The sequence below is a fragment of the Streptosporangium sp. G11 genome (assembly GCF_051192615.1).
GTDB lineage: Bacteria > Actinomycetota > Actinomycetes > Streptosporangiales > Streptosporangiaceae > Streptosporangium.
Window position 1 is genome coordinate 1 of sequence record NZ_JBPJUQ010000017.1, and the last position, 57671, is coordinate 57671.

41 protein-coding genes (1 of these 41 running past the window's edge) are annotated in these 57671 nt (G+C 69.7%); 17 read left to right on the forward strand and 24 right to left on the reverse strand.

The features are described 5' to 3' along the window. Positions 1-457: 457 nt before the first annotated feature. The 8 genes from ACSDR0_RS18255 (at position 458) to ACSDR0_RS18290 (ending at position 16972) form a co-directional block, all read left to right on the forward strand. Positions 458-946, forward strand: a complete 489-nt coding sequence (locus tag ACSDR0_RS18255; RefSeq protein WP_435290022.1) for a MarR family winged helix-turn-helix transcriptional regulator — start codon at positions 458-460, stop codon at positions 944-946. Next, complete coding sequence (locus ACSDR0_RS18260; protein ID WP_435290023.1) at positions 915-3671, forward strand: PEP/pyruvate-binding domain-containing protein; 2757 nt, start codon at positions 915-917, stop codon at positions 3669-3671. The genes ACSDR0_RS18255 and ACSDR0_RS18260 overlap by 32 nt, the downstream gene beginning before the upstream one ends. A 174-nt stretch (positions 3672-3845) precedes the next feature. Next, positions 3846-4925: a carbohydrate kinase family protein gene (locus tag ACSDR0_RS18265; RefSeq protein ID WP_435290024.1), complete on the forward strand. Its 1080-nt coding sequence runs from the start codon at positions 3846-3848 to the stop codon at positions 4923-4925. A gap of 220 nt (positions 4926-5145) precedes the next feature. Further along, positions 5146-6435 (forward strand): ROK family protein, encoded by a 1290-nt coding sequence (locus tag ACSDR0_RS18270; protein ID WP_435290025.1) that lies wholly within the window; start codon positions 5146-5148, stop codon positions 6433-6435. Between the two features lie 216 nt (positions 6436-6651). Next, positions 6652-12378, forward strand: a complete 5727-nt coding sequence (locus tag ACSDR0_RS18275; RefSeq protein ID WP_435290026.1) for a ThuA domain-containing protein — start codon at positions 6652-6654, stop codon at positions 12376-12378. A gap of 233 nt (positions 12379-12611) precedes the next feature. After that, the gene (locus tag ACSDR0_RS18280; RefSeq protein ID WP_435290027.1) at positions 12612-13154 is read left to right on the forward strand and encodes a hypothetical protein; all 543 of its coding nucleotides are present in this window, start codon (positions 12612-12614) and stop codon (positions 13152-13154) included. Positions 13155-13249: 95 nt separating this feature from the next. Beyond that, a complete protein-coding gene (locus ACSDR0_RS18285; protein WP_435290028.1) occupies positions 13250-14968 on the forward strand; it encodes an HAD-IIB family hydrolase in 1719 nt (572 codons plus the stop codon). Positions 14969-15085: 117 nt separating this feature from the next. Beyond that, positions 15086-16972, forward strand: a complete 1887-nt coding sequence (locus ACSDR0_RS18290) for a propionyl-CoA synthetase (RefSeq protein ID WP_435290029.1) — start codon at positions 15086-15088, stop codon at positions 16970-16972. A gap of 187 nt (positions 16973-17159) precedes the next feature. Here ACSDR0_RS18290 and ACSDR0_RS18295 read toward each other — a convergent pair whose 3' ends face one another. Continuing rightward, the gene (locus ACSDR0_RS18295; protein WP_435290030.1) at positions 17160-17753 is read right to left on the reverse strand and encodes a TetR/AcrR family transcriptional regulator; all 594 of its coding nucleotides are present in this window, start codon (positions 17751-17753) and stop codon (positions 17160-17162) included. Between the two features lie 125 nt (positions 17754-17878). Here ACSDR0_RS18295 and ACSDR0_RS18300 point away from each other — a divergent pair, with 125 nt between their 5' ends. Then, entirely contained in the window at positions 17879-18811 is a 933-nt protein-coding gene (locus ACSDR0_RS18300; protein WP_435290031.1) for an SDR family oxidoreductase, read from the forward strand. Here the strand turns inward: ACSDR0_RS18300 and ACSDR0_RS18305 are convergent. Next, a complete protein-coding gene (locus ACSDR0_RS18305; protein WP_435290032.1) occupies positions 18799-19017 on the reverse strand; it encodes a hypothetical protein in 219 nt (72 codons plus the stop codon). The genes ACSDR0_RS18300 and ACSDR0_RS18305 overlap by 13 nt on opposite strands. A gap of 52 nt (positions 19018-19069) precedes the next feature. Between ACSDR0_RS18305 and ACSDR0_RS18310 the strand changes: the two genes are divergently transcribed. Then, entirely contained in the window at positions 19070-21340 is a 2271-nt protein-coding gene (locus tag ACSDR0_RS18310; RefSeq protein WP_435290033.1) for a WD40 repeat domain-containing serine/threonine protein kinase, read from the forward strand. A 216-nt stretch (positions 21341-21556) separates the two neighbouring features. Here ACSDR0_RS18310 and ACSDR0_RS18315 read toward each other — a convergent pair whose 3' ends face one another. From ACSDR0_RS18315 to ACSDR0_RS18365, 11 genes are all read right to left on the reverse strand, one after another. After that, a complete protein-coding gene (locus ACSDR0_RS18315; RefSeq protein ID WP_435290034.1) occupies positions 21557-22789 on the reverse strand; it encodes a cation:proton antiporter in 1233 nt (410 codons plus the stop codon). A 68-nt stretch (positions 22790-22857) separates the two neighbouring features. Next, entirely contained in the window at positions 22858-23190 is a 333-nt protein-coding gene (locus ACSDR0_RS18320; RefSeq protein WP_435290035.1) for a hypothetical protein, read from the reverse strand. Positions 23191-23198: 8 nt separating this feature from the next. After that, positions 23199-24365, reverse strand: a complete 1167-nt coding sequence (locus ACSDR0_RS18325; protein ID WP_435290036.1) for a DUF418 domain-containing protein — start codon at positions 24363-24365, stop codon at positions 23199-23201. A 356-nt stretch (positions 24366-24721) separates the two neighbouring features. Further along, positions 24722-25750, reverse strand: a complete 1029-nt coding sequence (locus tag ACSDR0_RS18330) for an N-acetylglucosamine kinase (RefSeq protein WP_435290037.1) — start codon at positions 25748-25750, stop codon at positions 24722-24724. A 5-nt stretch (positions 25751-25755) separates the two neighbouring features. Further along, complete coding sequence (locus tag ACSDR0_RS18335; RefSeq protein ID WP_435290038.1) at positions 25756-26643, reverse strand: alpha/beta hydrolase; 888 nt, start codon at positions 26641-26643, stop codon at positions 25756-25758. Positions 26644-26923: 280 nt separating this feature from the next. After that, positions 26924-28318 carry an NAD(P)/FAD-dependent oxidoreductase gene (locus ACSDR0_RS18340; protein WP_435290136.1) on the reverse strand — a complete coding sequence of 465 codons (1395 nt, stop codon included), beginning with the start codon at positions 28316-28318 and terminating at the stop codon, positions 26924-26926. A gap of 252 nt (positions 28319-28570) precedes the next feature. Further along, positions 28571-29419, reverse strand: coding sequence for an ABC transporter permease (locus ACSDR0_RS18345; RefSeq protein WP_435290039.1), 849 nt, complete (start codon positions 29417-29419; stop codon positions 28571-28573). Further along, complete coding sequence (locus tag ACSDR0_RS18350) at positions 29416-30267, reverse strand: ABC transporter permease (RefSeq protein WP_435290040.1); 852 nt, start codon at positions 30265-30267, stop codon at positions 29416-29418. The genes ACSDR0_RS18345 and ACSDR0_RS18350 overlap by 4 nt, the downstream gene beginning before the upstream one ends. A gap of 42 nt (positions 30268-30309) precedes the next feature. After that, positions 30310-31542: a polyamine ABC transporter substrate-binding protein gene (locus ACSDR0_RS18355; RefSeq protein ID WP_435290041.1), complete on the reverse strand. Its 1233-nt coding sequence runs from the start codon at positions 31540-31542 to the stop codon at positions 30310-30312. A 19-nt stretch (positions 31543-31561) separates the two neighbouring features. After that, positions 31562-32707 (reverse strand): ABC transporter ATP-binding protein, encoded by a 1146-nt coding sequence (locus tag ACSDR0_RS18360; RefSeq protein ID WP_435290042.1) that lies wholly within the window; start codon positions 32705-32707, stop codon positions 31562-31564. 25 nt (positions 32708-32732) lie between these two features. Continuing rightward, positions 32733-34190 carry a gamma-aminobutyraldehyde dehydrogenase gene (locus tag ACSDR0_RS18365; protein WP_435290043.1) on the reverse strand — a complete coding sequence of 486 codons (1458 nt, stop codon included), beginning with the start codon at positions 34188-34190 and terminating at the stop codon, positions 32733-32735. A gap of 193 nt (positions 34191-34383) precedes the next feature. Here ACSDR0_RS18365 and ACSDR0_RS18370 point away from each other — a divergent pair, with 193 nt between their 5' ends. Then, positions 34384-34878 (forward strand): Lrp/AsnC family transcriptional regulator, encoded by a 495-nt coding sequence (locus ACSDR0_RS18370; RefSeq protein WP_435290044.1) that lies wholly within the window; start codon positions 34384-34386, stop codon positions 34876-34878. Between the two features lie 83 nt (positions 34879-34961). Here the strand turns inward: ACSDR0_RS18370 and ACSDR0_RS18375 are convergent, their stop codons facing one another. Together ACSDR0_RS18375 and ACSDR0_RS18380 are read right to left on the reverse strand one after the other, a co-directional pair. Beyond that, positions 34962-35501 (reverse strand): DivIVA domain-containing protein, encoded by a 540-nt coding sequence (locus ACSDR0_RS18375; protein WP_435290045.1) that lies wholly within the window; start codon positions 35499-35501, stop codon positions 34962-34964. Between the two features lie 365 nt (positions 35502-35866). Continuing rightward, complete coding sequence (locus ACSDR0_RS18380; RefSeq protein WP_435290046.1) at positions 35867-38626, reverse strand: glycosyl hydrolase family 95 catalytic domain-containing protein; 2760 nt, start codon at positions 38624-38626, stop codon at positions 35867-35869. A 622-nt stretch (positions 38627-39248) separates the two neighbouring features. On the opposite strand from ACSDR0_RS18380, the gene ACSDR0_RS18385 reads away from it, so the two are divergent. The 4 genes from ACSDR0_RS18385 (at position 39249) to ACSDR0_RS18400 (ending at position 46548) form a co-directional block, all read left to right on the forward strand. Further along, complete coding sequence (locus ACSDR0_RS18385) at positions 39249-41372, forward strand: ThuA domain-containing protein (protein ID WP_435290047.1); 2124 nt, start codon at positions 39249-39251, stop codon at positions 41370-41372. Positions 41373-41420: 48 nt separating this feature from the next. After that, positions 41421-44759 carry a galactose-binding domain-containing protein gene (locus tag ACSDR0_RS18390; protein WP_435290048.1) on the forward strand — a complete coding sequence of 1113 codons (3339 nt, stop codon included), beginning with the start codon at positions 41421-41423 and terminating at the stop codon, positions 44757-44759. A gap of 299 nt (positions 44760-45058) precedes the next feature. Next, complete coding sequence (locus ACSDR0_RS18395) at positions 45059-45880, forward strand: ATP-binding cassette domain-containing protein (protein WP_435290049.1); 822 nt, start codon at positions 45059-45061, stop codon at positions 45878-45880. After that, positions 45877-46548 (forward strand): hypothetical protein, encoded by a 672-nt coding sequence (locus ACSDR0_RS18400; protein WP_435290050.1) that lies wholly within the window; start codon positions 45877-45879, stop codon positions 46546-46548. The genes ACSDR0_RS18395 and ACSDR0_RS18400 overlap by 4 nt, the downstream gene beginning before the upstream one ends. Before the next feature lie 209 nt (positions 46549-46757). Here ACSDR0_RS18400 and ACSDR0_RS18405 read toward each other — a convergent pair whose 3' ends face one another. After that, on the reverse strand, positions 46758-48155 hold the full coding sequence (locus ACSDR0_RS18405; protein WP_435290051.1) for an alpha/beta fold hydrolase: 1398 nt from the start codon (positions 48153-48155) through the stop codon (positions 46758-46760). Positions 48156-48443: 288 nt separating this feature from the next. Here ACSDR0_RS18405 and ACSDR0_RS18410 point away from each other — a divergent pair, with 288 nt between their 5' ends. Beyond that, positions 48444-48827: an ATP-binding protein gene (locus ACSDR0_RS18410; RefSeq protein WP_435290052.1), complete on the forward strand. Its 384-nt coding sequence runs from the start codon at positions 48444-48446 to the stop codon at positions 48825-48827. Here ACSDR0_RS18410 and ACSDR0_RS18415 read toward each other — a convergent pair. Both ACSDR0_RS18415 and rlmN read right to left on the reverse strand, forming a co-directional pair. Beyond that, a complete protein-coding gene (locus ACSDR0_RS18415) occupies positions 48808-50085 on the reverse strand; it encodes an ATP-binding protein (RefSeq protein WP_435290053.1) in 1278 nt (425 codons plus the stop codon). The two genes, ACSDR0_RS18410 and ACSDR0_RS18415, sit on opposite strands and share 20 nt — an antisense overlap. Positions 50086-50438: 353 nt before the next feature. Then, complete coding sequence (gene rlmN, locus ACSDR0_RS18420; RefSeq protein WP_435290054.1) at positions 50439-51563, reverse strand: 23S rRNA (adenine(2503)-C(2))-methyltransferase RlmN; 1125 nt, start codon at positions 51561-51563, stop codon at positions 50439-50441. A 72-nt stretch (positions 51564-51635) separates the two neighbouring features. Between rlmN and ACSDR0_RS18425 the strand changes: the two genes are divergently transcribed. Then, positions 51636-52727 (forward strand): suppressor of fused domain protein, encoded by a 1092-nt coding sequence (locus tag ACSDR0_RS18425; protein WP_435290055.1) that lies wholly within the window; start codon positions 51636-51638, stop codon positions 52725-52727. Between the two features lie 144 nt (positions 52728-52871). On the opposite strand, the gene ACSDR0_RS18430 is transcribed toward ACSDR0_RS18425, so the two are convergent. The 6 genes from ACSDR0_RS18430 to ACSDR0_RS18455 form a co-directional block, all read right to left on the reverse strand. Then, positions 52872-53696, reverse strand: a complete 825-nt coding sequence (locus ACSDR0_RS18430) for a phosphatidate cytidylyltransferase (RefSeq protein WP_435290056.1) — start codon at positions 53694-53696, stop codon at positions 52872-52874. 74 nt (positions 53697-53770) lie between these two features. Beyond that, complete coding sequence (gene frr, locus ACSDR0_RS18435) at positions 53771-54328, reverse strand: ribosome recycling factor (RefSeq protein ID WP_435290057.1); 558 nt, start codon at positions 54326-54328, stop codon at positions 53771-53773. A gap of 264 nt (positions 54329-54592) precedes the next feature. After that, on the reverse strand, positions 54593-55360 hold the full coding sequence (gene pyrH, locus ACSDR0_RS18440; protein ID WP_386160956.1) for a UMP kinase: 768 nt from the start codon (positions 55358-55360) through the stop codon (positions 54593-54595). A gap of 50 nt (positions 55361-55410) precedes the next feature. Beyond that, positions 55411-56244: a translation elongation factor Ts gene (gene tsf, locus ACSDR0_RS18445; RefSeq protein ID WP_435290058.1), complete on the reverse strand. Its 834-nt coding sequence runs from the start codon at positions 56242-56244 to the stop codon at positions 55411-55413. A 108-nt stretch (positions 56245-56352) separates the two neighbouring features. Further along, positions 56353-57306 carry a 30S ribosomal protein S2 gene (gene rpsB / locus ACSDR0_RS18450; protein ID WP_435290059.1) on the reverse strand — a complete coding sequence of 318 codons (954 nt, stop codon included), beginning with the start codon at positions 57304-57306 and terminating at the stop codon, positions 56353-56355. A gap of 228 nt (positions 57307-57534) precedes the next feature. After that, a protein-coding gene (locus tag ACSDR0_RS18455) for an ArsR/SmtB family transcription factor (RefSeq protein WP_435290060.1) crosses the window boundary here: on the reverse strand, positions 57535-57671 show its end. It continues 472 nt past the right edge of the window; the window shows 137 of its 609 coding nt (coding positions 473-609); its start codon lies off the right edge, out of view; it ends in the stop codon at positions 57535-57537.

Here is a 57671-nt window from a genome sequence, read left to right on the forward strand (position 1 = left end):
TCGACGACTTCAAGATCCGCGTCTGCGAGGGCACCGACAAGTTCGACGACTGCGGCCGCTGGGGCGACGCCTTCTAACCACACCCCGACACCGACCCGATCCCGACCCGATCGGTCTCCCACGCTCGAACCCGGCCGGCTCCCCTGGGGGCCGGCTTCGTGCTGTGTCCGGCCTTGTCTCCAGCACCGCGTTTCCAGCACTGCGTCTCCAGCACTGCGTCTCCAGCACCGTGCTCAGCGCCGCGCCCACAGCCGTGTCCACCGCCGTGTTCAGGCCGGACGGCGACTCGCGGAGGGCCGCGCGCCGCCACGGCCTCGCCTCCTCCCCCCGCGAACCGGACACCTCACGACACCGGCGGGCGGCCCACCACGTTAATTTCATCACTTGTTGACTTCCTTCCCTCTCCGGCTTAACCTTGCGGCAACGCATTAGTTGCAGTGATGCAAGGAGTTGCCCGATGGACCCCGTGGACGGCGCGGAGCGAGACCGGCTGGCCGACGACATCGGCGACTTCCGGCGGGCGCTGATCCCCGGTCTGCTGCTCCACCTGCTGAGCGGGTTCGAGGGCGACGAGCCCTCCATGATCCAGATCGCCACGCTCTACATCCTCGACGAGCCGGTCGCCCCGACACTCCGCGAGCTCGCCGGGCGGATCAGCCGGTCCGTCTCGGCCACCAGCCGCCTGGTCGACCAGCTCGTACGACGAGGACTGGCCGACCGCCGGGAGGATCCCGACGACCGGCGGGTGCGGCGGATCGCCCTCACCCCTGCCGGAACGGATTTCCTCCGCACGTTCGAACGCGTCCGGGCCGACGCCCAGCTCGAAGTCATGGCCCATCTGACCGCCGAAGAACGCGAGCTCGTGACCCGGGCCATGGCGCTTCTCGGCGAAGCCTCAAGGAGACGACGCACCCATGCCCAAGCCGCTCATCCTGAGATTCGATGACATCGGGGCGGAGATGCTGCCCCTGGTCGGCGGCAAGGCCGCCAATCTCGGCGTGCTCACCACCTCCGGGTTTCCCGTTCCCCCCGGCCTGTGCGTCACCACCGAGGCCTACCGCAGGGTCACCGAGCGGGCCGGGCTGGAGGAGGTGCTCGCGGTCCTCGCCACGACGGCCGCCGGGGACGTCCCCACCCTGAACGCGCTGGCCGCGAAGGCCCGCGGGCTCGTGCTCACCGCGCCGGTCCCCGACGACATCGCGAGCGCCGTACGCGGCAGCGCGAACGGTCCCGTCGCGGTCCGCTCCTCCGCGACCGCCGAGGATTTGCCGCACGCCAGCTTCGCCGGGCAGCAGGACACCTATCTCAACGTGATCGGCGCCGACGCCGTGCTGGACGCGGTCCGGCGGTGCTGGGCCTCGCTCTGGACCGACCGTGCCGTCGCCTACCGGGCCGCGAACGGCATCGACCACGGCTCGGTGCGCCTGGCGGTGGTCGTCCAGGAGATGGTCCAGTCGGAGGTGGCCGGAGTGATGTTCACCGCCAACCCGGTCACCGGGCGGCGGCGCGAGGCGGTGATCGACGCCGGCCCCGGTCTCGGCGAGGCCGTGGTCTCCGGCGCGGTCAACCCCGACCACTTCGTGGTCGACACCGCCACCGGCCGGATCACCGAGCGTCGCCTCGGCGACAAGCGGCTGGCCGTACGGTCACTGGCGGGCGGCGGCGTCGAGCACGTCGAGGTGCTCGCGGGCGCGGAGCCCGCGGAGGGCGCCTGTGTCACCGACGCGCAACTGGCGGCGCTGGCCGAGCTCGGTGACCGGGTCGAGCGGCACTACGGAGCGCCCCAGGACACCGAGTGGGCGATCGACTCCGGCGGCGTCCTCTGGCTGACCCAGTCGCGTCCCATCACCACGCTCTATCCGATCCCCCACCACGCGGAGCCGTCGCCCGTGGCGGGCGGCACGGGCGCGGAGGGAACCGGCGCCCCGGGCACGCGGCCCGAGGGCTTCGAGGCCGGCGGCACGCGGATCTACTTCTGCTTCAGCCTGGCCCAGGGCCTCTACCGGCCGATCACCCCCATGGGCATGTCGGCCTTCAGGCTGCTGTCGTCGTCGGTGTTCGAGATGCTGGGAATCCCGGTGGCCGACCGGGTGGCCGGGGCCCCCGTCATCGCGGAGTCGGGCGGGCGGCTGTTCTTCGACGTCACCGGCTTCATACGCGGCAGGGTGGGCCGCGTGGCCTTCCCGAGGGTGCTCGACGTGATGGAGGCGCGGTCGGCGAAGGTGCTGCGCGGGCTGTTCGACGACCCCCGGTTCGGCGTCAACCAGCCCTCGCTCCGCCCGCCCCTGCGCCGGGCGGTCAGGATCGCGTCCCGCTTCCGCGTTCCACAGCGCGCCGTACGGGCCCTGATCGACCCCGCGTCGGCGCACCGGGACGTGGAGCTGCTGGACGCGCGCCTCCGGAGAGGGCTGGCCGCCCCCGAGGGCTCCACCCCGGACGGGCGCCTCGACCACGTCGAGCGGGTGCTGAGCCGCCAGGTCTTCCCGTTGCTGCCGACCATCGCTCCGGCTGCGGCGGCCGGGTTCGCGATGCTCGGCCTGGCCGCCAAGGTGCTGGGTGACCGGGCCAGGCCCGGCGAGTTGCAGGCGGTCCTGCGCGGGCTGCCGCACAACGTGACCACCGAGATGGACCTGGCGCTGTGGCGGCTGGCCACCCGCATCCGCGAGGACCGCGAGGCCACCGCCCTGGTGCTGGACACCCCCGCCGCCGAGCTGGCCGAGCGCTTCCACGCCGGATCGCTTCCCGGCGTCGTGGGAGGTGGCCTGGCGGACTTCCTGTCCGTCTACGGCGTCAGGGCGGTCGCCGAGATCGACCTCGGGCTGCCGCGCTGGTCGGAGGATCCGACCCACATCATCGGCGTCCTCGCCAACTACCTGCGGCTGGAGAACCCGGCCCTGGCCCCCGACGCCCTGTTCGCCCAGGGCGCGGCCGAGGCCGTTCTCACGATCAAAGCCCTGAGCGGGCGGGTCGGAGGTGTTCGCGGGCGATTTGTCCGCTTCGCGCTCGGCAGGACCCGGGCCCTGGTGGGCCTGCGCGAGATGCCCAAGTACGCCATGGTGACCGCCCTGGCCGCGATGCGGGCCGAGCTGCTGGCCGTCGGCGTCGAGCTGGCGGCGCGCGGGGTGCTGGCCGACGCCGACGACGTCTTCTTCCTGACCTTCCGCGAGGCCAGGGCGGCCCTCGCCGCTCCGCCCTCCCGGGGAGCCACGGCCGCCGCCGCGCGACCCGCGCTGACGGATCTCGTGGCGCGGCGGCGCGAGGAGGCCGCCCGCGAGCTGCGCCGCAGGCACGTCCCTCGCGTCCTGCTCTCCGACGGCACCGAGCCGGAGGCCGTCGGCGTACGGGCGCCGGTGGACGGCGCGCTGACCGGCACCCCAGCCTCGGCGGGCATCGTCACCGGTGTCGCCAGGGTCGTCCTCGACCCGGTCGGCGCGCACCTGGAGCCCGGGGAGATCCTGGTCTGCCCCTCCACCGATCCCGGCTGGACCCCGCTGTTCCTGACGGCGGGCGGCCTGGTGATGGAGATGGGCGGCGCCAACTCCCACGGCGCCGTGGTGGCCCGCGAGTACGGGATCCCGGCCGTGGTGGGCGTGAGCGGGGCGACCGAGCACATCGTCACCGGCCAGGAGATCACCGTCGACGGCGCCTCCGGTGCCGTCACCGCCGCCTGACCCGGCGTGGCTCGCTCCCGGCTCGCTCGTGGCTCACTCGTGGCTCATGTGGACGAGACCGCTACCGGCGGTGTCACCGGAACACCTGCCGCGCCGTCTCCAAGGAGCCGTCTCCAAGAAGCCGTCTCCGGGCGAGATACCTTCGAGGAGATACCTCCAGGAAAGGCGGAGATAGTGCCCTCCACCCAGGTCGCCGTGCTCGGCGAGTGCGTCGCCGACGCCTTCACCACGAGCGGCGCTCTCACCCCGGACAGCGCCCCGGCCTCGGGTGGCTCCACCACAGACGGCCCTTTCTCCGGTGGCTCCACCCCGCGCGACTCTCCCACGGCCGGATCCACGACGGACGGTTCCACAGCGGGTGACGTCTTCGCGCCGGGCGGCACGCGGGACGAACTCGTCCTGCGCGTCCTGCCCGGCGGTGGCCCCGCGAACACCGCGGTGGCCCTGGCCCGTCTCGGCACCCCCACCCGCTTCCTGGGGCGCCTGTCGGGCGACTCCTTCGGCGCCCTGTTCCGCGCGCACCTCACCGCCTCCGGGGTCGACCTGAACGGCTGCGTCGCCGCCACCGAGCCCAGCACCCTGGCGGTGGCCACCCTGGACGGATCGGGGCAGGCCCGCTACTCCTTCCACGCCGACGGCGCCGCCGACTGGGAGTGGAGCGCGGTGGAGCTGACCGCCGAGCGGATCGGCGACATCTCGTGCCTGCACACCGGCTCGCTGGCCCTGGTCCGCGCGCCGGGTGCGGAGGTCGTGGAGGAGGCGCTGGCGGCGAGCGCCGTCGGCGCCACGATCTCGATCGACCCCAACGTGCGGGCCGTACTCGTCGACCCGGCCGTCTACCGGGAGCGGATGCCCCGGTGGTGCGTGTCGGCCGACATGATCAAGCTGAGCGACGACGACCTGGAGCACATCCACCCCGGTGAGCCGGTCGAGCGGGTCTGCGACACCTGGCACGACGCCGGGGTGCGCCTGGTCGTGGTGACCCGCGGCCCGCTGGGGGCGCTCGTCTCCGTCGACGGCGAGCGCGCCACGGTCCCCGCACCGCCCACGAAGGTCGTCGACACCGTCGGCGCCGGTGACTCCTTCACCGCAGGGCTCCTGCACCGGCTGCACGCCTCCGGCCTGCTCGGCGGGCGGCTCGACCGGCTCGATCTCGACCGGGCGGTGGATGCCGCGACCTTCGCCGCCCGGGTCGCCTCGCTCACCTGCTCGGTGGCCGGGGCCAACCCCCCGTGGGCGCGCGAGCCGGCCTGACCGCCTCCCCGTCCCTGAAATCCGTCCGGGCCGGTTACACCAAATACCGCTGACCCAAAAGGACAAACAGCGCAAATGTAACGATTTGCCCGGACGACACGCACGCCACCCACTTCCACATATTCGGAAGATGTCAACTCGTTACCTCGCAACAAGGTACACGCCCGACACAAGCGTGTTACAAACCTCAATAGTTGATTGCTGAGAAAAACGAAAGGCGGTGACTCGCGTGCCCCAGGAGCACAACATCACGCACGCGGCCGGCACCGCCCTACCGACCAGCCCTCCCATGGTGCGTCAGGCGAACCTCTCGTTGGTCCTGCGCCACCTGCGTGACCACGCGGCCCAGTCCCGGGCCGACATCGCGGAGGTGACCGGCCTGCACCGGGCCACGGTCTCCCACCTGGTGTCCGCGTTGCTCGACCGGCAACTGGTCCGGGAGATCGGCACGGAGCACGCCGGCGCGATCGGCCGTCCCCGGCGGCCCCTGGCTCTGCATGGCGCGCATGTCGGCGCGCTGGGCCTGGAGATCAATGTCGACTACATCTCGGTTCACGGGTCCGACCTCAGCGGCCGGGTCCTGGTGGAGCGCCGGGTCGCCTTCGACGCGATAGCCGGCGGGCCGGACTGCGCCCTGCGCGTGCTCAGCCAGATGGCCCTGGAGGCCGCCGAGACGATGAAGCGGGCCGAGACCGTCCCGGCCGGCCTCGGGGTGGCGGTCCCCGGCCTGGTCGACGTGGCGCGCGGTGTCGTCACGTTCGCGCCCAACCTGGGCTGGCGCGACCTGCCGCTGGCGGCACGACTGTCGGCCGCACTCGACCCATGGAGCGTTCCAGTGTCAGTGGACAACGACGCCAACCTCGCGGCCGTGGCCGAGCACACCTCCGGCGTCGCCGCCGGCACCCCCCATCTCGTCTACCTGACCGGCGAGGTCGGCGTGGGCGGTGGCATCTTCGTCGACGGCAGGCTGCTCCGTGGCGCGGACGGCTTCTCCGGCGAGGTCGGGCACCTGCCGGTCGACCCGGGCGGCGACCGCTGCGGCTGCGGACGGCACGGCTGCTGGGAGACCAAGGTGGGGCTGACGGCGCTGGTACGGATGGCCATGCCCGACCGGGCGTGCCGGTCGGCCGATCTGCCGGTGTCCGACCCCGAGGAGCACGCGACGGAGATCGCCAGAGGATTGGCCGCGGGTGACCGCCAGATGATGGACGCGGTCGCGCAGGTGGGGCGGTGGCTCGGGCTCGGCGGCTCGATCCTGGCCAACCTGTTCAACCCGCGGGTGATCGTCGTCGGCGGCTACTTCGCCACCCTCGCCGAATGGCTGCTGCCCCACGCGCAGGCGGAGCTGGAACGGCTGGTCGTGGCCCGCTCCGCCAACCGGTGCCGGTTCATCGCCTCCGACCTCGGCTTCGGCGCCGCCTCACGGGGCGCCGCGAGCATGGTGGTCAACCGGCTCATCGACCACCCGACCATGATCATGGATCCATTACCCCGCCTGTCAGCCATCTGACAGGCCCACAGATTCTGGAGGCGGCACCCTCCAGTCACCGCAGTACCCAACCCCCCATGTAGCAAGTGGCACCAGTGCGGCGGCGCGCGCTTTGCCTGACGACCCCCCAGTCAGGGAAGGAATCCCCCTATGTCACCACGTTCTCGAACGTGGGCCAGGATCTCAAAGATCCTGCCGATAACCGAAAACCACTCCCTACGCCGGACGGCGGCGACGATGGCTCTGGCCCTCGTCGTGCCCCTGATGCCCGTCTTCACGTTCATGACCTCGCCGGCGAACGCCGCCACCGAGTCCGCCTCCAAGGTCCGGACGTCGTCGGTGAAGGCCGCCGCCGAGCCCGCCTTCAAGGTTCTGGTCTTCTCCAAGACCAGCGGTTTCCGGCATGACTCGATTCCCGAGGGAATCGCCGCCATCCAGAAGCTCGGACTGGAGAACAACTTCTCGGTCGACACGACCGAGGACAGCGCCCAGTTCACCGACGCCAACCTGGCGCAGTACCAGGCCGTCATCTTCATGTCCACGACCGGCGACCCCGTGACCACGCCGGACCAGAAGGCCGCCTTCGAGCGCTACATCCAGGGCGGCGGCGGCTTCGCGGGCGTCCACGCGGCCTCCGACAGCGGCTACAACTGGGAGTGGTACGGCAAGCTCGTCGGCGCGTACTTCAAGTCGCACCCGGCGACCCAGCAGGCGACGGTCCTCACCGAGGACCCCGCCCACCCGTCGACCTCGCACCTGCCGACCTCGTGGACCCGCGTCGACGAGTGGTACGACTTCCAGGCCAACCCGCGCAACAACGTGCACGTGTTGCAGTCGATGAACCAGAAGTCCTACACCGGCTCGACCCAGGGCATCGACCACCCGATCTCCTGGTGTCAGGACTACAACGGCGGACGCTCCTGGTACACCGGCCTCGGCCACACCAAGGAGAGCTTCGCCGAGCCGAACTTCCTGAAGATGCTCCTCGGCGGGATCAAGACCGCCGCGGGCGTCGAGAAGGCCGACTGCTCCGCCTCGCAGAGCGGCAGCTTCGAGAAGGTCACCCTCGACGACAACACGTCGAACCCGATGATGACCGACATCGCCAAGGACGGGCGGGTCTTCTACATCGACCGCCTGGGTGACGTCAAGATCATCAAGACCACCGGCTCGACCGTGACGGCCGGTCGCCTGAACGTGTTCACCGCCAACGAGAGCGGTCTGCTCGGCCTGGCGCTGGACCCGGACTTCGACACCAACAAGTGGCTGTACCTCTTCTACTCGCCGACGGGCCAGAACGTCGACCGGCTGAGCCGGTTCACGGTCAACGGCGACACGCTCGACTTCTCGAGCGAGAAGGTCGTTCTCGACGTGCCGGTGCAGCGGGCCGAGTGCTGCCACCACGGTGGCGGCATGCTCATGGACCGCAAGACCGGCGACCTGTGGCTGGCCACCGGTGACAACACCAACCCGTTCGCCTCGGACGGCTACACGCCGATCGACGAGCAGTCGGGCCGGTCCTCGTGGGACGCGCAGCGCACCTCGGGCAACACCAACGACCTGAGCGGCAAGCTGCTCCGCATCACCCCGCAGGACGACGGCACCTACACCGTGCCGTCCGGGAACCTGTTCCCCGCGGGCACCGCCAAGACCAAGCCCGAGATCTACGCCATGGGCTTCCGTAACCCGTTCCGCATGGGCCTGGACCCGAAGACCGGCTTCCCGATGGTGGCCGACTACGGACCCGACGCCGGTGCCGCGAGCGCCACCCGTGGCCCGCGAGGCACCGTCGAGTGGAACCTGGTCAGCAAGCCGGGCAACTACGGCTGGCCGTTCTGCGTGGGCGACAACACGCCGTACATCGACTACAACTTCGCCACCAAGGCGTCGGGCTCGGCGTTCAACTGCGCCGCGCCGGTGAACGACTCCCCCAACAACACCGGTCTGACCACGCTGCCCGCGGCGATCGCGGCGTCGATCCCGTACACCAGCGCCACCAACGCGAACTCCTTCCCGGAGCTCAACGGCGGCGCGCCGATGGCGGGCCCGGTCTACCGCTACGACGCCGACCTGCAGTCGACCGTCAAGTGGCCGGCCTACTGGGACGGCAAGGCGATCTTCGGTGAGTGGAACACGAACAAGATGTTCTCGTTCCAGCTCAACGAGGCCGGCAACGCCCAGATCAAGATCAACCAGATCCTGGGGGGTATGAGCTTCAAGCGCCCCATGGACATCAAGTTCGGCCCCGACGGCGCGCTGTACCTGATCGAGTGGGGCTCCGGCTTCGGCGGCGACAACGCCGACTCCGGCATCTACCGCATCGAGTACGTCAAGGGCGTCCGCCCGCCGATCGCCCGCGTCTCCGCGGACAAGACCGACGGTCCGGCCCCGCTGACCGTGCAGTTCTCCAGCCAGGGATCGAGCGACCCGGACGGCAAGCCGATCACCTACGCGTGGGACTTCGACGGTGACGACACCACCGACTCGACCGAGGCCAACCCCTCGCACACCTTCACCGAGGCCGGGCAGTACAGCGTGGTCCTGACCGTCAGCAACCCCGACGGCCTCAGCGGCACGGCGAGCCTGCCGATCACGGCGGGCAACTCCCGTCCGAAGGTGACCTTCGAACTGCCGCCGAACGGCGCGTTCTTCGAGTTCGGCGACCAGGTGAACTACAAGATCGTCGTCACCGACGCCGAGGACGGCACGATCGACTGTGACGACGTCAAGATCCAGGCGTACCTGGGCCACGACAGCCACGGTCACCCGCTCGACCAGCACGAGGGCTGCGAGGGCACCATCCAGACGCTGTCCGACAGCGGCCACGGCATCGACGACAACCTGTTCTACATCCTTGAGGCCAGCTACGCGGACAAGGGCGGCTCGGGTGGCGCCCAGTCGCTGACCGGGCGGGCCGAGGTCATCCTCCAGCCCAAGCGCAAGCAGGCCGAGCACCTCTCCTCGACCGGCAGGGTCGCGGACGGCACGGGCACCGACGCCCCCGGCGTCCAGGCCGAGGCCGCCACCGACCCGCAGGGTGGCAACCAGAGCATCGCCTTCACCAACGACGGCGACTACTGGGCCTACACCCCGATCAACCTGACCGGCATCAACCAGGTGCGCCTCCGGGTCGCCTCGGGCGGCGCCGGCGGCACCGTGCAGATCAAGACGGGTAACGCCGACACCGGGACCCTGGTGGGCTCGGTCGACATCGCCCCGACCGGCGGCTGGCAGACGTACAAGGACGTCACGGTCGACCTGACCAACGTCCCGGCGACGACCGGCCCGCTGTTCTTCATCGTGCGCAAGCCGGCGAGCGCGGCCAACGACGCCTACCTGGTCAACGTCAACTGGGTCGACTTCATCGGCCAGGGCGCCACGGACAACCAGCGCCCGACGGTGACCGCGTCGGCGACCCCGGTCACGGGTGTCGCTCCGCTGAAGGTCGACTTCACCTCGACCGCCACCGACCCCGACAACAACACCCCGCTCACCTACAAGTGGAACTTCGGCGTGAACGGTTCGCCGGAGCCGACCACTCCCAACGCGAGCCACACCTACACCGCGCCCGGCACGTACACCGCCACGGTGACCGTGACCGACGCCAAGGGTGCCTCGACGAGCAAGACGATCTCCATCAAGGTGGACCCGCCGAACAGCACGTGCCTGAGCGGTCGTTCCGACGACTTCCTGGGCACCGAGCTCGACCGGAACCGCTGGTCGGTCGTCCGTGAGGACCAGAACCTCAAGGTCGCGGACGGCAAGCTCGTCCTCCCGACGTCGCTCACCGAGATCTACGGCTCCGGCGCCGGCACCACGACCAACATCGTGCTCCAGCCCGTGCCGCAGGGAGCCTGGACGGCCACCACCAAGGTCACGCTGAACGCCCGCGACGCTTACCAGCAGGCGGGTCTGATCGTGTACGGCGACGACAACAACTACGCCAAGATGGTGCTCCAGGCTCGGGGCACCAACGACCACGCGGCCCGCATCTTCCAGTTCATCCGGGAGGAGAACGGCACGCCCAACGAGGTGACGGAGAGCAACACGGCCAACCTCGGGGACGCCTACCCCGACACGGTGTACGTGCGGTTCATGAGCGACGGCACCAACCTCACCGCCCACTACTCCTCGGACGGGACCACCTTCACGGCGATGCCGCAGACGAAGGCCCTCGCCGGGATCACCAACCCGAAGATCGGCCTGCTCTCCCTGGTGAGCACGGGTACCCGCCCGGTGGTCGACGCGTCCTTCGACTGGTTCCACATCAGCCCCGACGACACCGTGGTCAAGCCGGCGCCGAGCGACGAGTTCAACGGCTCGTCCATCGACACCTGCCGCTGGGACGCGATCGTCCGTGGCGACAGCTCGACCGCCCGGGTCATCGGCGGCAACCTGGAGATCGACACCACGACGGGTGACATCTACGGGACCGGCAACAGCGGCACGAAGAACTTCATCCTGCAGACGGCGCCGAGTGGCGACTGGACACTGGAGACGAAGGTCGACGGGTCGGCGCTCAACGAGCAGTACCAGCAGGGCGGCCTGATGGTCTACGCCGGTGACGACAACTACGTGAAGCTCGACTATGTCACCGGCAACGCCGCGGGTTCCGCGGTGTCGCGCCGGATCGAGCTGCGCAGCGAGATCGGAGGAACCGTCCAGAACCCGCAGCCGCAGACCGGCACGCTCACCCAGGGCGTCTGGCACCTGCGTCTGAAGAAGGAGGGCACCACCTTCAAGGGGTCCTACTCCGCCGACGGCACCACGTGGACCGAGCTCGCGCAGACGGTGGCGAACACCGCCGTCGGCAACGGCAAGATCGGCGTGTTCACCATCGGCACCTCACAGCAGGCGTCCAAGACGGTCAAGTTCGACTACTTCCGCCTCAACGGTGGCGGAACGGCCGACTCGACCGCTCCGGTGACCACGGCCACCCCCGACCCGGCCCAGCCGGCGAACGGGTGGTTCAACAGCCTGATCCTGGTCACGCTGGCCGGCGCCGACGAGGCGCAGGGCAGCGGTGTCGACAAGACCGAGTTCCAGCTCGACGGCGGCGCCTGGACCACGTACCTGGAGCCGGTGGTCATCACCGGTGACGGTGACCACACCCTGGCGTACCGTTCCGTCGACAAGGCGGGCAACGTCGAGGCGACCAAGACGCTCGCCGTCAAGGTCGACGCGACCCCGCCCGTCACGACTGCAGACTTCCTCCCGGTCGGTCAGGACACCGTGCCGGTGACCCTCGCCGCGGCGGACGCGACGTCCGGCGTGGAGAAGATCGAGTACGCCCTCGACAGCGGCGACTGGACGCCCTACACCACGACGGTCGACGTCACCGGTGTCGGTGACCACGAGCTGCGCTACCGCGCCACCGACAAGGCCGGCAACGTCGAGGAGACCAAGGCCGCGACCATCAAGATCGAGGATGGCGACACCGAGCCCACCATCCTCATCTCCGGTGTCGCGGACGGCACCGAGTACGGCGACAGCCAGGACCTGACCATCGCCTGGGAGGTCGACGGAACCAGGATCAAGACCGTGACCGGCAAGCTGGACGACCGGCCGTTCACGTCCGGGACCCTCCAGCCGCTCCACACGCTGGCCCTGGGCGAGCACAAGCTCACCGTCACCGTCGAGACCGAGTCCGGCGGCCGGTACGAGCAGTCGGTCACGTTCAAAACGGTCACCTCGACCGGCGACATCTCCGCCCTGATCGAGCGCTTCGAGGCGGCCGGGCAACTGTCCGACAAGGGCGCCAAGAAGCTTCAGGACAAGATCTCCAAGGTCATGAAGGCCGAGAACAAGAAGCCTGAGCCGGACAAGAAGAAGATCGTCAAGGAGCTTGAGCACTTCATCAAGGAGGTCAACGACCGGAAGATCGTCTCCAACCCGACGGTGAAGGCCACGCTCCTGCGTGACGCCAACGCCCTGATCGTCGCGAACGGCGGCACGCCCGTGTAAGTGGGGCCACGGCCCCGACCAGGGGGGTGCCGAGCTCCTCCCATGAGCCCGGCACCCCCGATGGATCCGTAGTCGGGGTGCCCCACGACGCGGGGCACCCCGTTCCGCGCTCCGGTGGGTCCGGCGTACATCCGCCGGACCCGTCGCCGAACCCGTTCGCCGAACCTGTCACCGGACCCGCTGTCGAACCCGTCGCCGAACCTGTCATCGAACCCGGAAGGGAATCACGACCCGTGAACAAGGCCCTGAGATACGCCGCGGCCATCCTGCTGGCCGGGCTCGGGCTGCTGCTCGGCGCCCCGGCCGCCTCCGCCGCGCCCGGCTCACCCCTCGCGCTGGAGGTCGTCGGGGACGGCGGCCGCAATGTCAACGTGCTGTTCAACTGGAAGAAGGACGGCCGCCCGGTCACCGACATCGTCGCGGCGACCCTGCTCGCGACGGCACCCGACGGCCGCACCTTCGGCCCGATCCCGCTGAAGTCGGCTCCCGAGGGCCAGAACCTCTACAACGCGGCCGAGCCGCTCCCGGTGGGTGAGTGGAAGGTCACCGTGACCGCCACCAAGCCCGCCGAGGCCCGCAAGTCGGCGACCGTGAAGGCGCAGGACATCGTGCTCCCCGCGGCGGCCGCGCCGGCGTCCACCACGGCACTGGCCGAACGCGCCCAGGAAAGCTCGTCAGACGACCTGCCCCTCCAGATCGGCGTCATCGCCGCCGCCGCGCTGGCCGCCGTCGCGGTCATGGTCGTTCTCGTCCGCCGCCGGAACGTGTCCGGCTGACCCGCGGTCCCGCTCCGCCGCCGGAACGGCTTCCCGCCGGGAGAAGTTCACCCCGCATCCCGTTTCCCTCCCGGGGGCGGGGTAAGTGGCCCGGCATGCGCTATCACGTTCTGGCCTGTGACTACGACGGAACGCTGGCCACCGAGGGCCGCGTCGACGGCGACACCCTGGACGCGCTCGAACGCCTCGCCCGCTCGGGGCGGCGGCTGGTCATGGTCACCGGCAGGGAGCTCGGCTCTCTCACCCGGGACTTCTCGCGGCTGGACCTGTTCGACCTGGTCGTCGCCGAGAACGGGGCCGTGCTCCACCGTCCCGGCGAGCAGGAGAGCACGTCCCTCGCGGAGGCGCCGCCCGAGGCCCTCGTCGAGCGCCTGCGTGAGATGGGCGTGCAACCGCTCAGCGTCGGCTCGGTGGTCGTGGCCACCTCGGAACCCCACGCCGAGACCGTTCTCGACGCCATCCGCGACCTCGGCCTGGAGATGCAGGTGATCTTCAACAAGGGTGCGGTGATGGTCCTGCCCTCGGGGGTCAACAAGGCCACCGGCCTGGCCACCGCCCTGGCCGAACTCGAGGTGTCGGCGCACAGCACGATAGGCGTGGGCGACGCCGAGAACGACCACGCGTTCCTGGCCGCCTGCGAGTGCGCGGTGGCGGTGGCCAACGCGCTCCCCGCCGTCAAGGAACGGTGTGACCTGGTGACCGAGCGGGAGCGCGGCGCCGGGGTCGTCGAGTTGATCGACCGGCTCATCGAGAACGACCTGGCCGACGTGGACGTGACGCGTCACCACCTGCTCCTGGGCACCGGCGACGCCGGGGAGGTACGGTTCCCGCCACACGGCATGCGCGTGCTGGTCGCCGGGCCCTCGCACAGCGGCAAGTCCACCGTCACCGCCGCGCTGCTGGAGCGGATCACCAAGGCCGGCTACCGGTTCTGCCTGATCGACCCCGAGGGCGACTACACCGACGGGATCGAGGGCGCGACCGTGCTCGGCGACGTCCGGCGCGCGCCCACCCAGGAGGAGATCATCCAGGTGCTGCGGGACGCCGGGCAGAGCGTCGTGGTCAACCTGCTGGGCGTACCCCTCGACGACCGGCCCGGTTTCTTCCAGGACTTCCTGCCCCACCTGTCGGCGCTGCCGGCCAACTACGGGCACCCGCACTGGCTGGTGGTCGACGAGGCCCACCACATGATGCCCGACGGGTTCAAACTGCAGTTGGTGGAGCTGCTCCGCGAGATAGGCGGCCTCCTGCTGGTCACCGTGCATCCCGAGGCGGTCAGCGAGGCGGTCGTGCGGACCCTCAACACGGTCGTCGCGGTCGGGGACGAGCCCGGCGACGTCCTGGGCGCGTTCGCCGCCGCCACCGGCCACGACGCTCCCGGGCGGGACCTTCCCGACCTGCCGACCGGGGACCTGCTGTTCTGGGAGCTCGACGGCGAGCCGGTCAGGGTACGGCTGGCCCCGCCCGAGGAGGAACGCCAGAGGCACCGCCGCAAGTACGCGGCCGGCGAGCTCGGCGAGGACGCCAGCTTCTACTTCCGCGGTCCCGAGAAGGCGCTGAACCTGCGGGCCGGCAACCTGACGGCGTTCTGCCGCATCGCCGACGGCGTCGACGAGGAGACGTGGAATTACCATCTGCGCCGGGGCGACTACTCGCGATGGCTGGCGGACAGCGTCAAGGACGAGGAACTGTCGGCCGAGGTGGCCGAGGTCGAGCGGAATCCCGGTGATTCCGTCGACGACGCCAGAGGACGGGTGCGCGAGCTCATCGAGGCCCGCTACACCGCCCCCGCCGAACCGAGCGGAATCACCTGATTCTCCGGCCGGTCCGGCGAGTCCGGCGTGCCCCCGCCTGACACGCCGGACCGGGGAGAGCACGCCCGCGGGCGAGAGTTCCTCGACCGGGAGTCCGGGAAAGAGCATGATGGCCTGATGTCGTACGCTGACGCCTTCGCCCGCAGCATCGCCGATCCCGAGGACTTCTGGGCCGAGGCCGCCGAGGCCGTCACCTGGAGCAGGCCACCGCGCGAGGTGCTCGACGCGGGGGCTCCGCCCTTCTACCGATGGTTCCCCGACGGGGAGCTGAACACCTGCCACAACGCGCTGGACCGGCACGTCGAGGCGGGCCACGGCGACCGGATCGCGCTGATCCACGACAGCCCGGTGACGGGCACCGGCGGGCGCCACACGTACGCCGAGCTGCGCGACGAGGTCGCGAGGTTCGCCGGGGTGCTGCGGTCGCTGGGGGTGGAGCACGGCGACCGGGTGGTGGTCTACATGCCGATGGTGCCCGAGGCGGTGATCGCCATGCTGGCGTGCGCGCGGCTGGGCGCGGTGCACTCGGTGGTGTTCGGCGGGTTCGCGCCCAAGGAACTGGCGGCCAGGATCGACGACGCGCGTCCCAAGGTGGTCGTGTCGGCCTCCTGCGGGATCGAGCCCGCCCGCGTGGTGCCGTACAAGCCGATGCTCGACGCCGCGCTCGACCTGGCCCGGCACCGGCCCGCGCACTGCGTGATCCTGCAGCGCGAGCAGGCCCCCGCCGAGCTGGTGGAGGGGCGGGACGTCGACTGGGCGAGCGCGAAGGCCGAACCGGCCGAATGCGTGCCGGTGCGGGCGACCGACCCCCTCTACATCCTCTACACCAGCGGCACCACCGGCCTGCCGAAGGGCGTGGTGCGCGACAACGGCGGGCACGCGACGGCGCTGCTGTGGAGCATGGCCAACGTCTACGACATCGCGCCGGGCGAGGTGTTCTGGGCGGCCTCCGACGTCGGCTGGGTCGTCGGGCACTCCTACATCGTGTACGGTCCGCTGCTGCGCGGCGCCACGACCGTGCTGTACGAGGGCAAGCCGGTCGGCACCCCCGACGCGGGCGTGTTCTGGCGGGTGATCGCCGAGCACCGGGTGAACGCGCTGTTCACGGCGCCGACCGCGTTCCGCGCCATCAGGAGGGCAGACCCTGAGGCGGCCCTGCTGCGCGGGTACGACATCTCGTCGCTGCGGACGCTGTTCCTCGCCGGGGAGCGCCTGGACCCCGACACCTACCACTGGGCCGCGGGCAAGCTGGGCGTGCCGGTCGTCGACCACTGGTGGCAGACCGAGACCGGCTGGCCCGTCGCCGCCAACCTGCGCGGGCTGGAGCCCATGCCGATCAAACCGGGCTCTCCCACCGTGCCCGTCCCCGGATACGACGTGCGCGTGCTGAGGGCCTCCGGCGCCGAGTGCGCCCCCGGGGAGGAGGGGGCGATCTGCATCCGGCTCCCGCTCCCGCCCGGCACGCTCCCCACCCTCTGGCAGGACGACGAGCGCTACGTGAGGTCCTACCTGTCGGCCTTTCCCGGCTACTACCTGACCGGCGACGGCGGCCACCTCGACGAGGACGGCTACCTGTTCGTCATGGGCCGCACCGACGACGTGATCAACGTGGCCGGGCACCGGCTGTCGACCGGGTCCATGGAGGCGGTGCTGGCAGCGCACCCGGCGGTGGCCGAGTGCGCGGTCATCGGGGTCGCCGACGAGCTGAAGGGGCAGGTGCCGCGCGGCTTCGTGGTGCTGAAGAGCGGGGCGGAGATCGACCCGGAGACCCTGCGGGCCGAGCTGGTCCTGGCCGTCCGCGAGCAGGTGGGCGCGGTGGCCGCCTTCAGGCAGGTGGACGTGGTCCCGGCCCTGCCGAAGACCCGGTCGGGGAAGATCCTGCGCAAGACCATGCGCGGCATCGCGGAGGGTTCCGACGAGCCCGCCCCCTCGACCATCGAGGACGCGACGGTGCTGGACGTGCTGCGTCCCATCATCGGACGCCGCACCGCCGTGGACGGCTAGCGCGTCGACCACGAACGCCGGCCGGGGTGGGGGTCCACGCCGGTTGGCGGCGGATCGTCCGGCGGGGCCGGCACAGGTCGGCGCGGGTGCGCCGGGCGCCGATCATCATGGCGGCGGCCTCGTGTGCCACTGTGGCGGCGATCGCCCGACCCGGCCGCGCGACGTATCACCTCGCGCGGCCGACGGTTCAGCACGGCCCCGCGCCCTTGGCGGCCGCGCTTTGTTCGAGAGTGGCGAGGAAGCTCTCGGCGGCGTCGTGGACCCGGTCACGGTCGCCGGTGGCGAGCAGGTCGAGCAGCAGCCCGCGGATCGTGGCGATCACGAGGGTGGCCGTGCGCGTCGCCGTCGCCGGGTCGGTGTCCGGTCCCTGCGCGTCGCGTAGGGCGCTCATCCAGTCGGTCACGACGTGCTCCAGGAAGTCCGAGAACTGCTGGGGAGCCTGGAGGGCGCGTCCGTAGACCGCGAAGAACAGCCTGAACTCCGCGCCCTGGCGCGGGTCGGAGGTCCGTTCCCAGACCGCGCGCACGACCGTCGCCAGGTCCGGCTGCTTTCCGGCCGTCTCGCCGGTGGCCTGGAAGATGCGCTCCCGCAGGCGCCCGAGGACGGCTTGGAGCATCTGTTCCTTGGTGCCGAAGCGATGCACCAACGTCGTGGGCGAAACCCCGAGGGCGGCGGCGACAGGCCGCCACGACAGCTCGGAGAACCCGTGCTCGACCGTGTAGTCGACCACCGCGTCGAGCAACTCGGCACGCCGCTGGTAATCGACAGGCCGCCCCGCCATCACTGCCTCCGGGTGTGCGTCTCGACTTGACTTTTCTAGCACGACTGTACAAAGAATGGTGTCTGACTTCAAGGGCCGCCTGCCGCGGATCCGCCCGGCAGGCGCCCACGTCCTGGAGGTTCCCCATGCGCGTTTTCGTCACCGGAGCGTCGGGCTGGATCGGCCGCGGGCTCGTTACCGAGTTGACCGCCGCCGGTCACACGGTCATCGGGCTCGCCCGCTCCGACGCCGCGGCCCGAGCACTGCGAGCCGCGGGGGCCGAGGTCCGGCCGGGATCGCTCGACGACCTCGGCACCCTGCGCGACGCCGCCGCGTCGTCCGACGGGGTCATCCACCTCGCGTTCAAGCACGACATCGCCTTCGCCGGCGACTACGCCGGCGCCACCGACGCCGATCGCGCGGCGATCGAAACCCTCGGCGAGGCCCTCACCGGCACCGGCAAGCCCTTCGTCGTCGCCTCCGGCATCCTCGGCGTGCTCGGACTCCCGTCCGGAGCCGTCGCCACCGAACGCGACGGACTGGCGGACGCCGGGAATCGCAAGGGTCCGATCAGCGGCGGGGACGGGCGGATGGGCAACGCCCACCACACTCTCGCGCTCGCCGGCCACGGAGTCCGCTCCTCGATCGTGCGTCTCCCGCCGGCCACGCACGGCGACGGCGACAACGGGTTCATCTCGACCGCGGTCGGATTCGCGCGCGAGAAAGGCGCCGCGGCCTACGTCGGCGACGGCGCCAACCGCTGGCCGTCCGTCCACCGCGACGACGCCGCACGCCTGTTCCGCCTCGCGCTCGAGTCCGCGCCGGCCGGGTCGGTGCTGCACGCGGTCGGCGACGAGGGCGTGCCGATCCGCGAGGTCGCCGAGGTCTTCGCGTCACACCTCGGCGTTCCCGCCGTCTCCGTCACCCCCGAGCAGGCCGGAGAGTACGTCGGCTGGCTCGGCGGCTTCTGGGGAGTCGACGGCCCCGCCTCGGCACAGATCACTCGTGACCTGCTCGGATGGCAGCCGACCTGTCCGGGGCTGATCGCCGACCTGAAGGAGGGCCACTACTTCACCTGAGCGCGTCCGGATTTCGTATCGGACAGGCCGCTCCCACCAGGATGCGTTGATCGCGAGCGACCCACCGGCCATTCCTGCCGGCGATTCCTGTCAGCCGCCGTTAATCTCTCCGGCAGGAATTCCTTGTCGTCACCCCGGGTTTTCCGGAGAATTCGCGTGACGGCCGCGCCGATCGAATGATCGACGCTCGGCATCATCACGGTCACGATCAGTTCCCCTTTACGGCTTATGGCACTGAGTCGTCGTTAAGGTTTTATCGTGGCGAATGACGCGGGCAGGCTGGTCGCCGGGCGATACCGGCTGATGGACGTGCTGGGCCGCGGCGGGATGGGCACGGTGTGGCGGGCGCTGGACGAGAGCCTGCACCGCCAGGTGGCGATCAAAGAACTCATCCTCCCCGATTATCTGGACGTCTCCGCGCGCGAGACGCTCTACAGGCGAATGCAGCGTGAGGCCCGAGCCGCCGCGCAGTTGAAACACCAGGCGATCATCACCGTCCACGACCATGTCGTCGAAGCCGACGGCCGCCCGTGGATCGTGACGGAAATCATCGACGGGCCCTCACTGGACGAGCTGCTGAGAACCCGGGGGCGCCTGCCGCCCCGCCAGGTGGCGGCGATCGGCACGCAGATCCTGGCGGCGCTGGCGGTCGCCCACGCCGCCGGGATCACCCACCGCGACATCAAACCCGCCAACGTCCTGCTCGAAGGTGAGCGGGTCGTGCTGACCGACTTCGGGATCGCCACCGTCGAGGGAGACGTCACCCTCACCGGCACCGGCGTCACCCTGGGCACCCCCGCCTTCATCTCCCCCGAGCAGATCAACGGCCATCCCGCCACCGCGGCGTCGGACCTGTGGTCGCTGGGCGCCACCCTGTACGCCGCGGTCGAGGGCCGCCGGCCGTTCAGCGGCACGACGCACGGATCGATCTACGTCTCGATCGCCACCCAGCCGCCCGCCCCGCTCGTGCACGCCGGCCCCCTGGCGCCCCTCCTGGAGGGGCTGCTGCGCAAGGAGCCCGCCCGCCGTCTCACCGGCGCCCAGGCCGCCGCCGCGCTCGCCGAGATCGCCGCCACCCCGGCAGCCGGTGAATCCCCCGCCGGACCCCGGCCGGACGACGGCGACACCCGGATCGCCGATCGCCCCGCTCCCCTCACATCCGCTCCCCGCACACCGGCTCCCCACACCCCGGCTCCTCCGCCGACCGAGCCGCACGCCACCGCGCGCCAGGAGGTACGGCCGCCCGTCACGCTGCCGCTCACCTCCGTGTCCCCCACATCCGTGTCTCCCACTGCCGTGTCCCCCACCGCCTCGCCGCCCACCTCGCCCGCTCTCGCGCCCGCGGCACGCGCCCCCGGGAACCGGCTCCGCCCGGCGATCGTCGTGGCCGCCGCTCTCCTGGCCGTCGCCACCGCGGCCTACCTGCTCTGGCCCCCGACGAGCCCCGCGAAGGTGACCGAGGTCGCCAAGCTCAGGGGGCACACCGAGACGGTGAACACGGTGGCGTTCAGCCCCAGCGGCGAGACCCTGGCCGGCGGCGACGGTGACGGCGCGGTGATCCTGTGGGACGCGCGGACCCACCGGCCCGTCGGCGACCCGATGAAAGGCCACACCAGGGCGGTGGAGGCGATGGCGTTCAGCCCGGACGGCAGGCTCCTGGCCAGTGGCGGCAACAACGACAACGGGGCCGACCCCGACGAGCACACGGTGATCCTGTGGGACACGGCGACCCGGCAGCAGGTCGGCGACCCCCTCACCGGCCACACCGACTGGGTACGGTCGGTCGCCTTCAGCCCCGACGGCAAGACCCTCGCCACCGCCTCCGCCGACAAGACAGTGATCCTGTGGGACACGGCGACCTGGCAGCAGGTCGGCGACCCCCTCACCGGCCACACCGACTGGGTGCAGTCGGTCGCCTTCAGCCCCGACGGCAGGACCCTCGCCACCGGCAGCGACGACACGACGGTGATCCTGTGGGATGTGGCGACCCGGCAGCCGATCGGCGACCCGATGAAAGGCCACACCGGATTGGTGCGGGCGGTCGTCTTCAGCCCCGACGGCAGGACCCTCACCACCGGCGGCGGCGACAAGACAGTGATCGTGTGGGATGTGGCGACCCGGCAGCCGATCGGTGACCCGCTCACAGGCCATCCGGACGAGATCCACGCTCTCGCGCTCAGCCCTGACGGCAACACCCTGGCCGTGGGCACCGGCTCCGCCGTCCGGCTGTGTGACACGCGGACCCGGCAGCCGGTCGGCGACCCGCTCACCGGCCACACCGGTTCGGTGTGGTCGGTCGCCTTCAGCCCCGACGGCAAGACCCTCGCCACCGGCAGCGACGACAAGACAGTGATCCTGTGGGACACCTCCTCGCCGGCCGGGGCGGGCACGACCGTTCCGTGGCCGTGGCTCGCCGGAGCGGGCGTGCTCGTCGTGGCGGCGGCGGGAGCGGCGGTGATCCTGTGGCGCCGCGGCGGGCGGGCTCCGGCCGGGGAGACCACCGAGGCGAGAGCCTCGGCGGCCTCCTAGTGAGGGCTGCTCCCCGAGCCCTGGAAGCGCCGCCCCGGTGGCGGGACGACCCGGCCGACGTCGCGGAGCAGTCACGCGCGGCCCTCACGGGCGAAACCATCCCGTGCACGGCCGCACGCGTGAAACCGTCCCGCGCGCGGCCGTCACAGGCGGAGTCACCAGGTGTGCGGCTGCCACAGGCGAAACCACCCCGTGCGCGGCCGTCACGGGCGGAGCCTAGGAGACCGGTTCCCGGTCCTCGTCCGCCACCGGGTCCGCCTCCCTCGCCCCGCGCCTCCCCCCGCGCCTTCCGCCGGGGAGCAGCCGGGCGATCTGCTCGGAGCGGCTCGCGACCAGCGGGCCCAGCAGGGCGAGGACGAGCACGTACCCGGCGATGAACGGGGCGAGCCTGTCGTCCAGCCCCGCGGCCAGCGCCATGGTCGCCAGGACCAGGGCGAACTCGCCGCGAGAGAGCACGGTCAGCGAGATGTTGACCGCCTCGGCCCGGCCGAACGCGTTGAGCCTCGCCGCCAGCACCCCGGCCACGACGTTGAGAAGCACCGTGACCAGCACCGCGATCGTGATGGGCCAGGCCACCGACAGCATGTCGCCCGGCTCGATGGACAGGCCGAACGCGAAGAAGAACAGCGCGGCGAAGGCGTCCCTGAGCGGGTGGACGAGCTGCCGGATGCGCGGGGCCGCCCTGCTGGAGCTGAGGATGAGCCCGATCATGAAGGCACCGATGGCGTCGGAGACGCCCAGTTCCTCGGCGATCCCGGCCGTGAGGATCGCCAGGCCGGTGAACGTCACCACCAGCAGTTCCTCGTCCCTGGTGGTGACCAGCTTGTTGACCAGCCGCGTACCCCACCGCGCCAGCGCGGTCAGCACGATCAGGAAGGCGAACGCCTTGCCGAAGGAGATCGCGGCGGCGCCGAAGCTGTCGGCGCCGCTGAGGACCGGCTGCAGTACGGCGAGGTAGAGCGCGAGGAAGACGTCCTCGACGACGATGATCCCGAGGATGAGGCGGCTCTCGGGATTGCCGAGGCGCCCCATGTCGACCAGGAGTTTGGTCACGATCGCCGAGGAGGAGATGCCGATCACCCCGGCCAGGACCATGGCCTCCCTGCTCCCCCAGCCGACGGCGAACCCGAAGGCCAGGCCGCCTCCGACGTTGAGCACGATGTAGCCGACCCCGGCGAACACCAGGCGCCTGCCGCCCGCCACCAGGTCGTCGAGGGAGAACTCCAGGCCGAGGTAGAACAGCAGGAAGATCAGGCCGAGCGCGGCGATGACCTTCAGGTCCGCCGGGTTCTCCACAAGGGCGAGACCGGGCGTGTGTGGGCCGAAGATGATGCCCGCCAGCATGAACAGGGGGATGGTCGGCAGCCCTATCCGGGTGCCGAGCCTGGCGATGATCCCGGCGGCGAGGAAGGAGCCGCCGAGCGCGACGAGGGCGTCACCCAGTGCCATGCCTCCCTCCCTCGGAGAAGATCGCGGGCATGGCGAACACACATTCGTGGAACATGGAAAAACCTCCGTCAAACGATCTCGGGCAGGAACCTCTGCTGATCGCTTGACGGGGGCGCCCGGGGAGAGCTGTCGTCGTACAGGGCGTGCGTGGCCGGGACCGGCCAGGAGGGCAGGGGCGCCACCCTCGCCAGGGGGCCGGGCGGCGCGAGGCCGGGGCCCGGCGGGGACAGGTCGCACGCCGGCGAGTAGGGGGTCGCGGGAGCGAAGCCGACCCCGCTGGCCAGCGTGATCGCGGCCCCGGGGACGGCGGGATGGTCGGCGGGCCCCGGCAGCGGGGCGTACACGAGGGCGATCAGGGCCAGCAGAAGGGCCGCGACCGTACCGGCGACCCTCCGCGACAAACCAAGCCCTAACGTTTGGTGGAAACTTCCACTATTTTATCAGGGTTCTTCGGGCGCCCCTGGGGCGCCAGGTACGCCCACTGCCAGAGCGTCTCGACGGGACCCCGCTCGAAGCGCCGCAGCCACAGCGTGGAGAGCGTCATGAAGAGCGCGCAGATGCCCGCCCAGGCCGCCACCACCCACCACGGCCCCAGATCGTCGAACCTCGCGGCCAGGCCGAGCCCCCAGCCGTAGCAGAGCGCCGACGCGACCAGGTTCTGGAAGATGTAGGAGCTCAGGGCGGTACGGCCGACGTTGGTCAGTCCCCGCCTCAGCACGCCGGGGGCGCCGGTCGCCCGCCGCGCGAGGGTCGCGACGAGACCGAGCAGGCCCAGCGCCACCAGCGGAGGCAGCAGGTACCGGTCCACCAGGAACCAGCCGGGACCGGCGAAGGCGGTGACCAGGTTCAGCGGCAGGGCCACGGCGAGCCCGACGACCATGAGCCTCCGGCGCAGCGTGGCGCCCCGCGCCGAGTCCTCGAACACCCCTGCGCGCATCAGCCGAGAGCCGAGCAGGAACAGCACGATGCCCATCGGGACGATGAGGACGATCTCGATCCGGTAGAGGCCGATCATCTCGATCCGGGCGGCGACCTGCTGCGGGTAGGTGCCGTCGGTGAAGAGCGTGGACGGCTCCGACGCCCCGCCCACGCTTTCCTGGCCGGAGAGCATGCCGAGGGTGAGCAGGCCGATCAGCGCGGCGAACACCGACCCGACGGCGATCATCCACACCTTGACCGCGCGGTCGCTCCTGCCGATCAGGTACGCCACGATGATCGAGGTCAGCGCGTAGCCCATGAGCACGTCGAACTCGAAGATCAGCAGGTAGTGGATCAGGCCCTCGACGAACAACAGCCCGGCCCGCCACAGGTACCAGCCGGGCCACGGCACGCCACGGCGCGCGGCCGAGCGGTACTGGAGTTCGAGCCCGACCCCGAAGAGCAGGGTGAGCAGTGCGAGGAACTTGCCGTTGGTGAGGGAGCGGAGGAAGGTCTCCAGGGTTCCCGGCCGGCCCAGCGCCCCGAGGACGTCGGCGGGGCCCCCGGGGTCGGTGAAGATCCAGATGTTCGTGCCCAGGGTGCCGACGATGGCGATCCCCCTGAGCAGGTCGAGCACTTCGATACGGCGACTTGTCACGCCTTCCACGATCCCGTCCGGCGGGCCCGCGGACATCGTCGCGCAGGCCCATCTCGGACGTACATCGATGTATGTACCGGGACCGGATTCCGGCCCGCGCGCCGGAGACGAACCGCCTGAACCGCCCAGATGGCAGCCCACCCCGCCCGGCCCGCACACCCCGGGGACACCGGGAACGACGCGGGCGCGGACCCCGCCGATCCGCCCGGACCGCGCGCCGGGGACTGACCACGGCCACCGCCGGAGGCCGAAAACCGGAAGCCGGAGGCAGGAAGCAGGAAACCGAAAGCCCGAAACCGAAAACCGGAAGCCGGAAGCCGGAAGAAGGCCGGACCGGTCGCGGGAACGGAGCCCGGTCAGTCTCCGGAGACGATGCGGGCGTGCAGCCGGGCCGCGGTGGCACGGTCCCAGCCGAACACCTCCCGGCCGGCCAGCCACGCCGCCGCCCCCGCGCCGTCGCCCGCCAGGACCGTCGAGGGCCCCAGCCTCTCCCGTACGGCCGAGGCGACCGGTCCCTCGCTGGTCAGCACGCTCCCGGCCAGCACGATCGGGCTCGTCTCACCCGCCTGGCGGACCTCGGCCACCGTCTCGCAGAGCAGCCGGGCCGCGGTGGACACGATCTCCAGGGCCACCGGGTCGCCCTCGGCCGCCGCCCGGCTGACGAGCGGGGCGAGCCGGGCCAGCTCCAGCGGGGGCCGCGACTGCGCGTGGACCACCAGCCTGATCGCCAGTGCCCGCATCTCCTCCGCCGTGCCAGCGGCACCGCCCCCCATCTCGCCGACCCCGCGCCGGGCCGGTGAGGGTGGCGCGGCGGGGGCGGGAGGGAACGGCTCGCCCTCCAGCAGGGCGCCCGCGACGAGGCGGGTGAGCCTGCCGCCCGCGTCGCCCCTGCTGAGGGCGTGGGCGGCGGCGGCCGCCGCCTCCCTGCCCAGCCAGAACCCGGAGCCCTGGTCGCCCAGCAGCCAGCCGAGCCCGTCGGCGATCGTCACCGGCTCGCCGTCCTCGATCCTGGCGGCGATCGCCCCGGTCCCGGCGATGAGCGCGGTGCCGCGCGGTTCCGCCGTACCCGCGGCGAAGGCGATGCCCAGGTCGCCGGTGAGCCGGGGCGGGACGCGCAGACCGGTGGCGGCCCACATGAGGTCGAAGACCCGGTGGTCCAGTGCCCCGCCACCCGCCAGCCCGATGACCGCCCCGGCCACCAGGCCCGGGTCGACGCCGCGCAGGGCGAGCTCCAGCGCCAGGCCGATGTTGGCCACGGCGACGACGTTGCCGTGGGCCGCGGGATTGCCGCCGGGCGCCCTGCCGTATCCGGCCCGCCGCCCCGAGGCGTCGAGCAGGAGGGCCCGCGAGGAGGTCCCGCCGATGTCCAGCCCGAGGACGTACATCGCGTTCAGAGGTGCTCGCCGAAGAACGTGGCGACGGCCTCGACCGCCCGGGTGACGTGCGGCTCGGTGTCGTAGAGGTCGATGTGCAGCTTGGCGTCCAGCCAGACGATCCTCTTGGGCTCGTCCATCCGCCGGTACGCCTCCTCGGCGCCCTCGGGCGAGCAGAAGCGGTCGACCACGCCGTGCACGATCAGGCCGGGCTTGGGCGACAGGAAGTCGGCGCCCGTCATGTTGTCCAGGGTGATCAGCTCGCGGACGGAGGCCCGGGTGACCTCGTTGCGCCAGTGCTCCGAGGCGCCCCGGGAGGTGCCGTAGTAGGCGAACGGCTCGTCGCCCGGCATGGCCGCCTCCCCCTCTTCGGCCACCGCGGGCAGGTATTCCACCTCACCGCCCCCGTCCTGGCGCTCCAGCACCTCTGTGAACGAGGCCAGCGCCTCCTGGTACCCCGAGGGCGACATTCCGGCGCGCATGCCGTAGGGATTGTTGTAGGCCCCCGCGATGCCCGCGAACGCCTTCACCCGGGGGTCGAACGCGGCGAACTTGAGCGCGTAGCCCCCGCCGAGGCAGATCCCCACCGCGCCGACCCTGCCGCCGTCCACCTCGGGGCGCGAGCGCAGCAGCGAGACCGCGGCCCGCAGGTCCTCCAGCTTGCCCTGGGCGTCCTCGTGGTTGCGCGGCTCCCCGCCCGACTCCCCCCAGTTGCGGTGGTCGAAGGCCAGCGTCGCGTATCCCGCCTCCGTCAGCCGGGCGGCGTACAGGCCGGTGACCTGGTCACGGGTTCCGGTGAACGGGCCCGTGAGGACCAGGGCGGGGTGCGGGCCCGGCGCCGCCGGGATCCGCAGGTCGCCGGCGAGGGTGACCCCGCCCGCGGTGAACTTCACCTTTTCGGACATGCTCCAAGTCTGTACGGCCCGCGCGGCGGAAGCCAGCGACTCCCCCGGCCCGGCTCTGCCGTCCCCAGCCGTCCGTAAGCAGTCCTCCGCCGTCCTTGGCTCGTCCCCAGCGTCCGTAAGCCGTCCCCAGCCGTCCTCGACTCGTCCCCAGGCGTCCGTGAGCCGTCCCCCGCCTCCGCTCCTCCGGCCTGAGCCGGGGCGAGAGCGGGGGCGGGGGACGGCCTCTCAAAACCCTCCCGGACCCCTGAGACCTCCTGAGACCTCCGAGATCCCCGAAACCTCAGGAGTCGAAGCCGAGACCCATCCGGTCCAGGGTGCGCAGCCAGAGGTTGCGGCGGCCCTGGTGCAGGTCGGCCTGGGCGATCGACCAGCGGGTCATCTGGATCCCGGCCGAACGGACCGGCTCGGGCGGGAACGGGACGGGCTTCTCCCTGACCATCCGGAGCTCGGTCCGCTCGGTCCGCTCTCCGGAGAGCAGGTCGAGCATGACGTTCGCCCCGAACCGGGTCGCGCCGACGCCCATGCCGGTGTATCCGGCGGCGTAGGCGAGGCGCCCGCCGTGCGACTGGCCGTAGAAGGCGCTGAACCGGCTGCAGGTGTCGATGACGCCGCCCCACCTGTGGGTGAAGCGCAGCCCGGAGAGTTGCGGGAACGTGGTGGAGAAGTGTTCCGCCAGCTTGACGAAGGTCTCGTCGCGCTGCTCGTACTCGGGCTTGATCATGCCGCCGTTGTAGTAGACCGCGTCGTAACCGCCCCAGAGGATGCGGTTGTCCTCGGTCAGCCGGTAGTAGTGGAACTGGTTGGCCGCGTCCCCGACCCCCTGCCGGTTGTGCCAGCCCACCGAGGCCAGCTGGCCGGCCGAGAGCGGCTCGGTCATCAGCGCGTAGTCGTAGACCGGCACCAGGAAGTGCTTCAGCCGCCGCAGCAGCGGCTGGAACACGCCGGTGCCGAGCGCGACCCTGCGCGCCCTGACGCTGCCGTGCGGGGTGATCAGGTCCAGGCTCGTCGGGGTGTCCCTCATGGTGCGTACCGGCGTGCGCTCGTAGATGCGCACGCCCAGCGAGAGGCAGGCCTGCCGGAGCCCCCAGGCCAGCCGGGCGGGGTCGAGCATGGCGCAGCCGTCGCGCTCCCAGTGGCCCCCGATGTACGTGGGCGAGTTCACCTCCGCCCGGACCTGTTCGGTGTCGAGGACGTCGAAGCGGGCGCCCAGGTCGCGGGCGACGCCGACGTTGCGGTTCATCTCCTCCAGCTGCCACGGCTCGGTGGCCACGTGCAGCTCGCCGGTGCGCTCGTAGCCGCAGTCGATGCCGTATCCGGCGACCGCCTCGCCGAGCTCGTCGAGGTTGTCGACGCCGAGGCGTTCGAGCGTGGAGATCTCCTCGGGCCAGCGCTCCAGCCCGTTGGCGATGCCGTGGGTCAGCGTGGCCATCGCGAAGCCGCCGTTGCGGCCGGACGCCGCCCAGCCGATCCTGCGTCCCTCAAGAAGGACGACGTCGAGCGACGGGTCGCGTTCCTTGGCCATCAGGGCGGTCCAGAGCCCCGAGAAGCCTCCGCCGACCACCGCCAGATCGGCGCCGGTCTCGCCGAAGAGCCGCGCCTGCGGCTCGGGTTTCGCCGGACTGTCGAGCCAGTACGGCTTGCGCTCCGCGTCAGCAAGAGCCTTCAGCGGATCCACAAATCTCACTTCCCTACGTGAGTCAGGTTGTCTTTGTGTGTATCGCGTGGTCGTGAAGATCACGCGCGGGTTCCCCCCGCCTGATTCCGATCTCGCCTCCCTGTTCTCTGCCGGGAATCTTTTCTCTGCCGGGATATCGTCCGCCGGAGCCGCCGTCGCCGGGGATCCGGGGACCTGGGGACCCGGAGAACCGGGAACCCGGGTACACCGAAGCCCCGTGCCACCCGGTGAGGGCACGGGGCTCGGCGACGGTCAGAGGCGGCGGCGCGCGGTGACCGTGTTGACCACGGCGATGGCGACGCCTACCGCGAATATAAGCGTTCCGAGGACGTTGACCTGAGGCGGCACCCCGATACGGGTCGCGCCCCAGATCCACAGCGGGAACGTCTGGGTCGCGCCGCTGGTGAACTGGGTGATCACGAAGTCGTCGATGGACAGGGCGAAGGCCAGCAGCGCGCCCGAGACGACGCCGGGCAGGATCATCGGGAAGGTGATCCGCCAGAACGTCGTCCACGTGGACGCGCCGAGGTCGCGCGCCGCCTCCTCGATCGACCGGTCGAGCCCGATCACCCGGGCCCGCACGGTGATCGCCACGAAGGACAGCGAGAACAGCACGTGCGCGACGACCACGGTCGCGAAACCGGTCTGCACGCCGACGCTGATGAACAGCGACAGCAGCGAGGCGCCCATGACGAGCTCGGGGGAGGCGATCGCGGCGAACATCACCAGGTTGGTGGCGCCCTGCCCGCGGAACCGGTAGCGGCCCAGGGCCAGGCCCATGAGCGTGCCGAGCAGCGTCGTGATCACCGTGGAGAGCGCGGCGATGTAGACGGAGTTGAGCACCGCCTCGAGCAGCTCGGGGTACTCGTCCAGGCGGCCCCACCACTGGAGGGTGAAGCCCTGCCAGGTCACGTTCGACTTGCTCTGGGTGTCGTTGAAGCCGAACACGATCATGACGACGATCGGCAGGAACAGCCAGGCGAGGATCAGCCAGACGTAGCCGAAGAGCAGCCGGTCGCCCAGCCGCCTGCCGCTCCGCGGGCGCCTGCGCCGGGCCGGCGCGCTCGTCGCCGGAGCCTCCGTGACGTCGATGGTGCTCATCGGGCCGCCGCCTCCAGGACGTTCTCGGTGCCGAGCGCCTTGGCGTAGGCGAAGATGCCGATCAGCATCGCCGCCATCAGCGTGAACGACAGCGCGGCGGCGGTCGGGTAGTCGTTGTTGACCAGGTACTCGGTCTGGATGATGTTGCCGATCATCGTGTTCTCCGGGCCGCCGAGGATGCCCGCGTTGACGTAGTCGGCGGTCATCGGGACGAAGGTCATCAGCACCCCGGCGAACACGCCCGGCAGCGAGAGCGGCAGCACGATCTTGGTGAACGCCTCACGCTTGGCCGCGTAGAGGTCCTGGGCGGCCTCGACCACCTTGGGGTCCACCCGCTCCAGCGCTACGTAGATCGGCAGGATCATGAACGGCAGGTAGTTGTAGACCAGCCCGCCGATCACCGCGAACGTCGTCTGCAGCACGTGGAAGTCGTCGGGCAGCAGCCCGGCCGACTTCAGCGGCCCCAGCAGCATGCCGTCGTCGGCGAGCAGGAACCTCCACGACACCGTGCGCAGCACGAACGAGACGAAGAAGGGCAGCAGCACCAGCAGCAGGTAGGTGGACTTGCGGTTGCCGCCCTTGAAGGCGATCCAGTAGGCCATCGGATAGGCCAGCGCGATGGAGACCACGGTCGCGACCAGCCCGTACCCCGCCGAACGCAGGAACTGCGTCTGGTACTGCGCCAGGACGTCGCCGTACACCGAGAAGTTGAACGTCTGGACGAATCCGTCGACCACGTTGCCCTCCTGGGTGGAGACCGAGGCCATGAAGACCATCGGTACCACCAGGAAGATCGCGAGCCAGAGTCCGCCGGGCAGGATGAGCAGGTAGGGGGCGAGGCGTTTCACCGGCCGGTTACCCCTTCAGGTCCGATTCGCTCTCTCATCCGCCTAGCCTTGCGTGACCGGCTGGAAGATGTCCTCGAAGACCTTCTCCTCCGAGGAGGTCAGCGTCTTGTACGACCGCAGCTTGGCCATGTCCGCCTCCGAGGGGAAGATCAGCGGACTCTCGGCGATCTGCTCCAGGGCCTTCTTCTCCTCTCCCGTCGCCTTGGCGGCGTCGGCGAGGACGAGATCCTTGGCGGAGGAGACCGGCGTGATGTAGTTGATGTACTCGACCAGCATCGTAGCGATCTTGGGCTGGTAGACGTAGTCCATCAGGGTCAGCGCGTCGACCGGGTTCAGGGCGGTCTTGGGGATGCACATGTTGTCGGTCCAGATCGTGCCGCCCTCCTCGGGCACCACGAACTTCAGGTCCTTGCCCTCGGCGACCTGCTGGAAGATGTCGCCCGACCAGGCCATGGTGATCCAGATGTCGCCCCTGGCGAGGGCGTCGACGTAGTCGTTCTCGTAGTACTTGCGCACGAGACCCGCGTCGCGCTGCTCCTTGAGCTTCGCCCCGGCCTTCTTCCAGTCGGCCTCGGTCGACTTGTCGGGGTCGATGCCCAGGGCGAACATGCCGAAGTTGGCGACCTCCTGGGTGTCGAGCATCATGCCGACCTTGCCCTTGTACTTGGGGTTCCAGAGGTCCTGGATGCTCTTGACCTCGTCCACGTACTTGGGGTTGTAGGCGATGCCGGTCACGCCGACCGTCCACGGGATGGTGTGGGCGTTGTTGGGGTCCCAGGTGGGGTTCTTGACCGCGGAGCTGGCGTTGGCCGCGAAGTTCGGCAGCTTGGAGTGGTCGAGGGGGACCAGGTAGCCCAGTGCGATCGCCTTGCTCAGCTGGAGGCCGTTGGTCAGGACCATCAGGTCGTAGCCGATGTCGTTGTTGGCGGCGAGCAGCGGCTGGATCTTGCCGAAGAACGTGCTGTTGTCCTGGATGGCCTCCTGGTACTCCACCTTGATGCCGGTGTCGGCGGTGAACATCTCCAGCGAGGGGTAGCGCTTGCCGTCCTTGTCGATGTAGAGCGGCCAGTTGGCGAAGCGCAGCGTGCCGTTCTTCTTCTTGGAGCCCCAGTATTCGGCGATGGCGTCTCTCGGGGGAGCGGTCGCCACCTTCTTGCCCTGCACGCCGCAGGCGGCGAGGGCGAGGCCGGCGGCCGACAGTCCGCCGAGGCGGAGGGCGTCACGGCGGGTGACGGAACGGCTCTGCGTCATACCTCGCAGAAAGGCGGGGTTCATGCGGGGGTCCATGTCGGGCTCAACTTCCGATCGCGTACGAGTGGTGCGGCAGCCACGACAACCAGACGGCGTCTCCACGCTCCGCCGTGCTGGTGCTGTCGAGTGCGTTCTGCTGGAAGACGGTCACCTCCGCGCCGTGGGCCAGGCAGACCGTGTAGCTGGTGTAAAGCCCCAGATAGACCACCTCTGAGACGGTGCCCCGCACGACGCTTAGGTCGCCGACGGGCTCCTCCGTGGTGATTCTGATCTTCTCCGGGCGTACCGTGATCGCGATCGGTTCCCCGGCACGGAACGATCCGCCCTCGGCGAGGACGTGGTCGTCATCACCTAGCTTAAGCACCGCGAAACCCGACCGGAGACGGTCGACGGTGCCGTTGAGCAGGTTGGACGTGCCGATGAACCCGGCCACGAAAGCGGTCGCGGGCCGCTCGTAGATCTCCCTGGGGGTGCCGAGCTGCTCGACCGCGCCGTCGTTCATGACGGCGATGCGGTCACTCATCGTGAGCGCCTCGCTCTGGTCGTGAGTGACGTACACGAAGGTGATGCCGACCTCGCGCTGGATGCGCTTGAGCTCGATCTGCATGGCCTGGCGGAGCTTGAGGTCGAGGGCGCCGAGGGGCTCGTCCAGCAGGAGCGCGCGGGGCTTGTTGACCAGGGCACGGGCGAGGGCCACCCGCTGCTGCTGGCCTCCGGACATCTCCCGGGGGCGGCGTTTCTCACGTCCGGTGAGATCGACGATCTCCAGGATCTCACCGACCCGGCGCTTGATCTCGGCGTCGGGGACCTTCTTGCGCCTGAGGCCGAAGGCGACGTTGTCCCAGACGTTCATGTGCGGGAAGAGGGCGTACGACTGGAAGACCATGTTGACGTCGCGCTTGTTGGGGGGGACGTCGGTGACATCCTGGCCGTGCAGCCGCACGTTGCCGCGTGAGGGGTCCTCGAACCCGGCGATCATGCGCATGGTGGTGGTCTTGCCACAGCCCGAGGGGCCGAGGAGCGAGAAGAACTCCCCCTCGGCGATCGACAGGGTGACACCTTTGACCGCCTGGACGACCTCGCCGTGGGAGATGTACTCCTTGGCGACCCCGTCGAGTTCGATTGCGGGCACGTGGGGCGAGTGGGAGACGGTGGAGGCCGTCTCCGTGCCCGCCTGGATTTCGGTCATGCCAGGCTTATCCCTCTGTTCGCGGCTATTCGCCGATGTAGTGCATGACGTGCTTGACGCGCATGTAGTCGTGCAGCCCGAAAACGGACAGGTCCTTGCCGTAGCCGGAGTGTTTGAAACCTCCGTGCGGCATTTCCGAGACGAACGGGATGTGGGTGTTGACCCACACCACGCCGAAGTCGAGGCGGTTCGACACCCGCATCGCCCGGCCGTGGTCGGAGGTCCACACCGAGCCGGAGAGGCCGTACCTGACGCCGTTGGCCTTGGCGACCGCGTCGGCCTCGTCGGAGAAGGTCTGGACGGTGATGACCGGCCCGAACACCTCGTTCTGCACCATCTCGTCGTCCTGCCTGAGGCCGTCGACGATCGTGGGGGCGAAGAAGTAACCTCGGTCGCCGATCCGGTTTCCGCCGGTCAGGACCTTGGCGTGGCCGGGGACCCGGTCGATGAAGCCGGTGACGCGGGCCAGCTGGTCGGCGTTGTTGAGCGGGCCGTACAGGGCGTCCTCGTCGGAGAGGTCACCGGTCACGGTGCTCGCCGCCGCCTCGGTGAGCGCGGCCACGAACTCGTCGTGGACGTCCTCGTGGACCAGCACGCGGCAGGCCGCGGTGCAGTCCTGCCCGGCGTTGTACAGGCCCGCGGTGGCGATGGACTCCGCGGCGGACTTGAGGTCCTTGACGTCGTCGAACACGACGACGGGCGCCTTGCCGCCCAGCTCCAGGTGGACCCGCTTGAGGTCGTCGGCGGCACTCCTGGCCACGGCCATTCCCGCGCCGACCGAACCGGTGATCGCGACCATCGACGCGGTCGGGTGCCCGACGACCAGCGCGCCGGTCTCCCGGTCTCCGACGACGACGTTGAAGACGCCCTTCGGCAGGACCTCGCCGAGGATCTCGGCCAGCTTGACCGTGGAGGCGGGGGTGGTGTCCGAGGGCTTGAGCACGACGGTGTTGCCCGCGGCGAGCGCCGGGGCGATCTTCCAGACCGCCATCATCATCGGGTAGTTCCAGGGGGTGACCTGGCCCACCACGCCGATCGGCTCGTGCCTGATGACGGAGGTGTGGTCGGCGAGGAACTCGCCCGACGTCGGGCCCTCCAGCGTGCGCGCGGCCCCCGCGAAGAAGCGGAAGTGGTCGGCGGCGATCGGGGTCTCGTCCTCGGCCATGCGGGCGCGCGGCTTGCCGGTGTTGCGGCACTCGGCCTCGTTCAGCTCCTCGGCCCGCGCGTCGATCGCGTCGGCCACCTTGAGGAGGAGGTTGGCGCGCTCGCCCGGGGTGGCCCGGCTCCACGACTCGAACGCGGCGGCAGCGGCGGCGTAGGCCGCGTCGACGTCTTCGGGACCGGAGACGGGGGCCTTAAGGTAGATCTCGCCGGTGCAAGGATCGATGACGTCGGAGAACCGGTCGCTCCTGGCCTCCACGAGTTCGCCGTCAACGTAGTTCCGCAGGCGGGGAAATTCGCTGGTCTCAACCGGGGTGGTCACCGTCGGCCTCCTAAGGATCGGGGCTGAGTTGTCGCGACTCTTACAGAGCGAGAGCCCTACGACAAGGGATTTCGTTGTTAAGATACCAAATTGCTACGAAATCGCTTGACAGAAGCCCCGGAACTGACAGCATGTCGCATCGGAGCCGCAACATGACGGCAACAGCCCCGCAACATGACGCCAGGGAGCGCCCATGACGACGCCGCCCAAGGTTCGCCGCGAAAACGACGCCAGGCCCGGCCCCGTCGTCCTCGACGAGATCTCCAAGCAGATCATCGAGCAACTGCAGACGGACGGGCGCAAGCCGTACGCCGCCATCGGCAAGGCGGTGGGGCTCTCCGAGGCCGCCGTACGCCAGCGGGTCCAGCGTCTGCTCGACGCCGGGGTCATGCAGATCGTCGCGGTCACCGACCCGCTGACCCTGGGCTTTCCCCGCCAGGCCATGATCGGCATCAAGTGCGAGGGCGATCTGGGGACGGTGGCCGACGAGCTGTCGGCCATCCAGGAGATCGACTACGTCGTGCTGACCGCCGGGTCGCTCGACATCATGGTCGAGGTCGTCTGCGAGAGCGACCAGCACCTCCTGGAGATCCTCGGCAAGATCCGGGCCATCCCGACCGTCCGCGCCACCGAGACCTTCGTCTATCTCAAGCTCCACAAGCAGACCTACTCCTGGGGTACGCGCTGACGGTTCCCGGCGCGCACTCCGGCGCTCCCTCGTCCACTCGCCTTCGCGGACGGTGGGAGACCAGGAGGCCGTAGGAGACATCGTCACCGACCGAGGTGGGTCTCCAGGACGCGCGCGAGGTCGTCGAGGAACTCGTCGACCTCGCCGATCGCGTAGCCCGGCCTCAGCATCACCGTGGCGAACCTCGCCTCGCGCACGTCGCCGGGGGTGAGGGGTGCGTCGGTGGTGCCGCGCAGGGTGGCCACGACCCGGTCGAGGAAGGCGTCGACCTCGTCCTCGTTGTAGCCCATGCCGAGGCGTCCTGGCCTGAAGGCGGCCCGCTCGACCCGGGTGGCGTGGTCCTCCGGCTCCTCCCGCTCCCCCCGCTCCGGCTCTTCGGGCGCGGCGCGGCGGGCGGGGACGATCGGGCGCCCGTCCGTCCCGGCGGGCCGGGTCTCGATCGCCACGATGAAGGCCTCAAGCGCGAAGTCGACGGCGATCTCGTTGTAGCCGCCGAGCCTGGTGCGGAAACGCGCGCCGCGGATCTCGTCCGCGGTGACCGGCTCCCCCTCCGGGGTGCCCCTGCCGAGGGTGCCCTCGATCCGGCGGACCAGCAGATCCACCTGCTCCGTGTCGTACCCCATGCGAACCCCGAGAACCCGGGGAAAGCGGTTCAACCCCGCATCCTTTCGCCTCTTCCCGATTGGCCCTTTACCCGATGTGCCCATTCTGGAGGGGATCACCGGGTAAAAGCGAGATGTCAGGGGATGGTGCGGATCCGGGTGTTCCGGCGGGCGTCGGGTCCTGCGGATACGCCCCCGGAATCCGGCGAGGCCGGACAATCTCGCGAGGGCGACGACATCCGGGGGTGACCGGCAAAAAAAGGCGAAGAACCGGCGGGAAACAGGCGGGGAACAGGCCTGGCACAGTGATGACCAGCGGGAATGCCGGAAACCGAGCCCGGCGGATCACCTGACCCGCCGAACCCGGTTTCCGAAAATCAGCTTGTTTAGTTATTTATCAGGTCGAAGCTCTCCCAGGGACCGACCGCGTCGCGGTTGGCGATCAGCGGCTGGGCGCCGCCGCCCTCGGCGCACACCAGCTTGTTGTTGACCTGGGCCCTGAGGCTGACCGAGCCGTCCGGGTTGGTGATGAGCTGGAAGGTCTCCCAGGGTCCGGCGGAGGGACGGTTGGCGATCAGCGGCTCGGCTCCGGCGGCCTCCGCGGCCACGAACTGGTTGTTGATCTTCGCCCGGAGCGCGATGGTGCCGCCGCTCTGGTTGATCCGCTCGAACTGCTGCGCCGTGCCGTTGGACGTCCCGTTCGCGATCAGCGGCGAGCCGTTGGAGGCGGTGACGTAGAGACCGTTGGCCTTGGAGCGCAGGCTGATCGTCCCGGTGCCGCTCGTGCCGGCCGGGAGACCCAGGGTGGAGGCGGTGCCGCTCAGCGCCTTGACGCCCTGGTTGGCGGAGCCGGTCAGCGTCGTCGAGGCGTAGCCGCTCAACGGCTTGGCGGTCCGCTCCACGACGTACACGGTGTTGGCGGCGGTGGCGAAGGAGACCTCGCCGGTGGAGACGGTGGCCAGGACGGCGTTGTCGGAGGCGCGGCGCACCCGGATCTGCTGGGTGCCCCAGGGGTTGACCACCGTGGCCTGCTTGCCGTGCAGGCTCCTGAGCCCGACGTACTTGATCTCCCCGGCCTCGCGCTCGGAGCTGACCTGGAAGCCGTCCTTGGCCAGGAGGGTGAACTTGCCGACGAAGGAGGAGTCGCCCGGCGCCGCGGGGAACACCCTGATCTTGTCGTTGTAGCTCTGCATGAGCGACTCGTTCAGCGCCGACAGGTGCACGCCGAGATACTCGAAGACGCCGTTGGTGTTGGTCGTCATGCCGTTGGGATGGTTCTGGTACTTCTGCAGCATCGTCTTCATGCCCTGGTACGCCTGGTCACCGAGGCCGAGACGGGCCGCCTGGACCGCGTCGTTGGACCAGACGTTGCCGTAGGGGAACGGCCGCTGGTTCCAGGTGTTCAGCGCGGTCTGATAGTCGGGGTAGCCGATGCCGGTGATGTTGTACGGCCAGATCAGCTCCGAGGCGACGTTCTCGTTGTTCCTCGTCTGCGAGATCGGCGGCTCGTGGGGCAGGTAGGCGCCGTTGCCCGTCGGGTAGGCGACGAGGTTGTTCACGATGTTCTGCCAGTCGGCGCGCAGGCCGGCGTCGAGGCCGAGCTGCTGGCTGACCTGGATCGTCAGCGGGAAGATGCTGCGCACCGCGGCCAGGTCGGTGATCGCGTTGCGGACGTTCCAGTACGTCTCGTGGGAGTGGGAGTTGGCCATGTAGTACTTGCCGGTCGGCCCGTCGAAGGACAGCAAACCCTTGTACAGCTTCGCGGTCTCCCGCATGTACGGGTACGCCACGTCCCGCAGGTAGTTCGCGTCGTTGGTGTAGCGGTACTGCAGGTACATGTTGTACGCGGCCTGGTAGCCGGTCGTCAGGATGTTCTTGGTGTAGTCGCTGTTGACCGTGCCGCGCGCGTTGCCGTCCCAGCCCATGGTCTCGGGCACCCACAGGGCGTCGATCCCGTACCTCGTCTGCGTGTACGACTTCAGCGCGGTGTAGTTACGGCTGTAGAGCCGGTTGAAGTTGTTCATCAGTTCGGTGTGATTGGAGGCGAAGAACGAGTTGTAGACGTCTCGCTGGTTCCAGTACCAGTAGGCGTTGCTCCACTTGGAGTTGTCCTGCGTGGCGCGGAAGACACCGTTGATGAAGTGCAGCGGGTAGTTGCCGTAGCTGCCCGCGGCGATCATGTACGTGCTGAGGTAGTAGACGTTCTCCAGATAGTCCGCGTCGCGGTTGGAGTTGGAGTACTGGACGAACGACTTGGCCCAGAACGCGTGCCACCAGTTGCGGTAGTTGTTGAGCGTGTTGGTGTAGCCGGTGTTCTTGACCGAGGTGAGCTGGCTGCGGGCCTGGGCGACCGAGTCGCGGTTGGGGGCGTTGATCCGGCTCGCGGCGGTGAACCAGATCGTGTAGCTGGAGGTGGGCGTGATGTTCAGCCGCACCTTCCTGCCGTCCACGACCTGGGTGGTGAAGTTCGCGCCCTCGACGGTGGCGGCCATGGTGTAGCCGAAGCCGTTCGCGTCGGTCTGGCCCCTGCTGAAGCCGGCCACGTTGGCGTCGGAGAAGGTGGAGATCGTCCGCCAGGTGTTCAGGTCGGGCACGTCCGCGATGTTCTGGACGGTGGCCGGGTCCCACATGCTGAGGTCGAACGCCACGTTGGACACGCCGCCCCGGGTGTCCTCGACGTGGATGCCCATGACCTCGGAGTTCGGCGACCCCATCACGGTCACGGTCCGGTTGGAGTCGTACTTGGTGGTCAGCGTCCCGTCGTACAGCGAGAGCCGCTGCTGGAAGGTCGTGTACCCGGTGTCCATGGCCGGGCTGGTGCTGAGGTTCGCCAGGCCCGCCGCGTAGGTCGACTGCTGCGACAGGTCCACCCCCGACACCTGCATCGTCAGCCCGTTCTGGTTCCAGGCCATGGCCCCGGTGCGGCCGTTGCCGACGGTCAGGCCCTGGATCGGGTTGGTGTTGGGGCGGTTGTAGACGATGTCGTGCTTCGACAGGTACGACCCGTAGTCGACCTTGAGCGCCCCGGTCGCCTGGTCGAAGGCCGTGTCCCCCGGTGCCGCCCACGCCGGCACGGCCATGCCGACCGAGGCCAGGCATGTCACGAGGAACCACATGAGTAAGAGGCGTACTGGTTTTCTCGACATGATCTTCCTTAATCGCCACCGGGGACGGCGGCCACGCCGCCCCGCCTTGACCAAGCGCGCGACTCACCCACCTCGGTGCCGGCGCCTCCGCCAGGGGAGAGCGGGTCGCTTCGGCGAGACGTCGCGATGGGTGGGTGACGTGATGCAGGGGGAGCACGCCGGGGAGTTAGGGAGCCGCCGCCGGCAATCGGCGACCGGCGGCGGCTCCCTAACTTCCCCGTGGGTGCAGATCCGCCACCGGGACACCTGTGGTCACAGGCCGGGCCTGCTTCACACTCGGTAGATCGGATCTGTCAGCCGTAGTTAACATCGGACGTCTAAGCACGTCAAGATAGGAAATATCGCCTTTGGGCAGCAAAATTTTGCTTCCTGATCGCAATAACTCGCTGACCAGGCCATATTTTGTCCATACCGTCCGGAAATTACCGCCTGCTGCAAATAAATACATCCGATGTATCAAGATCGTCACCAAGTGAATCGCGCGTAACACACGCGACGCATTGACGCTTTCGCCGCTTCATGCGAATCTTTTGTCGTACGGCGGCGAATGTCCTTACATCTCCGCCGAAAGATTGACACCAGGTGCGGCGGCGCGCTCCTCTACCCCCCTAGGAGTAGGCGTATGCGCCGGATCCCGCGAGTTCTCCTCGCGCTGGCCGTCATGATCACCGGAGCCATCGCGCTGATGCCCGGTACCGCCTCGGCGGCTCCCCTGACCAAGGTCCTCATCTTCTCCAAGACCGCCGGCTTCCGGCACTCCTCCATCCCCGCCGGGATCTCCGCCATCCAGCAGCTCGGCGCGGCCAACGGCTTCACGACGGTCGCCACGGAGGACGCGGGGGCCTTCACCACCGCCAACCTCGCCCAGTACCAGGCGGTCATCTGGCTGTCGACCACCGGCGACGTGCTCAACGCCACGCAGCAGACCGCGTTCCAGTCGTACATCGCGGGGGGCGGCGGATACGTCGGCGTCCACGCCGCGTCCGACACCGAGTACGACTGGCCCTGGTACGGCGGCCTGGTCGGGGCGTACTTCGCCTCCCACCCCGCCACCCAGCAGGCGACGATCCGCGTCGAGGACAGGGCGAACCCGTCCACCTCGCACCTGGCGCCCACCTGGACCCGCACCGACGAGTGGTACAACTACCGCGCCAACCCGCGCACCGCCGTCAAGGTGCTGGCCAACCTGGACGAGTCGTCCTACAGCGGCGGCGGCATGGGCGCCGACCACCCGATCACCTGGTGCCAGGACTACCAGGGCGGACGGGCCTGGTACACCGGACTCGGCCACACCGAGGAGTCCTACGCCGACCCCAACTTCACCAAGATGCTGCTCGGCGGCATCCAGGTCGCCGCGAAGGCCAAGGCCGCCGACTGCCGTCCCGAGACCGGCTACACGCCGCTGTTCGACGGCACGCAGGCCAGCCTGAACCAGTGGCGGCAGGCCGGCGCCGGCAGCTTCACCCTCGCCAACGGCACGCTGTCCTCGGTCGGCGGCATGGGCCTGCTCTGGTACCCCGTCTCGACCTTCTCCAACTACTCGCTCAAGCTCGACTGGATGATGCCCGGCGACGACAACGGCGGCGTCTTCATCGGCTTCCCCGACCCCGGGAACGACCCGTGGAAGCCGGTCGACCTGGGACACGAGATCCAGATCGACGCCAGCGACGCCGACCCCACCCGGACCACGGGCAGCGTCTACAGCTTCAAGGCGCCCGACACCGCCGCGCGCGCCGCGGCGCTCAACCCGCCCGGCTCCTGGAACACCTACGAGATCGCGGTGCACGGGCAGCGTGTCGAGATCTACCTCAACGGCACCAAGATCAACGACTACACGAGCACGCGGAACATCGCCAACGGCTACATCGGCGTCCAGAACGACGGTGACGGCCTGGACATCAACTACCGCAACATCCGCATCAAGCAGGACGGTCCCTCCAACCCTCCGACCACCGACCTGGCGCAGGGCAAGACGGTCACGACCTCCAGCGTGGAGAGCGGCAGCGCGCACGTCGGGGCGAACGCGGTGGACGGCAACCCCGCCACCCGCTGGGGCAGCGCCTACGCCGACCCGCAGTGGATCACGGTCGACCTGGGAGCCACCTACAACCTCAACCGGGTCCGGCTGAACTGGGAGGCCGCCTACGGCAGGGCGTACCAGGTCCAGACCTCCGCCAACAACACCACCTGGACCAACGTCTACTCCACCACCACCTCCGACGGCGGAGTCGACGACCTGACCCTCACGGGGACCGGCCGCTACGTCCGCGTCCACGGCACCCAGCGCGCGCTTCCCGCCTACGGCTACTCCCTGTGGGACCTCAGCGTCTACGGCACCCCCGCCACCTCCACCCCCACGCTGCTGTCCACTGGCAAGCCGGTCACGACCAGCAGCGTCGAGAGCGGCAGCGCGCACGTCGGGGCGAACGCGGTGGACGGCAACCCCGCCACCCGCTGGGGCAGCGCCTACGCCGACCCGCAGTGGATCACCGTCGACCTGGGGGCCACCCGCTCCATCAGCCGGGTCCGCCTCAACTGGGAGGCCGCCTACGGCAGGGCGTACCAGGTCCAGACCTCCACCAACAACACCACCTGGACCAACGTCCACTCCACCACCACCAGCGACGGCGGAGTCGACGACCTGACCGTCACCGGAACCGGGCGTTATGTCCGCGTCTACGGCACCCAGCGCGCGCTGCCCGCCTACGGCTACTCCCTGTGGGACCTCGACATCTACGGCACCTGACGCCCCCTTCTCGCACGCATCTGCCTTTTCACCCCCCGGGAGACCTTCGTGTTAGGTTTCACGCGCCTTCGTACGGCCTTAGGCGTTCTCGTCCTCGCTCTCGCCACCGCTGCGGCGGGAGCCACCGGCACCACCGCGGCGGCGTCGACCGCCGCCGTGCTCAAGACCACCTCCACTTCCACGCTCGGAACCACCGCCGCTCTCGCGCCGCCACCGACCAGCGCGTTCGAGAAGGTCAAGCTGGACGGCGGGCTGTCGATGGGCGAGCCCATCGAGCTCTCCGTCCTGCCCGACGGCAAGGTCCTCTACATCAACCGGGGCACCACCTCCGGCGGCGGCCAGGTCCGCCTGTACAACCCGGCGACCAAGGCCACGACCGTGGCGCTGACGCTCCAGCTGGACGCGCGCTTCGAGGACGGGCTCATCGGCATCACCGTCCACCCGCAGTTCGCCACCAACCGCTGGGTGTACCTCTTCTACTCGCCCAAGGTGACGCCGCTGGTGAACCGGATCTCCCGGTTCACGTTCAACGCCACCACCAACGTCATCGACCCGGCCAGCGAGGACATGATCATCGAGTGGCCCACCGAGCGTGAGCTGTGCTGCCACTCGGCCGGTTCGATGACCTGGGACAGCAACAACAACCTGTACTTCGCCGTCGGCGACAACACCAACTCCGGCGGCGACTCGGCGGGCATGGCCCCCATCGACGAGCGCACCGGCCGCAACCCGCAGTACGACGCGCAGCGCACCTCCGGCAACACCAACGACCTACGCGGCAAGATCAACCGTATCCACCCGGAGAACAACGGCACCTACACCATCCCCGCGGGCAACCTCTTCGCGCCGGGCACCGCGCAGACCAAGCCCGAGATCTACATCATGGGCACCCGCAACCCGTACCGGATCTGGGTCGACAAGAAGTCGAACAACACCCTGCACTGGGGCGAGGTGGGCCCCGACGCGAACGCGACCCTCGCCAACCGCGGACCCGCCGCCTACGACGAGTTCAACCGCGCCACCGGCCCCGGCAACTACGGCTGGCCCTACTGCGGCGGCCCCAACGTGGCCTACAACGACTGGGACTTCGCGGCCAACGCCCCCCGCGGCTGGTTCCCCTGCGGCGGCACGACAGGGCCGGTCAACAACTCGCCGCGCAACACCGGCCTCCAGCAGCTGCCCCCCACCAAGCCGGCGCTGGTCTGGGAGCAGCACGGCGGCAGCAAGGAGTGGCCCGCCCTGGACAACCCCGGAGGCTGCGGCTCCCCCAACCACGCCGAGGTCTACCACTACGACCCGAACCTCGTCTCGGACGTAAAGTGGCCCGTCTACTACGACAACAAGCTGCTGATCTCCGAGTACTGCCGTAACTGGATCAAGGAGGTCCAGTTCAACAACGGCAACCCGACCACGGGGACGCCGACCGTCATCGAGCCGGTGCTCGCGGGCATGAACCTCGTGCACCCCATCGACATGGAGTTCGGCCCCGACGGCTCGCTCTACCTGATGGAGTACGGCAGCGGCTACTTCTCCGGTGCCGCCGACGCCGGTCTCTACAAGATCAACCACGTGCAGGGCGGCCGGTCGCCGATCGCCCAGGCCACGGTCAACAGGGACAACGGGCTGGCCCCGCTGGCGGTCACCTTCTCCAGCGCCGGAACCTCCGACCCCGACGGTGACGCGCTCACCTACGCCTGGGACTTCGACGACAACGGCACCGTCGACTCCACCGCCGCCAACCCGTCGTACACCTACACGACCAACGGCGACAAGCGGGCCCGGCTGACCGTCAGGGACCCGGCCAACCACACCGGGACCGTCGTGATCCCCATCGTGGTGGGCAACAACCGGCCCACGGTGACGCTGAACGGCCTGCCCGCCGGAGGCATGTACAGCTGGGGTGAGGACCTGACCTCGACCGCGACCGCGACCGACGCGCAGGACGGCACACCCGCCTGCGCCGACGTCGTCATCCGCGCCGCGCTCGGCCACCAGGAACACGCCCACGAGGAGGGTCAGGGCACCGGCTGCGGCTTCACCGTGAACACCGGCCCCATCCACGCCGGGCACGACGCCGTGCAGTTCTTCGTGATCCGCAGCAGCTACACCGACCGCGGCGCGACCGGCACCGTCCCGCTCACCGGCGAGAAGGAGATCACGCTCTGGCCCAAGCAGTGGCAGGCCGAGCACTACGCGCAGCTCAACGGCCCCAGGGTCGTCGACCAGGCCGCGGCGGAGGGCGCCAAGCGGCTCGGTGACATCCAGAACGGCGAGTGGGTCAAGCACCACGCCGTCAGCCTCAAGGGCATCACCGGCGTGAAGGCGCGTGTCTCCTCCGCCAACGCGGGCGGCACCCTGTCGTTCCGCTTCGACTCGCCCACCGGCCCCGAGGTCGCCCGCGTCACGGTCGCCGGAACCGGCGGCTGGGACAACTACGCCGAGGTGACCGCCCCCGTCACCAAGCCCGACGACAACACCCACGACCTGTACATCGTCTTCACGGGGACCGGCACCGGCGCCCTGTACGACCTGGACAGCTACACCTTCACCGGTGCCGGCGCGAGCACCCCGCCCGGCAACCCCGACCCCGGCGGCGACATCGCGCGGGGCAAGCCGGTCACGACCAGCAGCGTCGAGGACGGCAACGTGCTCGTCGGGGCGAACGCGGTGGACGGCAACTCCGCCACCCGCTGGGGCAGCGCCTACGCCGACCCGCAGTGGATCACGGTCGACCTGGGCGCGAGCTACAACCTCAACCGGGTGCGGCTGAACTGGGAGGCCGCCTACGGCAGGGCGTACCAGGTCCAGACCTCCGCCAACAACACCACCTGGACCAACGTCTACTCCACCACCACCTCCGACGGCGGAGTAGACGACCTCACCGTCACCGGCACCGGGCGTTATGTCCGGGTCCACGGCACCCAGCGCGCCCTTCCCGCCTACGGCTACTCCCTGTGGGATCTCAGCGTCTACGGCACCCCCGCCACCTCCACCCCCACGCTGCTGTCCACCGGCAAACCGGTCACGACCAGCAGCGTCGAGGAGGGAAACGGCCGGGTCGGGTCCTACGCCGTGGACGGTGACCCCGCCACCCGCTGGAGCAGCGCCTACAGCGACCCGCAGTGGATCACCGTCGACCTGGGAGCCACCCGCTCCATCAACCGGGTCCGCCTGAACTGGGAGGCCGCCTACGGCAGGGCGTACCAGGTCCAGACCTCCACCAACAACACCACCTGGACCGACGTCTACTCCACCGTCGCCTCCGACGGCGGAGTAGACGACCTCACCGTCAGCGGCAGCGGGCGCTACGTGCGCGTGTACGGCACCCAGCGCGCGCTGCCCGCCTACGGCTACTCGCTGTGGGACTTCGACGTCTACGGCAGCTGATCCCGTGGACGTGAAGCCGGACGGCACGTAACACCGCACAGGTTCGACGACAACGGAGACCTCGCGTTCGCGCGGGGTCTCCGTTCGCGTCCCGGGAGGACGCGACGGAAAAGCGGGGGCCGTCAGCCTGGGCGGGTAACCGGGAACGTGGGAACCGTCGACCCGAGCCGGAAACCGGGAACGTGAGGACCGTCGACCTGGGCCGGAAACCGGGAACGTGGGAACCGTCAGCCTGGGCCGGAAAGCGGAGATCGAGGGCGCGGGCCGGAAAGCGAATGATCACGGTAGGGTTGCGGCTTATGCGGCTCTCCACGGTGTCCTTCCGATACTCGCGGCGCGGCCCCTGGATCCTGAGGGATGTCGAGCTCACGCTCCGTCCCGGTTCCGTCATCGAGGTCACCGGCCGCAACGGCGCGGGAAAATCTACGCTGCTGCGGCTCCTCGCGGGCTTCGTCCCCCCGTCCCAGGGCTCGATCTCCGACCGGCCCGGCGTCGTCGGCTACGCCCCCGACGTGTTCCCCGTGGACCAGCCGTTCACCGTCGCCGCCTACCTGACCCACATGTCCAGGATCCGGGGCCTCTCCTCCACCTCCGCCGCCGGGGACCTCGCGGGACGGCTGAACGCGACCCACCTGCTGGAGCAGCCGCTCGGCGACCTGTCCAAGGGCAGCGCGCAGAAGATCGGGCTCATCCAGTCACTGCTGGCCCCGCCGGACCTGCTGATCCTGGACGAACCCTTCGCCGGGCTCGACGAGCAGACCCGCACCGAACTCCCAGTGATCATCGAAGAGATCGCCGCACGCGGCGGCACGGTCGTGGTCAGCGACCACCAGAAGCAGCTCCAGGACTTCCCCGGCGCCGACCACTGGCTCGTCGCGGACGGCGACGTCTCCCTCGGCACCCGCGAGCCCTCGCCCCTTCCCGCGGACCCCGGCGCCCCCATTTCGGAAGAACCCCGGGTTCCCCAGAAGGTCTCGCAGAAGCCCTCGCCGCCCCCTCGGCCCTCCTCGCAGGGATCGTCCCGGCGGGTGGTCATCGAGGTGATCGTGGACGCCGGTGACGCCGACGAGGTCGAGCAGAAGCTCCGCGCCGACGGTTACCTCACCAGGCGGTCATCATGATCCACCTCGTACGTTTCAAGATCGCCGCCTACGCCCGGTCGCACCGGCTGCTCCAGCCGATGATCGGGCTCTTCGCGATGCTGGCCATCTTCTACTCCACGCTGACCCCGCCCGGCAAAGAGCTGTCCGCGTACGCCGACTCGGCCGGGCTGCTGATCCTCATCTTCGCCTGGGCCGCCCGGGGGCTGCTCGACACCGAACCCCCGACGCAGCGGCTGATCTCCATGACCGCCACCGGGCGGCCCGGCCGCGAGGTCGGGGCCGGGCTGCTCGCCGCGCTGACCGTCAGCCTCGGCATGGCGGCGATCGCGATCGCGCTCCCGCTGGTCCACGGTTTCGCGGCCATGCCCACACCCGCCGACCTGGCGCTCGGCATCACCCTGCACGTGCTCGGCGTGAGCGCGGGAACTGCCCTGGGCGCCCTGACCAGCCGCCCGATCCTGGCCTCCCCCGCCGTCTCGATGCTCGCCCTCTTCGGCGGCTATCTCGCCCTGCTGCTGATCAGCCTCACTCCGGTGGGCCGCCTCTCGGTGCCGATCATGCCCTGGATGCGCGCCGCCAACGCCGGCCTGCTCGACACGGTCCTCCTCCCCATCTCCGCCGCCACCCTCTTCTGGACCGCCGCGAGCCTCGTCCTGTACGCACGCCTGCGCCGCCTGAACCCCTGAACGGGGTGTCACGGATGTCGGCCGATCGACGGCGACGGGCGCCGGAAAACGGCTGGGGCCGCAAAGGTCACACGCCGATCGTGTCGCTGCCGGGGCCTGCGTCACACAGGCATGGGTGTCGTTGAACCACCGGACTCGCCGTGGTTCAACGACACCCACCCAATCGACAGCCGCACAAATCTCACCCGGATGGAGGCCCGCCTCCGAAGTCAGAAGGCGGGCGAGGCCGCGACCGGGCCGACCGCCCAGTGGTTCGAGCCGGTCGGCCACGTCCGCGACGGCGTCTGCTGCTTGAGCACGCTCTCCTCGGCCGTGCCCACGGCGCAGCGCGTGCCGCGCGGCGGCACCTTCAGCGAGATCAGGTACTCGTCGAAGATGTCCGTCTGGCACTTGTCCTTGCCGTAGATGCGGTGTCCCCAGCCCTCGTATGTGAGCAACACCGCCTTGGACCCGAGCTGACGGGCCGCGTTGGCGGACCATATCCACGGGGTGGCCGGGTCGTGCAGAGAATTCCCGAGCAGCAGCGGGGCGTCGCCCGTGTATCGCAGTGCGTGCGGCGCGTTGGTGGTCGGGTAGTTCATGCAGATCGGCAGATCGTCGATCGGGTACGGGTGGTACCCCGTGTCGGGTGCGAGCCGGTTGGAGACACGCATGAGTGCGGCGTACTCCGAGTAGTTACGCACCTGGAGGTTGTAGTCCTGACAGAGAACCGCGGTCGGCAGATACGCGACGTCACCCTCCACGGGCTGCCGGCCGGACAGCGGGGGCACCCACTCCGGCGGCGGCCCACCGTTCAACCAGTTGATCACCTCGGCCAGTATGCGCCAGGCCGGCCCCTCGGTGCCCAGTGCGGCGTTGTAGATGACCTGCAACTCGGTCATCGTCTGGCCCGTGCTCGGGTACTTCAGCTCACCGCGCCGCGCCTTCTCCCGCAGGTCCTTCCAGATCACACGGATGTCACGCCCATGCAGGACGCAGCCGGTGTCCTGCTCGCACCAGCCGACGAACTCGTCGAACGCATCCTCGATGGCGATCGCCTCGGTGGCCAGGAAGCCCGCGACGCCGAGGCTGTGGTCCATGTTGCTGTCGAGCCCGAGGGCCCGGACGCGGCCGGGGAACAGCTCGGCGTACATCTGGCCGATCAGCGTGCCGTACGAGATCCCGTAGTAGGTGAGCTTCTCCTCGCCCAGGGCGGCGCGCAGCGCGTCCAGGTCACGGGCGACGTCGGCGGAATCGACGTGGTCGTACAGCGGACCGGTACGAGCGCGGCAGTCGGCGTGCAGCTTCTTGGTGAACGCGTTCCAGGCGTCGAAGTCGGCCTGGCCTTTCATGACGGTGTGCGGCATCCGGTTGTACACCGACGCCGAGCAGATCACCGGGTTGCTGCGCCCCACACCCCGAGGGTCGAATCCGACGATGTCGAACCGCCGCTGCAGTTCCTCGGTGTAGGACCCGGGGGCGCCGTACACGGCCTCCACTCCCGACCCGCCCGGACCACCGGGATTGATCACCAGCGAACCGACCCGCGCGGCCGGATCCGTGGCCTTCCGCCGCGCGACGGCGATGTCGACCTTTGCCCCGCCCGGCTTCGACCAGTCGATGGGCACGCTCAGCGTGCCGCACTCAGCGGCGGGCTCCTCCTCACAAGGCGCCCAAGCGATGGTTTGCGCCCTCAGGACCTCGGTGTCCGCGCCGGCCACCCCGACCGGTAAAGCCGTCGCCGTCGCCAGGAGGACGGCGAACCAAGAGGTTCTTCTTCGCACAGTGCTCCAGTCTCTAGTCGATCTTCTGTCGTAACGGGCGACGGTAGCGAATCACTACATACTCAAAGACGGAAACAGGGAAAATGGCATCATTTCCCCTGAATAGGTATTCGATCCAGTGGGACCCATCGCGTGCGCCGGCGCCACGAGGACCAGCAGCTTCACCTCCGGGAAAGCCGGGGCGTGCCGAATCACCATTTACCAATATCGATCCCGCCGGCGCGGGCGTTCGTCAGGGCGGCCTTGCGGCTGCGTGAGCTCGCGGGCGACGAAGGTGACGAGTACATGGTGCTGCTGGTGGTCGGCGAGCTGGTGACCAGCTCGGTGCGCCACTCCAACTCCGGCAGGCGCCAGGGCGGCCCGGTCATGGTGAAACTCCGGACGAAAGGCCCGGTGCTGCGACTGGCCGTCGTCGATGAGGGCGCGTCGGACAGCGCTCCGCAGGTTCGGCGGGTGGGAGCCGTCAGTACCGATGCCATGACCCGCGATCAGGCGGTCACCCGTGCGGAGCGGTGACCTCCCAGAGGGCGCTCACCGGCATGGCGCGCATGCGGTCACCGAACGGAAGCGTCTGCGTGCCCGTGTAGAGGACGATTCCCACCGCGAAATCGTCGCCGAGCCGATTCGCGAGGTGCCGTAGTCCCTTGAAGTCGTCCGGTCGCACCGTCGACGACGCCTTCACCTCTACACCGACCACGCGCCCCTGGCGATTCTCCAGGACGGCGTCGACCTCCACCTTGTCCTTGGTCCGGTAGTGGAACAGCTCCACGCGTTCGTCCGACCAGGTGAGCTGGCGAGCCAGCTCCATGAGGACGAAACCCTCCAGGAGCGGGCCGAAGGCGCCCTCTGGACGCACCAGGCTCCTGGAGTCGACCCCCAGGAGGTTCGCGGCGATCCCGGAATCGACGAATGCCATCTTGGGCGTCCCCGTCGAACGGCTGCCGAGATTGCGCGACCAGGCGGGAATCCGCTTGATCAGGAAGACCTCTTCCAGCAGCCCCAGATAGCGCGGGACCGTGCTCGCGGAGAGCCCGATCCCGTTGCCCAGGGATCCCGGAACCAGCAACTGGCCCGACCTGGCGGCCAGCAGCCGGATCAGGGCCCGCATCTCCGCCGTCCGCTCGATCTCCGCCAGCTGGCTCACGTCACGCGCGATGAGATCCGCGACGTACGAGTCGAGGAACCGCTCCCGCCTGCGGATGTTGGAACGCGAGACCGCCTCGGGGAACCCTCCCCGGACCAGCCGTTCCGCGTACTCGGCGCGGCTGATTTCAGAGGTGTGGTGAAGACTTTCGGGCTCGGCGAAGACGGCGTCCACGAATCCGTCGGCCGTGCCGTCGATCTCGCCCTGCGAGAAGGGCCACAGCTCGATGGTCTCCATCCGGCCGGGCAACGCGTCGGGAAGCCCCCGGAGCCCGAGCACGCGTGCCGATCCGGTCAGCAGGTATCGGCCCGGCCTCGGGTCGGTGTCCACCTGTTCCTTGATCGCGAGCAGCAGCTCGGGGGCCCGCTGGATCTCGTCGATGACCATGAGCTCGGGAAATTCCACGAAGCCGGTGGGGTCGGCGAGCGCGGCCTGGCGGACGGCGGGGGTGTCGAGGTTGCGCCACTCTCCGGCGCGCCCCTTGGCGAGGAGGCGGACCAGGGTGCTCTTGCCGGACTGGCGTGCCCCCGTGATGAGGGTGACGCGGGTGTCGGCCAGGGCCTCCTCGACGAGTTTTCCAGCACGCCGTGGAATGACCCTGCCGAGAGGGGTCTGTGAGCCGCTGACCATGGGGCAAGCATGTCACGGCCGGAGGTCTGATGACAGGATGGTCGCTGGGTGGCTGAAAGAATGGTCGCCGGGTCGGTGGTGGATCGGTCGCCGGGTCGGTGGTGGATTGGTCGCCGGGTCGCCGGGTCACCGGCAGGGCGGCCGCCGATGGGGTGGCGGGATGGTCGCTGCCCGGTCGGCGTTGACGTGGTCGCGCCAAGGGGACGCCGAGGGGACAGGACGAGGAGCCCGGCAGGCCGCATCGGGCCGGTCGACGTTGCGGCGGGAGTGTGGGGCGGCCGGGGGCGCTGCCCCGGGCAGGTGTCCCGGGGCGGCGGTCGGCGCCTCGGTGGGCGCAGCCGTACGGCAGGAGGCTACTCGGCGGCGGCGAGCTGGCCGCAGGCGCCGTCGATCTCGCGGCCGCGGGTGTCGCGGACCGTCACCGGCACGCCGTGGTACTCCAGGCGCCGGACGAAGGCCCGCTCGTCCTCGGGGCGGGAGGCGGTCCACTTCGAACCCGGGGTCGGGTTGAGCGGGATCAGGTTGACGTGCACCAGCTTGTTCTTGATCAGCTTGCCGAGCAGGTCGGCACGCCACTCCTGGTCGTTGATGTCCTTGATCATCGCGTACTCGATGGAGACCCTGCGCTTGGTCTTGGCCGCGTAGTCCCAGGCCGCGTCGAGGACCTCGGCGACCTTCCACCGGGTGTTGATCGGCACCAGCGTGTCGCGGAGCTCGTCGTCCGGGGCGTGCAGCGAGAGCGCCAGCGTCACCGGCAGGCCCTCGGCCGCGAGCTTGCCGATCGCCGGGACCAGGCCGACCGTGGAGACGGTGACGCCGCGGGCGGAGATGCCCAGGCCGTCGGGGGCGGGCTCGACCATGCGGCGGACGGCACCGATCACGGCCTTGTAGTTGGCCAGCGGCTCGCCCATGCCCATGAAGACCACGTTGCTGACCCGCCCGGGACCACCCGGGACGTCACCGGCCGCGAGCGCGCGGGCCCCGGCGACGACCTGCTCGACGATCTCGGCGGTGGTCATGTTGCGGGTCAGGCCCGCCTGGCCGGTGGCGCAGAACGGGCAGTTCATGCCGCACCCGGCCTGCGAGGACACGCACATGGTCGTACGGTCGCTGTAGCGCATGAGGACCGACTCGACCAGCGCGCCGTCGAAGAGCCGCCACAGCGTCTTGCGGGTGGTGCCCGCGTCGGTGGTCATCTCCCTGACCGAGGTCAGCAGATTGGGGAACAGCGCGGCGGCGAACTTCTCCCTGGCCGCGGCCGGGAGGTCCGTCATCAGCTCGGGATCGCCGTTGAGCTTCTCGAAGTAGTGCCGGGAGAGCTGGTCGGCGCGGAACGGCTTCTCGCCCAGCTCGGCGACCACCGCGCGGCGCTCGGCCATGGTCAGGTCGGCCAGGTGGCGGGCGGGCTTGGCCCGGCGCGGCGCCACGAAGGTGAGCTGGCCGGGTACGGGGGTCCCGGACGGGCTGACGGTCGACAAGTCCAACGCCTTCTCTCAACGGTTACGCGAATGCTCGAAGCGGTGCCCGACAGTGATCTAGAGTCCGAGGGTATGGCGACAAACCGCCCCACGGGCCCCGCGGGAGAGCGGGGAGACGGCGTCGAGGTCGTGCTCACCGACGTCAATCCCTACGGGAGCCGCACCCTGGTGGTCGAACGCGACGAGACTTCCTCGGTAGCTTACCTGTGCGGGCCGGGGGGAACGGTGCACGGAGCCGTCTGGCTGGCCAACCACGGCCCGGCCCCGGACGGGATCGACCCGGACCGCCTGAACTCCGAACTGCCGCCGATGGCCCCCAGGGCGAACACCCGGCACCCCGACGGCAGAGGCCCGCTGGGCACGCTGCGATCGCTGTGGTTCGAGGAGGGCGACGGCGTCGCCCTGTACGAGAACGACGAGCTGCTCGCGGTCATTCCTGGATGGGCGGACATGAGCCGGGGAATGCCCGGCTACTCCCGCGACGCGCTGGGCGAGTCCCCGTTCGCCTGGTCGCTGGAGGAGGCCCACGACGGTCTCGCCTCCCGGATCTCCAAGGCCCGCGCCTACTGGGAGTGGCGCGGAGGAGACGGCGCCTGGGCCTCGTTCCAGCAGTTCGTGATGGGCCACCTGGACCGCAAGGTCGGCACCGCGGGCAGGTTCTGGGACGCGGGAGGCGAGCGGATGCCCACGGTGGGCATCACCGAACGCCCTCCGGAGCGGGACAGGGAGCACACGATCCTGTCCACGGTGGGGATGAGCTGCCAGCGGATGCCCACCGTCGAGCAGTACATCGACCGGCCGGACGCGTACGCCCGGGTGGAGCTCGCCGTCGCCTCCCCCGGCGACGCCCGCGACGCGGCCCGGCTGTTCCTGTGGCTGGGGCAGTATCCGTGGCACTCGGTCACCTGGCTGGGCCACGGCCACACCGCCAAGTGGTACCACCGGCCGGAGACCTTCCCGCTCGGCTCCGCCTACGGCGGCGTCATGATGCTGACCGGGCTGCCGGGGCTGCCCGACATGTCGGGCTTCTCCTTCGGTGGCGACTCCGTGCAGTGGCTCTGGCTCGTCCCGATCACCCCGGACGAGCTGAGCCTGGTCTCGGCCCAGGGGTACCGGGCGGTGCTCCCGCGCCTGTCCGCGGCCCGGCTCACCAGGGCGGGATGACCGGGCCGTACGGGTGACGACAGGCCCGGAGCCTCACCCGCGGGCGGGACCTGCGGGCAGGTGGACTCGGACCGGGCGGCTCAGACCAGCGGACCAGCGGGTTAGACCAGCGGACCAGCGACTCAGACCAGCGGGCCGGGCGGCTCAGACCAGCAGGGTGAGCAGCGCCCAGACCGGGATCAGCGCGGCGACGAGGGAGTCGAGGCGGTCCATCATGCCGCCGTGGCCGGGAAGCACGCTGCCCATGTCCTTGACGCCGAGATCGCGTTTGATCACCGACTCGACCAGGTCGCCGAGCGTGGCGAAGACCACCACGACCGCGCCGATGAGGACGCCCTTCCAGATGTCGTCCTCCAGCAGCCACGCCACCAGCCAGCCGCCCACCGCCATGCAGGCCAGCGCCGACCCGGCGAAGCCCTCCCAGGTCTTCTTCGGGCTGATCACCGGGGCCATCTTGTGCCTACCGAAGGAGATTCCGGCGAAATATCCACCGATGTCGCTCGCGACGGTGGTGGCGATGAAGACGACCACCCGGTCCGCGCCCTGGTCCGGGTTGGCGAGCAGCAGCGCCACGAACCCGACGAGCAGGGAGGGATAGACGACGACCATGATGGTCGCGGCGGTGTCGCGGACGTAGTTCTCGGTGCCCAGGAACATCCGCCAGATCATCAGCCCGAGCACGGTCATCGCGAAGACGCCGACCAGCCAGGCGGTCCCGCCCCAGTAGGCGGCGGCCAGCATGACGGCCATGCCCGCCAGAACCGGGATCAGGGGGACGCGGATGCCTCTGGCCTCGAACGACCGGACCAGTTCCGTCACACCGATGCCCACCGCCGCGACCACCACGGCGAGGAAGAGCACCTTCACGAAGTACAGGGAGGCGATGACGACCGCCGCCAGGGCGAGCCCCACCGCCGCTGCGACGGGGAGATTACGGCCGGTACGGCTACTGCCCGCCACGGGTTCCACAGGGGGTCCTACTTTCATACCTACACAAAATCCTTGTCCCGCACGGACGGCCCGCGCGGGACAAGGATCATGGCTCAGACCTCAAGCAGCTCGGATTCCTTGTGCTTGAGCAGCTCATCGATCTTGGCGACATGCTTCTGGGTGAGATCGTCGAGCTCCTTCTCGGCCCGGCGCACCTCATCCTCACCGGCCTCGCCATCCTTGATCAGCTTGTCCAAGGTCTCCTTGGCGTTGCGACGGATGTTACGAATGGAGACCTTGGAGTGCTCCGCCTTGTTCCGAGCGACCTTGATGTACTCCTTGCGGCGCTCCTCCGACAGCTCGGGGAAGGCCACGCGGATCACCACTCCGTCGTTACCGGGGTTCACACCGAGGTCCGAGTTGCGGATCGCCTTCTCGATCGCGGCCATCGAGCTCTTGTCGAAAGGCTGGATGATGACCATGCGTGCCTCGGGCACGTGGAACGAGGCGAGTTGCTGAATGGGGGTGGGCGTCCCGTAGTACTCAGCGCTGATCTTGTTGAACATCGACGGGGTGATACGACCTGTGCGGATGCCCGCGAAGTCGTCCTTCGCCACCGACACGGCCTTGTCCATCTTTTCCTCGGCTTCGAGGAGAGTTTCGTCGATCACAGCGGCTCCCTGTCTTCTCGGTCACTCCCCATCCTCACGTACTTCGCGGGACGCCATCACGCGGAAGGTCCACCGGACCGCCACGGTCGCGTACCGCTCAGCTCGCTACGTCAGGTTCGCACCCTGTCTTCTCGGTCACGCGCCCCTCCTCACTCGCTTCGCGGGACGCTCCTACCTCGCGTACCACTCCACTCGCTACGTCGGGCTCGCTCCCGTTGCCGTACCGGCCCCGTCACCGTGCCGGCCTGTTGCCATGCCGGCCCGTTAGCGCGCCGGACTCACCAGCGTGCCGATCTTCTCACCGCGTACCGCCCGCAGGATGTTGCCCTCACCCATGAGATCGAAGACCACGATGGGAAGGCTGTTGTCCATGCACAGGCTGATGGCGGTGGCGTCCATGACCCCGAGGCCACGGGTCAGCACCTCACCATATTCGAGATGGTCGAACCGGACGGCGTCGGGGTTCTTGCGGGGGTCGGCGTCATAGACGCCGTCCACCTGGGTGCCCTTGAGCAGCGCCTCGGCGCCGATCTCCAGCGCTCGCTGCGCGGCGCAGGTGTCGGTGGAGAAGAACGGCGAGCCGAGCCCCGCCCCGAAGATGACCACGCGGCCCTTCTCCAGGTGACGGATGGCGCGGCGGGGCAGGAACGGCTCGGCGACCTGCTGCATGGTGATCGCCGTCTGGACGCGGGTGTCTATACCCCGCTTCTCCAGGAAGTCCTGGAGCGCCAGGCAGTTGATGACCGTGCCGAGCATGCCCATGTAGTCAGCCCTCGCGCGGTCCATGCCGCGCTCGGACAGGGCCGCGCCCCGGAACATGTTGCCACCGCCCACGACGACCGAGACCTGCACGCCACCGCGGACGGCCTCGGCGATCGAGTCGGCGAGGTGGCCCACGACGCCCGGGTCGATGCCCAGCGGCTCGCCACCGGCGAACGCCTCGCCGGACAACTTCAACATCACCCGCTTCCAGCGAAGCGGGTCCGAATACGAAGAAACCGCCGGCGTAGCGGGTCCTGGGTTCTCCTGCACGGCGGCGGCCTCCTCGTTTGATGCTCTGCTTGAAGAGCGGATGTCAGGGATTAGGCCTGGCCGACCTTGAAGCGGACGAAGGCCTGGACCTTGACACCATTCTCGTCCGCGAACTTCGCGACCGACTTCTTGTTGTCCTTGACGAAGGACTGGTCAAGGAGGGTGAAGTCCTTGTACCAGCCGTTGATCCGGCCATCAACGATCTTGCCGATGGCGGCCTCGGGCTTGCCCTCCTCGCGGGTCATCTCCTCGAAGAGCGCGCGCTCCTTCTCGACGACGTCGGCCGGGACCTCGGCGGGGCTGAGGTACTTCGGGGCCATCGCGGCGGCGTGCTGCGCGATGTCCTTGGCGACGTCGGCGTTCGGGGAGTCGAGCTGCACGAGGACGCCGACCGCCGGGGGAAGCTGGGGGTCGGTCTTGTGCATGTAGGCGCCGATGAAGCCGCCTTCGAGCACGGCGAACCTGCGGATCTCGATCTTCTCGCCGAGCGCGGCGTTGGCCTCGTCGAGGTGCGCCTTGACGCTCTTGCCGGCGAGCTCGGAGTCGAGCAGCGAGGGCACGTCGGAGGGCTTGGTGGCCAGGATGTGGTCGACCACCTGGCCCGCGAGCTCCTGGAAACGCTCGCCCTTGGCGACGAAGTCGGTCTCGCAGTTGAGCTCCAGCAGCGCGGCGGCGGAGTCGCCCTCCTGCTTCAGGGCGACCAGGCCGTTGGAGGCGGTGCGGGCCTCACGCTTGCCGACGTCCTTGGCGCCCTTGAGGCGCAGGATCTCGACCGCGCGGTCGAAATCGCCCTCGGAAGACTCAAGAGCCTTCTTGCAGTCCATCATGCCGGCGGCGGTCAGCTCACGAAGCCGCTTGACGTCGGCCATGTTCACGGAAGCCATTGTCTTTTCCTCGTGGGAATCGTCGTGGATCGGGTGGGTGCCCCAACTGAGCGGCACCCACCCGGAAGGGTCTTGCGGGTCGTACGGCCGGGGGCCGTACGGAGTGAACTAGGCCTGCTTCTCGGTGGGCTCGGCCTCGGCGGCGGGAGCCTCGGCGGCCTCGGCCGGAGCCTCCGCGGTCTCGACCTCGGCGGTCTCGGCGGGGGCCTCCGTCGCCTCGACCTCGGCGACCTCGGCAGCCTCGGCGGTCTCGGCCTCGGCGGCCGGGGCGGTCTCGGCGCCGCCCGCGAGCAGCTCCTGCTCCCACTCGGCCAGCGGCTCGGCGCCACCGGCGACGGCCGGCTTGTCGTCCCCGCGGTTGGCACCGGCGCGGGCCATGAGACCGGCGGCGACGGCGTCGGCGACGACGCGGGTCAGCAGGCCGACGGCGCGGATGGCGTCGTCGTTACCCGGAATCGGGTAGTCGACCTCGTCGGGGTCGCAGTTGGTGTCGAGAATGGCCACGACCGGGATGTGAAGCTTGCGAGCCTCGCTGATTCCGATGTGCTCCTTCTTGGTGTCGACGACCCACACCGCGCTCGGGATCCGGGACATGTCCCGGATGCCGCCGAGGGTGCGCTCGAGCTTCTCCTTCTCGCGGCGGCGCATGAGGAGCTCCTTCTTCGTGAGCCCAGAGGCGGCCACGTTGTCGAAGTCGAGCTCCTCCAGCTCCTTCAGGCGCTGGAGCCTCTTGTGCACGGTCGAGAAGTTGGTGAGCATGCCACCCAGCCAGCGCTGGTTGACGTACGGCATGCCGACACGGGCGGCCTGCTCGGCGATGGCCTCCTGGGCCTGCTTCTTCGTGCCGATGAACATGATCGTGCCGCCGTGCGCGACGGTCTCCTTGACGAAGTCGTAGGCCCTGTCGATGAAGGCCAGCGACTTCTGAAGGTCGATGATGTAGATGCCGTTGCGCTCGGTGAAGATGAAGCGCTTCATCTTCGGGTTCCAGCGACGGGTCTGGTGGCCGAAGTGAACGCCGCTTTCCAGCAGCTGTCGCATGGTGACGACGGGGGTGGACATTGATTGTCCTCCAGATCGGGGCGCCCATCTCTGGGCGCTGTTCTCGGTTGATACGCGACAGCCTGCGGCTGTCGCCCTGATGCCCCGAACCGGATCCAGCCGGGCTCTCGCCCGGACCGAGGGACCCCGGTTCTTGACGGGGCATGCGAAGTCGGCCCATGACTCACAGGCCACCAAAAGTGTACCCGCAACCGCGCCTCTTCCCGACCTTCGGGCGTCAAGCGACCTTTACGCGTCGCGTGGAAGGCCGTGCGGCCGGCGCCGGACGCGAGGGAAGAGGCTGACCTGCGCCTCGGAGACCCGGGCCCCGGGCGGGGCGTCCCCCTGGTCCCTGACGGTGGTCTTGTAGGGGGCGAGCATCTCGT

Excerpts from the sequence above, each read along its gene's own strand:
- ACSDR0_RS18315 (WP_435290034.1), bottom strand. The coding sequence starts at position 22,789 with ATGGCACTGGGTGACGCCCTCGTCGCGCTCGGCGGCTCCTTCCTCGCC.
- ACSDR0_RS18355 (WP_435290041.1), bottom strand. The coding sequence starts at position 31,542 with ATGAACCCCGCCTTTCTGCGAGGTATGACGCAGAGCCGTTCCGTCACC.
- ACSDR0_RS18385 (WP_435290047.1), top strand. The coding sequence starts at position 39,249 with ATGCGCCGGATCCCGCGAGTTCTCCTCGCGCTGGCCGTCATGATCACC.
- ACSDR0_RS18255 (WP_435290022.1), top strand. The coding sequence starts at position 458 with ATGGACCCCGTGGACGGCGCGGAGCGAGACCGGCTGGCCGACGACATC.
- ACSDR0_RS18335 (WP_435290038.1), bottom strand. The coding sequence starts at position 26,643 with ATGTCCGAAAAGGTGAAGTTCACCGCGGGCGGGGTCACCCTCGCCGGC.
- ACSDR0_RS18290 (WP_435290029.1), top strand. The coding sequence starts at position 15,086 with ATGTCGTACGCTGACGCCTTCGCCCGCAGCATCGCCGATCCCGAGGAC.
- tsf (WP_435290058.1), bottom strand. The coding sequence starts at position 56,244 with ATGGCTTCCGTGAACATGGCCGACGTCAAGCGGCTTCGTGAGCTGACC.
- ACSDR0_RS18425 (WP_435290055.1), top strand. The coding sequence starts at position 51,636 with ATGGCGACAAACCGCCCCACGGGCCCCGCGGGAGAGCGGGGAGACGGC.
- ACSDR0_RS18275 (WP_435290026.1), top strand. The coding sequence starts at position 6,652 with ATGGCTCTGGCCCTCGTCGTGCCCCTGATGCCCGTCTTCACGTTCATG.
- ACSDR0_RS18285 (WP_435290028.1), top strand. The coding sequence starts at position 13,250 with ATGCGCTATCACGTTCTGGCCTGTGACTACGACGGAACGCTGGCCACC.
- ACSDR0_RS18300 (WP_435290031.1), top strand. The coding sequence starts at position 17,879 with ATGCGCGTTTTCGTCACCGGAGCGTCGGGCTGGATCGGCCGCGGGCTC.
- ACSDR0_RS18380 (WP_435290046.1), bottom strand. The coding sequence starts at position 38,626 with ATGTCGAGAAAACCAGTACGCCTCTTACTCATGTGGTTCCTCGTGACA.
- ACSDR0_RS18345 (WP_435290039.1), bottom strand. The coding sequence starts at position 29,419 with ATGAGCACCATCGACGTCACGGAGGCTCCGGCGACGAGCGCGCCGGCC.
- ACSDR0_RS18415 (WP_435290053.1), bottom strand. The coding sequence starts at position 50,085 with ATGGTCAGCGGCTCACAGACCCCTCTCGGCAGGGTCATTCCACGGCGT.
- ACSDR0_RS18370 (WP_435290044.1), top strand. The coding sequence starts at position 34,384 with ATGACGACGCCGCCCAAGGTTCGCCGCGAAAACGACGCCAGGCCCGGC.
- ACSDR0_RS18260 (WP_435290023.1), top strand. The coding sequence starts at position 915 with ATGCCCAAGCCGCTCATCCTGAGATTCGATGACATCGGGGCGGAGATG.
- ACSDR0_RS18400 (WP_435290050.1), top strand. The coding sequence starts at position 45,877 with ATGATCCACCTCGTACGTTTCAAGATCGCCGCCTACGCCCGGTCGCAC.
- ACSDR0_RS18360 (WP_435290042.1), bottom strand. The coding sequence starts at position 32,707 with ATGACCGAAATCCAGGCGGGCACGGAGACGGCCTCCACCGTCTCCCAC.
- ACSDR0_RS18295 (WP_435290030.1), bottom strand. The coding sequence starts at position 17,753 with ATGGCGGGGCGGCCTGTCGATTACCAGCGGCGTGCCGAGTTGCTCGAC.
- ACSDR0_RS18395 (WP_435290049.1), top strand. The coding sequence starts at position 45,059 with ATGCGGCTCTCCACGGTGTCCTTCCGATACTCGCGGCGCGGCCCCTGG.
- rpsB (WP_435290059.1), bottom strand. The coding sequence starts at position 57,306 with ATGTCCACCCCCGTCGTCACCATGCGACAGCTGCTGGAAAGCGGCGTT.
- ACSDR0_RS18330 (WP_435290037.1), bottom strand. The coding sequence starts at position 25,750 with ATGTACGTCCTCGGGCTGGACATCGGCGGGACCTCCTCGCGGGCCCTC.
- ACSDR0_RS18375 (WP_435290045.1), bottom strand. The coding sequence starts at position 35,501 with ATGGGGTACGACACGGAGCAGGTGGATCTGCTGGTCCGCCGGATCGAG.